Annotated in this window: 52 protein-coding genes and 1 pseudogene (1 of these 53 running past the window's edge); 30 read left to right on the plus strand and 23 right to left on the minus strand. The window is 70.1% G+C overall.

The annotated features are described in order from the left end of the window. Both ACFQ6S_RS33435 and ACFQ6S_RS33440 read right to left on the minus strand, forming a co-directional pair. Window positions 1-480, minus strand: partial view of a carbon starvation CstA family protein gene (locus ACFQ6S_RS33435; protein ID WP_383418160.1) — the 5' end (the start) only. 1659 nt of this gene lie to the left of the window's left edge; the window shows 480 of its 2139 coding nt (coding positions 1-480); its start codon is at window positions 478-480; its stop codon lies off the left edge, out of view. Window positions 481-568: 88 nt separating this feature from the next. Further along, complete coding sequence (locus tag ACFQ6S_RS33440) at window positions 569-1333, minus strand: GntR family transcriptional regulator (protein ID WP_030947772.1); 765 nt, start codon at window positions 1331-1333, stop codon at window positions 569-571. Between the two features lie 318 nt (window positions 1334-1651). Between ACFQ6S_RS33440 and ACFQ6S_RS33445 the strand changes: the two genes are divergently transcribed. The 5 genes from ACFQ6S_RS33445 to ACFQ6S_RS33465 all read left to right on the plus strand — a co-directional run bounded on the left by ACFQ6S_RS33445 (window position 1652) and on the right by ACFQ6S_RS33465 (window position 6921). Then, complete coding sequence (locus ACFQ6S_RS33445; RefSeq protein WP_383418162.1) at window positions 1652-2938, plus strand: extracellular solute-binding protein; 1287 nt, start codon at window positions 1652-1654, stop codon at window positions 2936-2938. 72 nt (window positions 2939-3010) lie between these two features. Further along, complete coding sequence (locus ACFQ6S_RS33450) at window positions 3011-4000, plus strand: carbohydrate ABC transporter permease (RefSeq protein ID WP_383418164.1); 990 nt, start codon at window positions 3011-3013, stop codon at window positions 3998-4000. Continuing rightward, the gene (locus ACFQ6S_RS33455; protein ID WP_383418166.1) at window positions 3997-4848 is read left to right on the plus strand and encodes a carbohydrate ABC transporter permease; all 852 of its coding nucleotides are present in this window, start codon (window positions 3997-3999) and stop codon (window positions 4846-4848) included. Before ACFQ6S_RS33450 ends, ACFQ6S_RS33455 begins: the two co-directional genes overlap by 4 nt. 9 nt (window positions 4849-4857) lie before the next feature. Continuing rightward, entirely contained in the window at window positions 4858-6354 is a 1497-nt protein-coding gene (locus ACFQ6S_RS33460) for a glycoside hydrolase family 3 protein (protein ID WP_383418168.1), read from the plus strand. Between the two features lie 87 nt (window positions 6355-6441). Beyond that, entirely contained in the window at window positions 6442-6921 is a 480-nt protein-coding gene (locus ACFQ6S_RS33465; protein WP_383418170.1) for a DUF3592 domain-containing protein, read from the plus strand. Window positions 6922-6951: 30 nt separating this feature from the next. On the opposite strand, the gene nagB is transcribed toward ACFQ6S_RS33465, so the two are convergent. Continuing rightward, a complete protein-coding gene (gene nagB, locus ACFQ6S_RS33470; protein WP_383418172.1) occupies window positions 6952-7737 on the minus strand; it encodes a glucosamine-6-phosphate deaminase in 786 nt (261 codons plus the stop codon). 252 nt (window positions 7738-7989) lie between these two features. Between nagB and ACFQ6S_RS33475 the strand changes: the two genes are divergently transcribed. Continuing rightward, the gene (locus ACFQ6S_RS33475) at window positions 7990-9078 is read left to right on the plus strand and encodes an SIS domain-containing protein (protein WP_383418174.1); all 1089 of its coding nucleotides are present in this window, start codon (window positions 7990-7992) and stop codon (window positions 9076-9078) included. A 50-nt stretch (window positions 9079-9128) separates the two neighbouring features. Here ACFQ6S_RS33475 and ACFQ6S_RS33480 read toward each other — a convergent pair whose 3' ends face one another. After that, complete coding sequence (locus ACFQ6S_RS33480) at window positions 9129-9881, minus strand: SDR family oxidoreductase (RefSeq protein WP_383418176.1); 753 nt, start codon at window positions 9879-9881, stop codon at window positions 9129-9131. Between the two features lie 95 nt (window positions 9882-9976). On the opposite strand from ACFQ6S_RS33480, the gene ACFQ6S_RS33485 reads away from it, so the two are divergent. Both ACFQ6S_RS33485 and ACFQ6S_RS33490 read left to right on the plus strand, forming a co-directional pair. Further along, window positions 9977-10618: a TetR/AcrR family transcriptional regulator gene (locus tag ACFQ6S_RS33485; protein WP_383418178.1), complete on the plus strand. Its 642-nt coding sequence runs from the start codon at window positions 9977-9979 to the stop codon at window positions 10616-10618. Between the two features lie 414 nt (window positions 10619-11032). Then, window positions 11033-12508, plus strand: coding sequence for a sensor histidine kinase (locus ACFQ6S_RS33490; protein ID WP_383418179.1), 1476 nt, complete (start codon window positions 11033-11035; stop codon window positions 12506-12508). Window positions 12509-12734: 226 nt separating this feature from the next. Here the strand turns inward: ACFQ6S_RS33490 and ACFQ6S_RS33495 are convergent, their stop codons facing one another. Beyond that, a complete protein-coding gene (locus ACFQ6S_RS33495; protein ID WP_006142322.1) occupies window positions 12735-12992 on the minus strand; it encodes a WhiB family transcriptional regulator in 258 nt (85 codons plus the stop codon). Window positions 12993-13311: 319 nt separating this feature from the next. After that, complete coding sequence (locus ACFQ6S_RS33500; protein WP_383418182.1) at window positions 13312-14280, minus strand: diacylglycerol/lipid kinase family protein; 969 nt, start codon at window positions 14278-14280, stop codon at window positions 13312-13314. Window positions 14281-14431: 151 nt separating this feature from the next. Here ACFQ6S_RS33500 and ACFQ6S_RS33505 point away from each other — a divergent pair, with 151 nt between their 5' ends. Then, window positions 14432-14878 (plus strand): hypothetical protein, encoded by a 447-nt coding sequence (locus ACFQ6S_RS33505; protein ID WP_383418184.1) that lies wholly within the window; start codon window positions 14432-14434, stop codon window positions 14876-14878. 37 nt (window positions 14879-14915) lie between these two features. On the opposite strand, the gene ACFQ6S_RS33510 is transcribed toward ACFQ6S_RS33505, so the two are convergent. The 3 genes from ACFQ6S_RS33510 to ACFQ6S_RS33520 all read right to left on the minus strand — a co-directional run bounded on the left by ACFQ6S_RS33510 (window position 14916) and on the right by ACFQ6S_RS33520 (window position 17040). Further along, a complete protein-coding gene (locus tag ACFQ6S_RS33510; RefSeq protein WP_383418285.1) occupies window positions 14916-16079 on the minus strand; it encodes an RNA polymerase sigma factor SigF in 1164 nt (387 codons plus the stop codon). A 17-nt stretch (window positions 16080-16096) separates the two neighbouring features. Then, entirely contained in the window at window positions 16097-16510 is a 414-nt protein-coding gene (locus ACFQ6S_RS33515; protein WP_019058277.1) for an anti-sigma regulatory factor, read from the minus strand. Window positions 16511-16779: 269 nt separating this feature from the next. After that, window positions 16780-17040, minus strand: coding sequence for a UBP-type zinc finger domain-containing protein (locus tag ACFQ6S_RS33520; protein WP_383418186.1), 261 nt, complete (start codon window positions 17038-17040; stop codon window positions 16780-16782). 210 nt (window positions 17041-17250) lie between these two features. On the opposite strand from ACFQ6S_RS33520, the gene ACFQ6S_RS33525 reads away from it, so the two are divergent. Then, window positions 17251-18846 (plus strand): Na+/H+ antiporter, encoded by a 1596-nt coding sequence (locus tag ACFQ6S_RS33525; RefSeq protein WP_383418188.1) that lies wholly within the window; start codon window positions 17251-17253, stop codon window positions 18844-18846. 7 nt (window positions 18847-18853) lie between these two features. Here the strand turns inward: ACFQ6S_RS33525 and ACFQ6S_RS33530 are convergent, their stop codons facing one another. Beyond that, a complete protein-coding gene (locus tag ACFQ6S_RS33530; RefSeq protein WP_383418190.1) occupies window positions 18854-19768 on the minus strand; it encodes a 1-aminocyclopropane-1-carboxylate deaminase/D-cysteine desulfhydrase in 915 nt (304 codons plus the stop codon). Window positions 19769-19843: 75 nt separating this feature from the next. After that, the gene (locus ACFQ6S_RS33535) at window positions 19844-20434 is read right to left on the minus strand and encodes an N-acetylmuramoyl-L-alanine amidase (RefSeq protein ID WP_383418192.1); all 591 of its coding nucleotides are present in this window, start codon (window positions 20432-20434) and stop codon (window positions 19844-19846) included. 319 nt (window positions 20435-20753) lie between these two features. On the opposite strand from ACFQ6S_RS33535, the gene ACFQ6S_RS33540 reads away from it, so the two are divergent. The 3 genes from ACFQ6S_RS33540 (at window position 20754) to ACFQ6S_RS33550 (ending at window position 24281) form a co-directional block, all read left to right on the plus strand. Beyond that, complete coding sequence (locus ACFQ6S_RS33540; RefSeq protein ID WP_383418194.1) at window positions 20754-22160, plus strand: family 2B encapsulin nanocompartment shell protein; 1407 nt, start codon at window positions 20754-20756, stop codon at window positions 22158-22160. A 123-nt stretch (window positions 22161-22283) separates the two neighbouring features. Then, window positions 22284-23426 (plus strand): family 2 encapsulin nanocompartment cargo protein polyprenyl transferase, encoded by a 1143-nt coding sequence (locus ACFQ6S_RS33545; RefSeq protein WP_383418196.1) that lies wholly within the window; start codon window positions 22284-22286, stop codon window positions 23424-23426. A 261-nt stretch (window positions 23427-23687) separates the two neighbouring features. Continuing rightward, window positions 23688-24281: a GNAT family N-acetyltransferase gene (locus ACFQ6S_RS33550; protein ID WP_383418198.1), complete on the plus strand. Its 594-nt coding sequence runs from the start codon at window positions 23688-23690 to the stop codon at window positions 24279-24281. A gap of 91 nt (window positions 24282-24372) precedes the next feature. On the opposite strand, the gene ACFQ6S_RS33555 is transcribed toward ACFQ6S_RS33550, so the two are convergent. After that, window positions 24373-24963 carry a TetR/AcrR family transcriptional regulator gene (locus ACFQ6S_RS33555; protein ID WP_383418200.1) on the minus strand — a complete coding sequence of 197 codons (591 nt, stop codon included), beginning with the start codon at window positions 24961-24963 and terminating at the stop codon, window positions 24373-24375. A 136-nt stretch (window positions 24964-25099) separates the two neighbouring features. On the opposite strand from ACFQ6S_RS33555, the gene ACFQ6S_RS33560 reads away from it, so the two are divergent. The 6 genes from ACFQ6S_RS33560 to ACFQ6S_RS33585 all read left to right on the plus strand — a co-directional run bounded on the left by ACFQ6S_RS33560 (window position 25100) and on the right by ACFQ6S_RS33585 (window position 28275). Then, window positions 25100-25684, plus strand: a complete 585-nt coding sequence (locus ACFQ6S_RS33560) for a dihydrofolate reductase family protein (protein WP_383418202.1) — start codon at window positions 25100-25102, stop codon at window positions 25682-25684. A 26-nt stretch (window positions 25685-25710) separates the two neighbouring features. Beyond that, window positions 25711-25923, plus strand: a complete 213-nt coding sequence (locus ACFQ6S_RS33565; RefSeq protein ID WP_383418204.1) for a hypothetical protein — start codon at window positions 25711-25713, stop codon at window positions 25921-25923. Between the two features lie 96 nt (window positions 25924-26019). Then, complete coding sequence (locus tag ACFQ6S_RS33570; protein WP_383418206.1) at window positions 26020-26433, plus strand: YciI family protein; 414 nt, start codon at window positions 26020-26022, stop codon at window positions 26431-26433. Window positions 26434-26479: 46 nt separating this feature from the next. Then, window positions 26480-27706: an RNA polymerase sigma factor gene (locus ACFQ6S_RS33575; RefSeq protein WP_383418208.1), complete on the plus strand. Its 1227-nt coding sequence runs from the start codon at window positions 26480-26482 to the stop codon at window positions 27704-27706. A gap of 9 nt (window positions 27707-27715) precedes the next feature. Further along, window positions 27716-28048 carry a DUF952 domain-containing protein gene (locus tag ACFQ6S_RS33580; RefSeq protein WP_383418210.1) on the plus strand — a complete coding sequence of 111 codons (333 nt, stop codon included), beginning with the start codon at window positions 27716-27718 and terminating at the stop codon, window positions 28046-28048. Window positions 28049-28077: 29 nt separating this feature from the next. After that, entirely contained in the window at window positions 28078-28275 is a 198-nt protein-coding gene (locus ACFQ6S_RS33585; RefSeq protein WP_383418212.1) for a hypothetical protein, read from the plus strand. On the opposite strand, the gene ACFQ6S_RS33590 is transcribed toward ACFQ6S_RS33585, so the two are convergent. Beyond that, window positions 28272-29009: a VOC family protein gene (locus ACFQ6S_RS33590; protein ID WP_383418214.1), complete on the minus strand. Its 738-nt coding sequence runs from the start codon at window positions 29007-29009 to the stop codon at window positions 28272-28274. The two genes, ACFQ6S_RS33585 and ACFQ6S_RS33590, sit on opposite strands and share 4 nt — an antisense overlap. 167 nt (window positions 29010-29176) lie before the next feature. On the opposite strand from ACFQ6S_RS33590, the gene ACFQ6S_RS33595 reads away from it, so the two are divergent. Then, window positions 29177-30328 carry an anion permease gene (locus ACFQ6S_RS33595; RefSeq protein ID WP_383418216.1) on the plus strand — a complete coding sequence of 384 codons (1152 nt, stop codon included), beginning with the start codon at window positions 29177-29179 and terminating at the stop codon, window positions 30326-30328. Window positions 30329-30348: 20 nt separating this feature from the next. Next, a complete protein-coding gene (locus tag ACFQ6S_RS33600) occupies window positions 30349-30582 on the plus strand; it encodes a hypothetical protein (protein WP_383418218.1) in 234 nt (77 codons plus the stop codon). A gap of 30 nt (window positions 30583-30612) precedes the next feature. Here the strand turns inward: ACFQ6S_RS33600 and ACFQ6S_RS33605 are convergent, their stop codons facing one another. After that, entirely contained in the window at window positions 30613-32085 is a 1473-nt protein-coding gene (locus tag ACFQ6S_RS33605; RefSeq protein ID WP_383418220.1) for a glycosyltransferase family 39 protein, read from the minus strand. A gap of 325 nt (window positions 32086-32410) precedes the next feature. Then, on the minus strand, window positions 32411-32806 hold the full coding sequence (sodN, locus tag ACFQ6S_RS33610; RefSeq protein ID WP_007491258.1) for a superoxide dismutase, Ni: 396 nt from the start codon (window positions 32804-32806) through the stop codon (window positions 32411-32413). Between the two features lie 145 nt (window positions 32807-32951). On the opposite strand from sodN, the gene sodX reads away from it, so the two are divergent. Continuing rightward, complete coding sequence (gene sodX, locus ACFQ6S_RS33615; RefSeq protein WP_383418286.1) at window positions 32952-33386, plus strand: nickel-type superoxide dismutase maturation protease; 435 nt, start codon at window positions 32952-32954, stop codon at window positions 33384-33386. Here the strand turns inward: sodX and ACFQ6S_RS33620 are convergent. Continuing rightward, window positions 33290-33919 carry a CGNR zinc finger domain-containing protein gene (locus ACFQ6S_RS33620; protein ID WP_383418222.1) on the minus strand — a complete coding sequence of 210 codons (630 nt, stop codon included), beginning with the start codon at window positions 33917-33919 and terminating at the stop codon, window positions 33290-33292. The two genes, sodX and ACFQ6S_RS33620, sit on opposite strands and share 97 nt — an antisense overlap. A 121-nt stretch (window positions 33920-34040) precedes the next feature. On the opposite strand from ACFQ6S_RS33620, the pseudogene ACFQ6S_RS33625 reads away from it, so the two are divergent. The 3 genes and pseudogenes from ACFQ6S_RS33625 to ACFQ6S_RS33635 all read left to right on the plus strand — a co-directional run bounded on the left by ACFQ6S_RS33625 (window position 34041) and on the right by ACFQ6S_RS33635 (window position 36150). Further along, window positions 34041-34810 (plus strand): annotated as a pseudogene (locus tag ACFQ6S_RS33625) (class I SAM-dependent methyltransferase). Window positions 34811-34945: 135 nt separating this feature from the next. Continuing rightward, entirely contained in the window at window positions 34946-35434 is a 489-nt protein-coding gene (locus tag ACFQ6S_RS33630) for a SigE family RNA polymerase sigma factor (protein WP_383418224.1), read from the plus strand. Continuing rightward, the gene (locus tag ACFQ6S_RS33635) at window positions 35431-36150 is read left to right on the plus strand and encodes a hypothetical protein (protein ID WP_383418226.1); all 720 of its coding nucleotides are present in this window, start codon (window positions 35431-35433) and stop codon (window positions 36148-36150) included. Before ACFQ6S_RS33630 ends, ACFQ6S_RS33635 begins: the two co-directional genes overlap by 4 nt. A gap of 117 nt (window positions 36151-36267) precedes the next feature. Here the strand turns inward: ACFQ6S_RS33635 and ACFQ6S_RS33640 are convergent, their stop codons facing one another. From ACFQ6S_RS33640 to ACFQ6S_RS33650, 3 genes are read right to left on the minus strand one after another with little or no spacing between them, the layout of a single operon-like run. After that, the gene (locus tag ACFQ6S_RS33640) at window positions 36268-37029 is read right to left on the minus strand and encodes an amino acid ABC transporter ATP-binding protein (protein ID WP_383418228.1); all 762 of its coding nucleotides are present in this window, start codon (window positions 37027-37029) and stop codon (window positions 36268-36270) included. Continuing rightward, complete coding sequence (locus ACFQ6S_RS33645) at window positions 37026-37970, minus strand: amino acid ABC transporter permease (protein WP_383418230.1); 945 nt, start codon at window positions 37968-37970, stop codon at window positions 37026-37028. Before ACFQ6S_RS33645 ends, ACFQ6S_RS33640 begins: the two co-directional genes overlap by 4 nt. 36 nt (window positions 37971-38006) lie before the next feature. Next, entirely contained in the window at window positions 38007-38963 is a 957-nt protein-coding gene (locus tag ACFQ6S_RS33650) for an ABC transporter substrate-binding protein (protein ID WP_383418232.1), read from the minus strand. Window positions 38964-39628: 665 nt separating this feature from the next. Here ACFQ6S_RS33650 and ACFQ6S_RS33655 point away from each other — a divergent pair. The 4 genes from ACFQ6S_RS33655 to ACFQ6S_RS33670 all read left to right on the plus strand — a co-directional run bounded on the left by ACFQ6S_RS33655 (window position 39629) and on the right by ACFQ6S_RS33670 (window position 42863). Beyond that, window positions 39629-40852 (plus strand): NADP-dependent malic enzyme, encoded by a 1224-nt coding sequence (locus ACFQ6S_RS33655; protein ID WP_383418234.1) that lies wholly within the window; start codon window positions 39629-39631, stop codon window positions 40850-40852. Between the two features lie 172 nt (window positions 40853-41024). Beyond that, window positions 41025-41987 carry a zinc-binding dehydrogenase gene (locus ACFQ6S_RS33660; RefSeq protein ID WP_383418236.1) on the plus strand — a complete coding sequence of 321 codons (963 nt, stop codon included), beginning with the start codon at window positions 41025-41027 and terminating at the stop codon, window positions 41985-41987. A 109-nt stretch (window positions 41988-42096) separates the two neighbouring features. Continuing rightward, window positions 42097-42306: a helix-turn-helix domain-containing protein gene (locus ACFQ6S_RS33665; protein WP_003997975.1), complete on the plus strand. Its 210-nt coding sequence runs from the start codon at window positions 42097-42099 to the stop codon at window positions 42304-42306. Then, window positions 42306-42863 carry a Clp protease N-terminal domain-containing protein gene (locus tag ACFQ6S_RS33670; protein ID WP_383418238.1) on the plus strand — a complete coding sequence of 186 codons (558 nt, stop codon included), beginning with the start codon at window positions 42306-42308 and terminating at the stop codon, window positions 42861-42863. Before ACFQ6S_RS33665 ends, ACFQ6S_RS33670 begins: the two co-directional genes overlap by 1 nt. 79 nt (window positions 42864-42942) lie before the next feature. Here ACFQ6S_RS33670 and ACFQ6S_RS33675 read toward each other — a convergent pair whose 3' ends face one another. Together ACFQ6S_RS33675 and ACFQ6S_RS33680 are read right to left on the minus strand one after the other, a co-directional pair. Further along, window positions 42943-44004 carry a helix-turn-helix transcriptional regulator gene (locus ACFQ6S_RS33675; RefSeq protein WP_383418240.1) on the minus strand — a complete coding sequence of 354 codons (1062 nt, stop codon included), beginning with the start codon at window positions 44002-44004 and terminating at the stop codon, window positions 42943-42945. A gap of 1 nt (window position 44005) precedes the next feature. Further along, entirely contained in the window at window positions 44006-45007 is a 1002-nt protein-coding gene (locus tag ACFQ6S_RS33680; protein WP_383418242.1) for a DUF4097 domain-containing protein, read from the minus strand. Window positions 45008-45177: 170 nt separating this feature from the next. Here ACFQ6S_RS33680 and ACFQ6S_RS33685 point away from each other — a divergent pair, with 170 nt between their 5' ends. Further along, a complete protein-coding gene (locus ACFQ6S_RS33685) occupies window positions 45178-46023 on the plus strand; it encodes a hypothetical protein (protein ID WP_383418244.1) in 846 nt (281 codons plus the stop codon). Between the two features lie 96 nt (window positions 46024-46119). Here ACFQ6S_RS33685 and ACFQ6S_RS33690 read toward each other — a convergent pair whose 3' ends face one another. Both ACFQ6S_RS33690 and ACFQ6S_RS33695 read right to left on the minus strand, forming a co-directional pair. Beyond that, complete coding sequence (locus ACFQ6S_RS33690) at window positions 46120-46302, minus strand: DUF6104 family protein (protein WP_383418246.1); 183 nt, start codon at window positions 46300-46302, stop codon at window positions 46120-46122. 120 nt (window positions 46303-46422) lie between these two features. Then, window positions 46423-49925, minus strand: a 3503-nt coding sequence (locus ACFQ6S_RS33695; RefSeq protein ID WP_383418248.1) for a multifunctional oxoglutarate decarboxylase/oxoglutarate dehydrogenase thiamine pyrophosphate-binding subunit/dihydrolipoyllysine-residue succinyltransferase subunit, incomplete at its 5' end; no start/stop codon positions are given.

A 49925-nucleotide genomic window follows, 5' to 3' on the forward strand; every position in this document is an offset into this window, starting at 1 on the left:
GAACGGGCCGATCTCCTCGCGCGCCATCTGGCCCAGCGAGCGGCCGTCCCGGCGGGTGGAGAAGAACAGCACCACCATGTCCTGGACCGCGCCCGCGAAGATGACGCCGACGATGATCCAGATCGTGCCCGGGAGATACCCCATCTGCGCGGCCAGCACGGGCCCCACCAGTGGTCCGGCGCCGGCGATCGCCGCGAAGTGGTGGCCGAGCAGGACACGGCGGTCGGTGGGGTGGAAGTCGATGCCGTTGTTGAGGCGTTCGGCCGGGGTGGCCCTGTTCCGGTCGACCTTGAGGACCTTGTACGCGATGAACTTGGCGTAGAAGCGGTAGGCGATGGCGTACGAGCCGAGTGCGGCGGCGACCATCCAGGCGGCGGAGACCTCCTCACCCCGGGACAGCGCGAGTACGGTCCATCCCGCGGCGCCGACCAGCGCGACGAGGCTCCAGATGACGACGGTTCGGGGATTCGCGGTACGCACCGGGTGGTCCTCCCGTCCATGCGGCGACGGGAGGAACGTAGAACAGGAAAGGGGGATGCGCTACACCGCGTGCACTACCTCAAGTGGCCTAATCCTGCGGCCGCTTGAGCCGAGCCACGAACTTGTACCGGTCCCCGCGGTACACCGACCGCACCCACTCCACCGGCTGCCCGTCCCGGTCCAGCGAGTGCCGGGACAGCATCAGCATCGGCAGGCCCACGTCGGTGCCGAGCAGGCCGGCCTCGCGCGGGGTGGCCAGGGAGGTCTCGATGGTCTCCTCGGCCTCGGCGAGGTGGACGTCGTAGACCTCGGCGAGCGCGGTGTAGAGGGAGGTGTACTTCACCAGGCTGCGCCTGAGCGCCGGGAAGCGCTTCGCGCTCAGGTGGGTCGTCTCGATCGCCATCGGCTCACCGTTGGCCATGCGCAGCCGCTCGATGCGCAGCACCCGGCCGCCGGCCGTGATGTCGAGCAGATCGGCGAGGCGGTCGTCGGCGGTGATGTAGCCGATGTCGAGGAGCTGCGAGGTCGGCTCCAGGCCCTGGGCGCGCATGTCCTCGGTGTACGAGGTGAGTTGCAGCGCCTGGGAGACCTTCGGCTTGGCGACGAAGGTGCCCTTGCCCTGGATGCGCTCCAGGCGACCCTCGACGACCAGCTCCTGAAGGGCCTGGCGCACGGTCGTGCGGGAGGTGTCGAACTCGGCGGCCAGGGTGCGCTCGGGCGGGACCGGGGTGCCGGGCGCCTGGGTCTCCGTCATGTCGAGGAGGTGCTTCTTCAGGCGGTAGTACTTGGGCACGCGGGCGGTACGGACGGTGGCGCCGTTCTCGTTCTCCGCACTGCTGACGTCGGTGCTCATGCTTCGCCTTCCCGGCTCCGGATGCGGGTCACATCGTGATCCCTTCTGTATACCGTCGCCACCACTTTTGGTCTAGTCCATGCCGCCGAGTGGTCTAGCGGATGAGAGTACTCCGGCGTCGTTGTTTTCGCTGGCTTCTTACTTAAAGGTTCCTTCATATGTAGGTCGCATAACGGCTGGTCAGGCCCCTTCCGTGACCCTTGACAGGGCTTTTGGTCTGGTCCAAGCTCCCGGTACTGGTCTACACCATTGGTCCAGGTCCCGGCCCAACGCTCGCGCGGGGAGGCAGGGGGGTGTGGCATCCCTGAGGAGGGTGGCGTGAAGCGCAAACTGGCAGCCGCGATCGGTATCGCGGGCATGATGGCCTCCATTGCGGCGTGCGGGGGAGAGGGCGACAGCGGCGGGTCGGACAAGGGCGGGGCGGACGCCAAGGAGCTGACCGTCTGGCTCACCGTCGACGCGCAGAACAACTGGCCGGACCTGGTGAAGGCCGCCGACGCGGCGGTCCAGAAGAAGCACCCCGGCGTCAAGATCAACCACGAGTACTACGGCTGGCCGGACAAGAACGCCAAGCTCGACGCCGTGCTCGCCACCGACAAGGCCCCCGACGTGGTCGAGATGGGCAACACCGAGATGCTCGGCTACATGGTCAAGGGTGCCTTCGCTCCCGTCGACCCGGCCAAGTTCGACAGCTCCTCCGCCTGGCTGGACGGCCTCAAGGCCTCGGTGACCTACGACGGCAAGACCTACGGAGTCCCCTACTACGCCGGCGGCCGGGTGGCCAACTGGCGCAAGGACGTGGCGGCGTCGGTCGGTGTGAAGACACCCCCGAAGACGTATGACGAGCTCACCGCCGCCCTGGACAAGATCCAGAAGAAGCAGGGTGACAAGTACAACGCCTGGTACCAGCCGACCCGTGACTGGTACGCGGCCATGTCCTTCGTCTACGACGCGGGCGGCGCCATCGCCAAGGAGGAGGGCGGCCAGTGGAAGGCCACGCTCTCCTCGCCCCAGTCCGTGAAGGGACTCACGGACTTCAAGAACGTCGTCGACTCCTACATGCACGGCGACAAGACCAAGGACGAGTCCGACCGCTACATCGTCTACGGCCAGGGCAAGTCCGCCATGATCTTCGCTGCCGCCTGGGAGGGCGCGACCGCGGAGGATCCCAAGAACGACAAGACCGGCGACCTCAAGGGCAACCTCGAGAACTTCGTGATGCCCGGCCCGTCCGGCAAGAACATGCCCGTCTTCCTGGGCGGCTCCGACCTCGCCGTTCCGGTGAAGTCCGACGCCCAGGCCCTCGCCGCCGAGTGGATCAACGCCTTCGCCGGTTCCTCCGGGCAGAAGGGCCTGATGGCCAAGGGCAACCTGCCCAACAACAAGACCGACCTCGCGACGCTGAAGAACGACCCCGCGACGGCGGTCCCGGCCACCGCGGCCGAGTCCAACTGGTTCGTCCCGATGGCGCCGGGCTGGGGCCAGGTCGAGAAGGCCCAGATCCTGCAGACCATGCTGCAGAGCATCGGCACCGGCAAGAAGTCGGTCGAGGAGGCGGCCAAGGAGGCGGACGACGCGATCGACAAGGTCATCAACACCAAGTGACCTTCGGGCGGGGCTCCCACGTGGTGGAGCCCCGCCGCCCGTTCGACCTGAGGGACCCCTGAGGAGCGCGCGATGAGTGCCGCAGACACGACCACCCCTGCCAAGGTGCCGCCGCCGCGGCAGGCACCGCCGCCCCCGGGCACCCCGGACACACCCCGCGGACGGCGCACATCGAGCCCGGCCGGCGTCCCATGGCTGCTGCTCGCGCCCTGCCTGCTGATCCTCGCGCTGGTGATGGGCTATCCGCTGGCCCGTCTGGTCACTCTGTCCTTCCAGAAGTTCGGACAGTCCCAGCTGTGGGGCTTCCAGCCGGCCGAGTCGGTCGGCTTCGACAACTTCGCCAAGGTGCTCGGCGACGACGAGTTCTGGGCCGTCGTCCTGCGCACGATCATCTTCGCGGGCGGTGCCGTCGTCTTCACGATGGTCGTCGGCATGGCGATCGCGCTGCTGCTGCAGCGGGTCTCCGGCTGGCTGAAGGTGCTCATCAACATCGTGCTGGTGGCCAGCTGGGGCATGCCCGTGATCGTGGCGACCACCGTCTTCAAGTGGCTCTTCGACTCGGACTACGGCGTCTTCAACGCGCTGCTCAGCAAGCTGCCCGGCGTCGAGATGATCGGCCACAACTGGTTCGCGAGCGGGCCGGAGGGCCTGGCCGTGATCATGCTGCTGGTGGTGTGGGGGGCCGTGCCCTTCGTCGTGATCACCCTGAGCGCCGGTCTCACCCAGGTCCCCAAGGAACTGGAGGAGGCGGCCCGGCTCGACGGCGCCGGCGCCTGGGGCGTGTTCCGCTATGTCACCCTGCCCGTCCTCAAGCCCATCATCGTGATGCTCACGACCCTGTCGGTGATCTGGGACATGGGCGTCTTCCCCCAGGTCTTCGTGATGCGAAACGGCCATCCGGAGCCGGAGTTCCAGGTCCTCAACACCTACTCCTACGACCGGGCGTTCGTCGTCAACGACTACGCCCAGGGCTCGGCGATCGCGCTGCTCACCGTCGTGCTGCTGCTGGGCGTGGTCGCCGTCTATATGCGTCAGATGCTGAAGATCGGAGACGTCGAATGACCAGCGTGAGCACGCTTGCGACCGCGCGGCCCCGGAGGGCGCGTCTCGGCTGGAACCTTCTCGGTCTCCTCGTCTTCGTCACCGCCGGCTTCCCGCTCTACTGGATGCTCAACACGGCGTTCAAGCCCGCGAAGGACGCCATCGACCCGGACCCGAGCCTGCTGCCGACCGGCATCACCTTCGACAACTTCTCGCGCGCGCTGGACATCGCGGACTTCTGGGGTCCGGTGGGCCGCAGCCTCGTCGTGTCGCTGGCGGTGGTCGTCATCGGCATGGTCGTCGGCCTGCTGGCCGCGCTCGCCATCTCCAGGTTCGCCTTCCGCGGCCGGAAGATCGTGATCGTGGGCATCCTGGCGGTGCAGATGGTGCCGCTGGTCGCCATGATCATCCCGGTCTTCCTGCTGCTCAACGACCTTGGCCAGTACGACCGGCTCACCGGTCTGATCATCACGTACCTGACCTTCATCCTGCCGTTCACGGTGTGGACGCTGCGCGGCTTCATCGTCAACATCCCCAAGGAGCTGGAGGAGGCCGCGATGGTCGACGGCTGCAGCCGCACCGGGGCCTTCATCCGCGTCGTCTTCCCGCTGCTGGCCCCCGGCATGGTCGCCACGTCGGTCTACGGCTTCATCCAGGCGTGGAACGAGTACCTGTACGCCCTGATGCTGCTCAGCCAGAAGAACCAGACCGCGACCGTATGGCTCGGCAACTTCACCACCAAACACGGCACGGAGTACGCCCCGATGATGGCCGGCGCCACGATGATGGCCGTGCCCATCGTCGTCCTCTTCCTGCTCGTCCAGCGCAAGATGGCCGCGGGTCTGACCGCCGGCGCCGTGAAGGGATAACGCCACCCGATGACGACATTCGCCAGCGGCACCGACACTCTGACGCGTGATGCCCTGACCGTCCTGCAGCCCGGCTTCACCGGCACCACCGCCCCCGACTGGCTGCTGCGCCGGCTCGGCGAGGGCCTCGCCTCCGTCGGACTGTTCGGCCGCAACATCGCCTCGCCCGAGCAACTGGTCGCGCTGACGGCACAGTTGCGCGCCGAGCGCGACGACGTGCTGGTCGCGATCGACGAGGAGGGGGGTGACGTGACGAGGCTGGAGGTGCGGGCCGGCTCCAGCTTCCCCGGCAACCACGCCCTGGGCGCCGTGGACGACGTGGAGCTGACGAGGGAGGTGGCCGCCGAGCTCGGCCGCCGCCTGGCCGCCTGCGGGGTGAACCTCAACTGGGCCCCGTCGGCGGACGTCAACTCCAACCCCGCGAACCCGGTCATCGGCGTGCGCTCCTTCGGTGCCGACACCGCCCTGGTCGCCCGGCACACCGCGGCCTACGTCACCGGCCTGCAGTCGGCGGGCGTAGCGGCCTGCACCAAGCACTTCCCCGGCCACGGCGACACGGCGGTCGACTCCCACCACGCCCTGCCCCGCATCGACGCGGACGCCTCGGTCCTGGCGGAGCGCGAACTCTCCCCGTTCCGCGCGGCGATCGCCGCCGGCTCGCGGGCGGTGATGAGCGCCCACATCCTCGTCCCCTCCCTGGACCCGGACCACCCGGCGACCCTCTCCCGCCCGGTCCTGACCGACCTTCTGCGCGGCGAACTGGGCTACAGCGGCCTGATCGTCACCGACGGCATGGAGATGCAGGCCATCGCCGCCACCTACGGCATCGAACGCGGCAGCGTCCTCGCCATCGCGGCCGGCGCCGACGCGATCTGCGTGGGCGGCGGCCTCGCGGACGACGAAACGGTACGGCGACTGAGGGACGCCCTGGTCGCGGCGGTCCGCTCGGGTGAACTCCCCGAGGCCCGGCTGGCGGAGGCGGCGGAACGCGTCCGCGAGCTGGCCCGCTGGACGGCGACGACGGCGACGACGGCGGCCCCGGCGGCCGACGGCGAGGCGCGGACCGACATCGGCCTCGCCGCCGCCCGCCGCGCCCTCAAGGCGTCCGGCGCGTCGGCCTTCACGCCGCTCACCGAAGCGCCGTTCGTCGCCGCCTTCACCCCGGTCGCGAACATCGCGGTCGGCGACGAGACCCCGTGGGGCGTGGCGGCCGAACTGGCCCGCCTCCTCCCCGGCACGGAGACGGGCAGCTACTCGGGGGACGACGCGGCCCGCGCGACCCTCGAAGCGGCCGGCGACCGCCGAGTCGTGGCCGTGGTCCGCGACGAACACCGCCACCCCTGGATGGCGGCCGCCCTGGACGCACTCCTGGCATCCCGCCCCGACACGATCGTCGTCGAAATGGGCGTCCCCCAGGCGTCCCCGCGCGGCGCCCTGCACATCGCCACATACGGCGCGGCCCGGGTGTGCGGGCGGGCGGCGGCCGAGGTCATCGCGGGGGTGTGAGGGCGCCGGGCCGCCCGAGGCCGGGAGCACGGTGATCGAATACCTGGGATAGCGTCCCTCTCACTTCGGACGAGTGAGAGGGACGTCGTGCGGTTTCAGGTTCAGGCGCGCGGACGGCGTGCCCGCCGGTGGGTCGCCTTCGGGCTGATGGCGTTCGGAGCGGTGTTCCTGGTCATCGGGCTGATCCTGGCGGGGATATCGGTCTCGTTCCTCGCGGATGCGGAGCGCGCCAGGGGAACGGTGGTGGAGCTGGAGTGGCGCAGCGACGACAACGGCGCGTCCCGCAAGGCCAGGGAGAACAACCGGCCCGTGGCCTACCCGGTGGTCGAGTTCACCTCGGGTGATGGCACGCCGAGGACGTTCCGCGGTTCGACGGGTTCCAATCCGCCGTCGTACGAGCGGGGCGAGCGGGTCGAGGTCCTCTACCGCGCCGATTCCCCCGAGGACGCCCGGATCAACGGCTTCGCCTCGCTGTGGCTGCTACCGCTGATCTTCGGCGGGATCGGGCTCGTGATCGGGGGAATCGGGACGGCCGTCGCGGTGGTGGGGCGGCGGCGCACTCCGTGAGACGGCCGGTGAGCCGAGTGCGCGGTCTCCTCAGATCCCCTGCCACTCCGGCTTGTTGACGTAGGTGTGCCGGAAGTAGTCGGCCAGCTTCAGCTTCGACGCGGCGGCCTCGTCGACCACGACCGTGGCGTGCGGGTGCAGTTGCAGTGCCGAGGCCGGGCAGACGGCCGCGACCGGGCCCTCGACGGTCGCCGCCACCGCGTCCGCCTTGCCTTCACCGGTGGCCAGCAACACCAGATGCCGTGCCTCCAGAATCGTGCCGATCCCCTGGGTGATGACGTGATGCGGCACCTGCTCGATGTCCCCGTCGAAGAACCGCGCGTTGTCGACGCGGGTCTGCTCGGTCAGGGTCTTGATCCGTGTCCGCGAAGCCAGCGACGAACAGGGCTCGTTGAACCCGATGTGCCCGTCGGTCCCGATTCCGAGCAACTGCAGGTCGACGCCCCCGGCAGCGGCCAGCGCCGCGTCGTACGCCGCGCACGCACCCTGCACGTCCTCGGCCGTACCGTCCGGCCCCATGAAGGCGTCCATCCCGATCCCGAGCGGCTCGAGCACCTCGCGCCGCAGCACCGAGCGGTAGGACTCCGGGTGCTCGGCGGGCAGCCCCACATACTCGTCGAGCTGCGCGATCCGCGCCCTCGAGGCGTCCACGGCGCCGGAGTGCACCTTGGCCGCGAGCGCCGCGTAGATGGGCAGTGGCGTCGACCCGGTGGCCACGCCGAGCACGGCGTCGGGCTTGCGCCCGAGCAGCTGGGCCATGGCCTCGGCTATCAGCTCGCCACCCGCCTTGGCGTCCGGAACGATGACAACTTCCACGCTGGGCCTGCCGATCTGAAGAGGGAATCGAAGGGCACCCTGAAGGTGTATGTGGTTTAGACCAATCTAACAGAGCGGGGCTCCGCGGCCCAGGTGAACGAATGCCCTGTGGACATTTCCGGAGCCCGTCGGGCAGGCGTCATTCCCCAGGGGGGAGTGGAATGGAGACTGTGCGTCCGAACTGTCCGTCACCGTCCCCCGAAGCGACAGGCGCCATGCCCGGCACGACGAGCGCGAGAGCAGGAAGGGCCCATGACCACCACGACCCCATACCCTCCCGACCCCAAGGCCCCGCGCAACGAGCTCCCCGGCCGGATCATGGCCCGCGAGATGGCCGAACAGCCCGCCGTGCTGCGCCGGATCCTGTCCCAGGGCGCCCCCGCCATCCGTGAGGTCGCCGAGCAGATCGCCGCCCGTGCCCCACGCTTCGTCCTGCTCACCGCCCGCGGCACCTCCGACAACGCCGCGCTCTACGCCAAGTACCTGCTGGAGATCCGTCTCGGCCTGCCCTGCGGCCTGACCTCGATGTCGACGACCACCGCCTACGGCGCCCGCCCCGACCTGACCGACGTCCTCGTCGTCACCGTCAGCCAGTCCGGCGGCTCACCCGACCTGGTCGCCTCCACACGGGCCGCCCGCGAGGCCGGCGCGATCACGCTCGCGGTGACCAACAACCCCGACTCCCCGCTGGCCGGCGTCTCCGAGTACCACCTCGACATCATGGCCGGACCGGAGCGGGCCCTGCCCGCGACCAAGACCTATACGGCCTCCCTTCTCACGCTGTACCTCTTCGTCGAAGGCCTGCGCGGCGGCGCCGGCACGGCCGCGCACGTGCTCCCGGACCTCGCCGAGCGTCTGCTCGCCCGGCAGGACGAGGTCCGCTCCCTCGCCGCCCGCTACCGCTTCGCCGAGCGCATGGTGATCACCTCCCGCGGCTACGGCTATCCCACGGCCAAGGAAGCCGCCCTCAAGCTGATGGAGACCAGCTACATCCCGGCGCTCGCGTACTCCGGCGCCGACCTCCTGCACGGCCCGCTCGCCATGGTCGACAACGTCTCCCCGGTCATCGCGGTCGTCACCGACGGCAAGGGCGGCGAGGTCCTCCGGCCCGTCCTCGACCGACTCCGCGGCCGCGGCGCCGACCTGGTCGTCATCGGCCCCCGCCACCAGGTCGAACAGGCCTCGGCCGGCTTCGTCCTGCCCACCGAGGAGGTGGCCGAGGAGGTCCAGCCGATCCTGGAGATCCTCCCCCTGCAGCTCCTGGCCTACGAGGTCACCATCGCCAGGGGGCAGGACCCGGACGCCCCGCGAGCTTTGGCGAAGGTCACGGAGACGCGCTGAGGGGGCAGGCTGAGGGGGCAGAGGGGGTGGGGGAGGGGCCGGCGGGCCCCCTAGTGCAGGCTCAGCAGTGAGCCCCCGGTCGCGTCGATGTGCTGCCCCGTTATCCACCGGGAGTCCGGTGACGCCAGGAAGGCCGCCACGTCCGCGACGTCGGATGTCGTACCGACGCGCTTGAAGACCGAGACGGCCTCGGCGTGCGCGCGTATGCCGGGATCGGCCAGCGCCCCGCTCGTCAGGTCCGTGTCGATGAAGCCGGGTCCGACCGAGTTGGCCGTGATGCCGCGCGGTGCCAACTCGGCCGCGAGTGAGCGCGTCAGGGTCGTGACCGCTCCCTTGGCCATGTGCGTGGCGGCGATAGGGGCGATGGCGGCGTCCGTGGCGGCGGTGACATTGATGATCCGGCCCTGGTCGCGCAGGCGACGCAGACCGTGCTTGACGATGAAGAACGGTGCCTTCGCGTTGACCGCCTGCGTCCGGTCGTACGCCTCCTCGTCCGTTTCGCCGATGGATGCGAAGATCACCATCCCCGCGTTGTTGACCAGGATGTCCACCCCCTGCGCCTGGCGGTCGAAGGCCTGCCACAAGGCCTCCGCGTCCCCCGGCACGCCCAGCTCCGCGCGGATCGCGAAAGCCCTGCCGCCCGCCGCCTCGATGGCGGTGACAGTCTCCTTCGCCGCCGCCTCATTGCTGCCGTAGTGCACCGCGACCCGTGCCCCGTCGCGTGCCAGCCGCTCGGCGATCGCCCGTCCGATCCCCCTGCTCGCCCCCGTGACCAGTGCCGTCCTGCCTGCAAGCACACCCATGTCGACGCCCCCTCGCAATTACCTAGCGATCGCTACAGAAAAACCGTACAGCACCCCTCCGACATTTCTCTAGTGCTCCCTATAAAATGAACTCCATGGTGAGCAGTGACGAGACGGCGCCGAGGGCCGCCGGGACCCGGCCGGCGGCCAAGCCCCGCGGCCGCCCCCGTTCCTTCGACCGTGAGACCGCGCTGGAGAAGGCGATCCTGGCCTTCTGGGAGGGTGGCTACGAGGCGACCTCCGTCTCCGACCTCACCCGGGCCATGGACATCGGCGCGCCGAGTCTGTACGCGGCCTTCGGCGACAAGCGTTCCCTCTTCGAGGAGGTCGTCGGCGCCTACACCGCCCGCTACGCCGCGTTCGCCGACCGCGCCCTCGCCGAGGCGCCCACCTCGCGGGCGGCCGTCGAGCTGACCCTCCGGGCCGCCGCGGGCGCGTACACCGACCCCGACCGTCCGCACGGCTGCCTCATCGCCCACGCGGCCATCAACTGCACGACCCCGGAGGTCGCCGCCTCCCTGCGCGACCGCCGCAACGCCACCATCACCGCCTTCGAGCGCCGTATCGAAGAGGACATCGCCACCGGCACCCTCCCCGCCGGCACCGACGCCGCCGCCCTCGCCCGGCACACCGGCGCGATGATCCAGGGCATGTCGCAACAGGCGCGCGACGGGGCGAGCCGGGGGGAACTGGAGGCACTCGTGGAAATTGCCATGGCCATCTGGCCCCGCACATGAACCCACACGGGTTAGGCTGCGTGGTGTATGCCAGGGTGCCCTGTCAGTTCCCCAACTGGTGGGGAGCCCGCGGGAGAAGCGTCAACAGCAAACACGCTCCAACGCATGGACACACCGGAGTGGTCTAGTCCACAATGGCGAGGAGTGCGTAAGCGAAGAACGCACCGACTTCCGTCTTCCCCGCACAGGAAGGCGGACCGAGGAACCGGAGCTCTCTGCCCTGACTGCCCCGGCTCCTCATCCTTCGGCCGACCGGGACCGCACACCCCACGGCCGATGTTGCTCCGGGCTGCGGTGCCGGGAGGGCTGAGGGTCCCTCTCAGGCGCCGCGGCCCGCGGGTGTTTCCGAGCCCGGACCGCCTCCGAAGTGGCTGGTTTCCAACCATGTCCGTACCGCCAGGTACGCTCGGCCACGTGCCCTCCATGAACGAACTCGTACGCCAGCACACGGCCCTCGACGACTCCGACCTCGAGTGGCTCCACCTGCTGGTCTCGGAGTGGCAGCTGCTCTCCGACCTCTCCTTCGCCGACCTCGTCCTGTGGGTCCCCACCAGCGACGGCACCCGCTACGTCTCCGTGGCGCAGATGCGGCCGAACACCGGCCCGACGTCGTACCAGGACGACATGGTCGGCCATCTCGTCCCGCGCGGCCGCCGCCCGATGCTGGACGCCGCGCTCGACGAGGGCCGCATCGTGCGGGAGGGCGACCCGGAGTGGCGCGAGGAGGTGCCGGTCCGCGTCGAGTCGATTCCGGTACGACGGGACGGTCGCGTCCTGGGTGTGATCGCGAGGAACACCAACCTGCTGACCGTCCGCACCCCGAGCCGCCTGGAGCTCACGTACCTCCAAAGCGCCTCGGATCTCGCGCAGATGATCGCGGCCGGCTCGTTCCCGTTCGCCAATCAGCAGGTCGACATGGACGCCTCACCGCGCGTCGGCGACGGCCTGATCCGCGTCGATGGCGACGGTCTCGTCCAGTACGCCTCGCCGAACGCGCTATCGGCCTACCACCGTCTCGGCCTCGCCTCCGACCTCGTCGGCCACCACCTGGGCAAGACCACCGCCGAACTCGCCCCGACCCACGGCCCGGTGGACGAGGCGCTCGCCAAGGTCGCCAGCGGCTGGGCGCCCCGAAACTTCGAGATCGAGGCCAACGACGGGGTCATCCAGTTCCGCGCGATCCCGCTCAAGCCCAAGGGCACCCGCATCGGTTCGCTCGTCCTGCTCCGGGACGTGACCGAACTGCGCCGCCGCGAGCAGGAGTTGATCACCAAGGACGCGACCATCCGGGAGATCCACCACCGGGTGAAGAACAACCTCCAGACGGTGGCGGCCCTGCTCCGCCTCCAGGCCCGGCGCATCGAGTCCGAACGTGGCCGTGAGGCACTGGAAGAGGCGGTACGGCGAGTCGGCTCGATCGCGATCGTGCACGAGACGCTCTCCCAGAACCTCGACGAGCGCGTGGAGTTCGACGAGATCGCCGACCGGGTGCTGGCCATGGTCGCCGAGATCGCCCCCGGCAAGGTGAACTGCCGGCGCACCGGCCGCTTCGGCATCCTGGACGCCGAGGTCGCCACCCCGCTGTCGATGGTCCTGACCGAGGTGCTTCAGAACGCCCTGGAGCACGGCTTCCGTGAGGGCGAGACCGGCACGGTCGAGGTGGCGGCGGTCCGCGGCGGTACGACGAAACAGGCCCGCCTCCTGGTCACCGTCCAGGACGACGGGGTGGGCCTCCCCGAGGGCTTCGACCCGCACACCGCGGGCAACCTCGGCCTGCAGATCGTACGGACGCTGGTGGAGGGGGAGTTGGGCGGTACGTTCGACATGGTCCCGGCGCCGGAGCGGGGCACCCGGGTGATCCTCGACATCCCGGTGCGTGCACCCAAATAGGCGAAGGGCCTCAGGACGGCAGAGAGCCTCAGGACAGCAGAGGGCCTCAGCAAACAGCCTCAACACAGCAAAGAGCCCCAGCCCGTTCAGGGGGCTGGGGCTCAACATGCTCGTTGCCAGCATTCGCTGCGCATCGGGGGGTACTGCGCGCTGCGGCTCGGGGGCGGGAGATGCGTACTCGCTGTACGCGCCGCCAAGCTCAGGCTGTTTTAACGGGGCGGGTGTGTCAGGCGGAGGCCTGACGGGCCCGGTTGCGGGCGGCGCGGCGCTTCATGGCGCGGCGCTCGTCCTCGCTGAGACCACCCCAGACGCCGGAGTCCTGACCGGACTCGAGCGCCCACTGCAGACACTGATCCATAACGGGGCAGCGACGGCAGACGGCCTTGGCTTCCTCGATCTGCAGCAGCGCAGGACCGGTGTTGCCGATGGGGAAGAAGAGCTCGGGGTCTTCCTCGCGGCAAACGGCGTTGTGACGCCAGTCCATGGCTGCTACCTCTCCTTGGTATTACGTGCTGATTGCTTGTGAATGTGAACGCTTTCACGAATCCCTCAACAAGTGAAGGGCCGACCGCCAGGTTCCCTGGCGAGGTCCTGTGATTTGAAGAGGGGTTCCGGTGACCTGTGGATGCCGGTGTTGCGGGCTGTCCCGATCGCCACGTAGAGACTCGCAAACCTCAGCGGCGGATACAACCCCTTCCGGAAAGTTTTTTTTGATTCCTCGGTGTCGACTAGGTCACAGCCGTACTTCCATGGGGTGGATCCTGGCCTAAACGTTCGAGTGAAAGGACTTTAGCCCGTTCCGCTCACACAATCACACGCAGTGCACGGCGTACGCCTGTGAACGTCACGCTCGTACGCAGCCCGAGGTGGTCGCCGTCCATCTGAAGGGGCAGCGGGACCTTCGAATGCAAGGTGAACTGGTCCAGGTCGTGCAGAGTGACCGCATGCTTGCCACGGGCCCCGCGCTCGGGGGACGAAGTGAGCAACTGGGTTGCATACCGGGCAACCGAGACCGTGGACATACGGCTGAGACCGAGTACGTCGAGGGCCGTATCGAACGAGGCCTTAGGTGCCGCGTACACCGGACGATTGCCCAGATACGTCCACGGAGCGGTGTTGCAGACTATGGACAGCACCAAATCGGTCACCGGGTCCTCGCCCGGCCGCTCCAGAGTGATCGTGCCGTGCCGGCGGTTGGGCTCGCCCAGGAATTGGCGCAGGGCCTGGCGGAGGTAGAGAGCGTGTGTGGATTTCCGGCCGCGTTCGCGCTGCTGTTCCACCCGGCCCACCACACCCGCGTCGAAGCCGAGTCCCGCATTGAAGAGGAACCAGCGCGGCGGGACCGCCTCGTCGTCCGAACCCGGGGTGCCTGACGTCAGGCCGAGACCGACCGTGCGTTCGCTGCCGTCGCGCAGGGCGTCCAGGAGGGCGCCGGTCGCCTCGACCGGGTCGTTCGGCAGACCGAGGGCGCGGGCGAAGACGTTGGTGGAACCGCCGGGGACCACGGCCAGGCCGGGGAGGTGCCCCGGGTCGGGGCCGGCGTGCAGAAGGCCGTTGACGACCTCGTTGACGGTGCCGTCACCGCCGAGGGCCACGACCATGTCGATGTCGTCGCTCTCCGCCGCCTGCCGGCCCAGGTCGCGCGCGTGGCCGCGGTACTCGGTGGTGACCGCCTCCAGCTTCATCTCGCTGGCGAGCGCATGGATCAGGACATCGCGCGTACGTGCGCTTGTGGTGGTTGCTGCCGGATTGACCACGAGAAGTGCACGCATGGGTTGCAGCGTACCTACTGGGGGGTACCGGGCACAGGTCGAGGTAGGGATCAAGTAAGAGAGGGGGCGTGAGTCTCGACACGACATGGCCGGAAGGTGAGCCGGCCATGGCCGGCCAGGTCGCCATTTCGGCGGGGGCTACCCTTCAGGTGTGACCAAGGAGCAGAGCCCCGACACCCCCGAAACCGCCGGTCCGCGTCCGCGGCGGCTCACGTATGCGGCGGCGTTGACCGCGCTGGAAGGGGTGGCCCTCACCGTCGGCGGCGTCTGGGTGCTGGTGCTCGGACTCACCGGCGAACCGGACGACCGGCAGCAGGCCGTCACGCTCGGCGTGACGCTCATCGCTCTCGCCCTGCTGCCGTTGCTCGCCGCGCGGGGACTGTTCGCTCAGCGCAGCTGGAGCCGGGGGCCGTCCATGATCACCCAGATCCTCGCGCTGCCGGTGGCCTACAGCCTGTTGCAGGCCGACAGCATCGCCATCCCGGCGGGGATCGCGATCGCCGCGGTCGCGATCGCCACGCTCGTACTCCTGATCAATCCGGCGACGACCCGGGCCCTCGGGATCCGAGGGCCCGGCAACGCGCAGGATCAGAAGTAGGACATCGGCTTTCGGAGCATCGCTCCGGAGGGGTCCGTCACTCCTCCACCAGCAGCTTCTCCCGCAGCTGCGCCAGCGTGCGCGCCAGCAGCCGGGAGACATGCATCTGGGAGATGCCGACCTCCTGCGCGATCTGCGACTGGGTCATGTTGCCGAAGAAGCGCAGCAACAGGATCCGCTTCTCGCGCGGCGGGAGGTCCTCAAGGAGCGGCTTGAGGGACTCGCGGTACTCGACGCCCTCCAGCGCCTCGTCCTCCGCGCCGAGGGTGTCCGCGACCGCCGGGGACTCGTCGTCGGTGTCGGGGACGTCCAGGGACAGCGTGGAGTACGCGTTGGCGGACTCCAGGCCCTCCAGGACCTCCTCCTCCGAGATCGCCAGCTTCTCGGCGAGCTCATGGACGGTGGGGGAGCGACCGTGCTGCTGGGACAGCTCGGCCGTGGCCGTCGTGAGCGCGAGGCGCAGCTCCTGAAGGCGCCGCGGCACCCGCACCGCCCAGCCCTTGTCGCGGAAGTGCCGCTTGATCTCGCCGACGACCGTCGGGGTCGCGTAGGTCGAGAACTCGACACCGCGATCCGGGTCGAACCGGTCGACCGACTTGATCAGGCCGATGGTGGCGACCTGGGTGAGGTCGTCCAGCGGCTCGCCGCGGTTGCGGAAGCGGCGCGCGAGGTGCTCGACGAGCGGCAGGTGCATCCGGACCAGCTTGTTGCGCAGCTCCGCGTACTCCGGGCTGCCGTCCTGCAGCTTGCGCAGCTCGAGGAACATGGCGCGCGCCCCGCTGCGGTCCTGAGGGTGGTGGTGCGTGGCCTGCGTGCTGTGCGCACCCTGCGCACGCGTCGCCTTGTCGTCGGCGTCTCGCTCGTGCTCGCTCATCGTCCCGCCCGTAGCCCTCTCCCGAGCTTTCGCCTCCGCCCCCACTCTCGGCTTCGAACGAGCGGGGGAACCTCCATGGACGGGTGAGACCCCGATCCGCCCGCCCAGAGGCGCGCCCTGCACGGCACCTTCGTCCTCTCGTCCGTCGCCCAGGAAACCGGCCTGCACGGAGTCGTCCTCCGGGTGCGGCCGGGCCTGCTCGGGGATGCCGTCGATGCCGTCCGCCATGCGTCGGGAATCGCTCAGGCCCGCGCCCGGACTCTCGGCTCCGCCCGAGCAGGGTGGAGTGTCCGGCAGCTCCCGTGTGCCGCGCTCTTCGTCCCGCACCGGCCCGTCCCCGTTCGTCACGCCGGCCCGGGTCCCGCGCCGCGCTGTTTGTAGAGGCTGATCGAAACGGTTTTGTCCTCGTCCACGGCGGAGGAGACCTTGCCCGCGAGGGCCGACAGCACGGTCCAGGCGAAGGTGTCCCTGGCGGGGGCGTGGCCGTCCGTGGTCGGGGCCGAGACGGTGACCTCGAGCGAGTCGTCGACAAGCCGGAAGACACAACTGAGCACCGAGCCGGGCACGGCCTGCTGAAGCAGGATCGCGCAGGCCTCGTCCACCGCGATGCGCAGGTCCTCGATCTCGTCGAGGGTGAAGTCCAAACGGGCCGCGAGGCCGGCAGTCGCCGTACGCAGCACCGACAGGTAGGCACCCGCGGCCGGCAGCCGGACTTCCACGAAGTCCTGGGTCGCGGGCTCGCCTGCGATCTGGGACACCCTCACCTCCAAGGTGGTACAAGCTTCTCGGGGCCGAGGGTCGCCCCCCGGGGTAACGCGATGTGTGGTTCAGCGGTGACGCTATCGCGCTCTTAACTTTCCTGTCCCCAGGACCCCAACCCCTTGCTGTCACTCATAGTAAACACACGGACACGCTCCGTGGCTAGGGGGTCTGCGGGCCCAATTGGGAAGAGCGCGCGCCGGTTTGACGTACCCAGGCGTCAGACGGTCGAACCGTCCGGTCCCCGGTCGTCCAGGGTACGTCCGCGTCACACCAGCACGTGGTCGACGAAGCACCAGCGCCAGAGCTCGCCGGGCTCGAAGGTCCGCATGATGGGATGCCCGGACTCCTTGTGGTGCTCCGTGGCGTGGCGTCCCGGCGAGGAGTCGCAGCAGCCGACGTGACCGCAGGTGAGGCACAACCGCAGCTGCACCGGGTGCCAGCCCTCCGCGAGACACGTGGGACACGTCTCGTTGAGCGGACCGGGTTCCGGGTGCGGCAGCGCGTCGGCGTGCGTGCACTGTTTCATGATTGCCAGGTTACGACGGTCACGCGCACACCGGCGCGGAAAATCGACGGCGGGTGGCGGCGACGCGATGAACGAGGGCGGGCGAAGAACGATGAACGTGGCTGCCGGTGGGCGTGAGACGGGGGTTGCCGCCGGGGCCGGGCTCGTGGTGTCTGGGGGGCGTCGGCGAGGTGCGGCCGGTGACGGCGCGGGCGAGGGTGGGCGAGGCGTATGGATGTGATGCCGCTGTTGTTGCTGGTGGCGGGGAGCGCCGTCGTCGCCGCTGCGGCGCGTCGGACGCCCGTGCCGGCGCCGCTGCTGCTGGTCGCGGCCGGGCTCGTGGTGTCGTATCTGCCCGGCGTGCCCGAGTACACCCTCGATCCGCACATCGTCCTTCCGCTGGTCCTGCCCCCGCTGCTGCACACCGCGGCGACGGACAGCTCGTACCTCGATCTCCGGGCCCAGCTGCGGCCCGTGATGCTGCTGTCGGTGGGCTACGTCCTCTTCGCGACCTTCGCCGTGGGCTGGCTCGCCTACCTCGTCGTGCCTGGCCTGCCGCTGACCGCGGCGCTGGTGCTGGGCGCGGTGGTGGCGCCGCCGGACGCGGTCGCCGCGACGGCCGTCGCGCGCCGGGTGGGGCTGCCGTCCCGGATCACCACGATCCTGCAGGGCGAGTCCCTGGTGAACGACGCCACCGCGATCACCGCCTACCGCGTGGCCCTCGCGGCCGCCGTGGGGGAGGGCGCCAGCTGGGCCGGCGGCATCGGCGAGTTCCTGCTCGCGGCGTTCGGCGGCATCGGCGTGGGCCTGGTGCTCATGGTGCCGATCCACTGGCTGCGCACGCACATGAAGGAGGCGCTGCTGCAGAACACCCTCTCCCTGCTGATCCCGTTCGTCGCGTACGCGGTCGCCGAGCAGGTGCACGCCTCCGGAGTGCTGGCGGTCGTGGTCGTCGCGCTCTACCTGGGACACCGCGCCTGGGAGGTCGATTTCGCCACCCGGCTCCAGGAGGATGCGGTGTGGAAGATGGTGGCGTTCGTCCTTGAGTCGGCGGTGTTCGCGCTGATCGGACTACAGCTGCCGGTGGTCCTCAAGGGGCTCGGCGAGTACGAGGGCAGCCGCGCCGCCTGGTACGCGATCGCCGTCTTCCTGATGGTCGTCGTCTCGCGGTTCGTGTGGGTCTATCCGGCGACGTTCCTGCCGCGCATGCTGTCGGCGCGGATCCGGGAGCGCGAGAAGAACCCGACGTGGAAGGGCTCGTTCATCATCGCCTGGGCCGGGATGAGAGGCGTCGTCTCGCTGGCGATCGCCTTCTCGATCCCGCTCACCGTGCACGGCGGCGAGGAGTTCCCGGAGCGCAACCTCATCCTCTTCCTCACCTTCACGACGGTGATCGGCACGCTGGTCGTCCAGGGTGTGACGCTGCCCCCGCTCATCCGCGTACTGAAACTCCCCGGCCGTGACGACCAGGCCGAGACCCTCGCCGAGGCGAACGCCCAGGCACAGGCCTCCCGCGCCGCCGAACGACGTCTGGAGGAACTCCTCTCCGACGAACGCAACGCCCTCCCCGAGCCCCTGGCGGACCGTCTGCGAGCCGTCCTGGAACGCCGCCGCAACTCCGTCTGGGAACGCCTCGGCCAGGCCAACCCCATCACCGGTGAGTCCGTCGACGACACCTACCGCCGGCTGTCCCGCGAGGTGATCGGCGCCGAACGCGCGGTGTTCGTGAGGCTCCGGGACGGCCGCTACATCGACGACGAGATGCTGCGAACGCTGCTGCGCAGGCTCGATCTGGAGGAGGCGGCGGCCTACCGGGAGACCCAGTGAGCCGCGGTCACCCGTCGAACGGGGCCCCGGTGACGACGGCCGCGACCACCGTGCCGCGCGGAAACGCCCCCTCTTCCGTGAGAGCGACAACCCCATACAGCAACTTGGCGACATAGAGACGTTCGACGCCCAACCCGTGCCGCTCCTCGAAGTCAGCGGCAAAGGCGTCGAGTTCATGAGTGGTCCGGGCGTAACCCCCGAAGTGGAAGCGTTCGTCCAGCCACCAGTCACCCCGAGGCCCTCCGAACGCCTCGCTCTGCAGATCCCGCACGTCCGCACCCAGGAAGCCGCCCTTCAGGACAGGCACCCCCAAGGCCCATTGACCGGGATCGAGCCCGGCGGCGAGCCCCGCCAGCGTCCCGCCCGTGCCGCAGGCGACCGCGACCACATCGGCTCGCCCGCGCAGCTCCGCGCCGAGCGCACTGCACCCTCGTACGGCGGACGCATTGCTCCCGCCCTCCGGCACGACGTAGGCGTCCTCGGCGTCGATGCCACGCAGAATGCCGGCCAGGGTCTCCGGCTCGGTCTTGCGCCGATACGTCGATCTGTCGACGAAATGAAGTCGCATGCCGTCGGCCGCACAGCGCGCCAGCGACGCGTTGAGGGGCCGCTCGGCCAACTCCTGCCCGCGCACCACCCCCACCGTGCGCAGACCGAGGAGACGGCCCGCGGCGGCGGTGGCGCGCAGGTGGTTGGAGTAGGCGCCGCCGAAGGTGACGACCATGCGGCGGCCCGCGGCCGACAGGTTCGGCGCGAGCTTGCGCCACTTGTTGCCGATCAGTTCCGGGTGGATCAGATCGTCCCGCTTGAGCAGCAGCCGCAGCCCGCGCCGCGTGAACCGGTCGTCCGTGAACTCCTCCAACGGGGAGGGGAGTCGCGGGTGCAGGCCGGCGAGATCCGGCACGGCGTCGTGGCTGGTCACCACGCCATTGTCACCTGTCCTCGAACATACGACGGGCTGAAATGCCCGGACCGGCGTCAAGCAGTCGGCGCGGCCCTACGCCAGCCGCTCCCGAATCCGTCCTCGCATCCCCGCCATCGTGAACCCTCGTGGATCCACCTTCCCGGGCTGCCACTCCAGATGGCCGATCACCGACCGTTCGGTCCAGCCGTGATGGCGGCAGATGGCGGCCGAGACCCGTTCGATCGCCGACAGCTGCGCCTCGGGCCACGGATCCTGGCCGTCGCCCAGGTTCTCGCACTCGAAGCCGTAGAAGTGGCGGTTGCCGTCGGTGTTGGCCTCGTTGTCGGGAGGCAGTGCCGTCTCGGCGATGACCGCGCGCAGTACGTCGTCGTCGCCGAGACCGGCGTGGTTGGCGCGGCCGTAGCCGACGAGGTGGACCCGGCCGTCCTTGGTGATGACACCGTGGCACAGCGGGCCCGGCAGGCCCTCGTAGCCGTTGCGGCAGAGTTCCACGGTGTGCGCGCTGCCCTTGGTCACCGTGTGGTGGATCATCACGCCGTGGACCGGGCCCCACGGCCCCACGTGGTTGCGGTTGTGGTGCTCCCAGTCGCCCACCTCGACGACCGTGGCGCCCTCCGCCTCGAGTCTCTCCAGGAACCTGCTCGCGGACATGGGTGTGGCCATGGCCGCCGCCTCCTTCACGCCGTGCGCCGGCCGCCGTACGCGACCGCCTCGTACCGGTGCTCTACCGAAAACGGGCAGACGGGACTCCTCGGGACTCCTCGAATCGCACGGTGTACGACTCGTTTCGGACACCTCGGGAGCAGTTCGCCAGAAGCCGTGACACTGGACAAGGTCCCTCTATTTGCCCAGTCCCCAGTGATCCATTCCCGCTCTTTCGGGTAATAGCACCGGCACGCTCGGTGATGGAAGGCTCGACCCCGCAGATCGCGATGCGTGGCGCCAGATCGGCGTGGATGCATGACCGGGAGGGCAATTCCTTATGTCGGTAGGCGAAGAGGTCCGCACGGAGCAGGGCAAGCCGCAGCAGAGTCTCGGCACGGCGGCGGCGCGGAACCTGGCCACCACGACCAAGTCCGCACCGCAGATGCAGGAGATCAGCTCCCGCTGGCTGCTGCGCATGCTGCCTTGGGTGAACGTGCAGGGCGGCACGTACCGGGTGAACCGGCGGCTGAGCTACGCCGTCGGGGACGGCCGCATCACGTTCGTGAAGACCGGCGATCGCGTCGAGGTGATCCCAGCCGAGTTGTGCGAACTGCCGGCGCTGCGGTCGTACGAGGACGAGGACGTGCTCTCGGAGCTCGCCCAGCGCTGCCAGCAGCGCGAGTTCGCGGCGGGCGAGGTGATCGCCTCGTTCGGCAGCCCCACCGACGAGGTGTACCTGCTGGCGCACGGCAGGGTGGAGAAGCTCGGCACCGGCCCCTACGGGGAGGACGAGTCCCTCGGCGTCCTCGCCGACGGCGCCTACCTCGGTGACCAGGCGCTGCTCGACGCCGACGCCATCTGGGAGTACACCGCCCGCGCGGTCACCGCCTGCACGGTGCTCGTGCTGCCCCGCCAGGATGTCGAGCAGGTCGCGGAGCGCGCCGAGTCGCTGCGAGGGCACCTCGAGCAGCTGCGGGCGATCCCGGCGCAGCGCACCAACAAGTACGGCGAGAAGGAGGTCGACCTCGCGGCCGGCCACAGCGGCGAGCCGGACATCCCGCACACCTTCGTCGACTACGAGGCCCGGCCCCGTGAGTACGAACTGAGCATCGCCCAGACGGTCCTGCGCATCCACTCGCGCGTGGCCGACCTCTACAACCAGCCGATGAACCAGACCGAGCAGCAGCTCCGGCTGACCGTCGAGGCCCTGAAGGAGCGTCAGGAGCACGAGCTCGTCAACAACCGCGAGTTCGGCCTGCTCCACAACTGCGAGTACGACCAGCGCCTCCAGCCGCACGACGGCGTGCCCAGCCCCGACGACCTGGACGAACTGCTCTGCCGCCGGCGGGGCACCAAGCTGCTCCTCGCCCACCCGCGCGCGATCTCGGCGTTCGGACGCGAGCTGAACAAGCGCGGTCTGGTCCCCGAGACCATCGAGGTGGCCGGCAACCGCATCCCCACCTGGCGCGGTGTGCCGATCTACCCCTGCAACAAGATCCCGGTCACCGAGGCCCGTACGACCTCGATCATCGCCATGCGTACGGGCGAGGCCGAGCAGGGCGTGATCGGGCTCCAGCAGGCGGGCATCCCGGACGAGATCGAGCCGAGCCTGTCCTGCCGCTTCATGGGCATCAACGAACAGGCCATCATCAAGTACCTGGTGACGGCGTACTACTCGGCCGCGGTCCTGGTGCCGGACGCCCTCGGCGTGCTGGAGAACGTCGAGATCGGCCGCTGGCGGTGACACTGCCGCGAACTCTCGCCGCCGGTACGCCGTGTCCCGTGCCATCGCCGTGGGTAGACCCTCCGGGTAGGCGCCCAGCCGTAGCGGAAGTGCCACTGTCCGCCGACTCTCCGAGGCGATGCCATGGGTGAGTTCATGACGGAGACGCAGCAACGCCCCGCCGGGGCGCGGCCGTCCACCGAGACGCTCGAAGGGCCGAGGTCCCTCGCGGCCGAAGGGGAAGGCGGCAGGACGGGCCCGCTGGACGGTGTCGAGGCAGCGGTGATCCTGGAGCGCGTCCGGGCCACGGTCGACCCGGAACTGCGCGCCGCCATCGAGTCGTTGCCGCCCTCCATGCGCCGGGTCGCGCTCTACCACTTCGGCTGGGAGCAGCCGGACGGCACCCCGGCGGCCGGCAACACGGGCAAGGCGATCCGTCCCGCCCTCGTCCTCACGGCGGCCGCCGCGCTCGGCGGACCGAGGGCGCGGGCGGCGGCGGTAACGGCGGCGGTCGCGGTGGAACTGGTCCACAACTTCACGCTGCTGCACGACGACGTGATGGACCAGGACACCACCCGTCGGCACCGGCCCACCGCCTGGACCGTGTTCGGCGAGGCCGACGCGATCCTCGGCGGCGACGCCCTCCAGGCGCTGGCCCTGCGGCTGCTCGCCGAGGACCCGCACCCGGCGTCCGCCCCGGCCGCCGCCCGGCTCGCCGACTGTGTCGTCGAACTGTGCGCCGGTCAGCACTCGGACACGGCGCTGGAGAAGCGGGGACCGGGCGAGGTCGGCCTGGACGAGGTGCTCGCCATGGCCGAGGCCAAGACGGGTGCGCTGCTGGGGTGCGCCTGTGCCCTGGGCGCGCTGTACGCGCAGTCGGCGGCGGAGGACGTGGCGGCGCTGGACGCGTTCGGCCGTGAGGCAGGGCTCGCCTTCCAGCTCATCGACGACGTGATCGGCATATGGGGCGATCCGCGCCACACCGGCAAGCCGGCCGGCGCGGATCTCGCGGCCCGTAAGAAGTCCCTCCCGGTCGTCGCCGCGCTGACCTCCGGCGGTCCGGCGGCGGCGGAACTGGCCGCGCTGTACGAGATGCCGTACGACAAGGAGGACCTGCAGCGCACCGCGCTCGCCGTCGAGCGGGCCGGTGGCCGTGACTGGGCGCAGGCCCAGGCCGCCGACCGGATGGCCCGCGCCATGCAGGAGCTCGCCCGAGCCGTGCCCGACCCGGAGGAGGCGGGCGGACTGCTGGCGCTGGCGGAGTTCGTGACCCGACGCACCACCTGATCGCCGCCCCCTTCAAGGACGCGGCGGTCGTCGAGGCTCCGGAACGCCCGGGCCGTACGGTTCCTGACCCCGTACGGCCGGCGTGCGGCTCCGGAACGGCGGGTCCCGCACATCCCCACGGTGTGCGGGGCCCGCCCCTGTGTACCCGTGCATCCGCGCGTCGCGCCGATCGGATCCCGACAACTTGGCCCCACGAACGTCACGCCGTCCCCATTCCCCCTACGATCAAGGCCGGTTGACACGAAGGGGCGGGTACAGATCATGGGCGTCGCGATCCGGACGGCGGGCGAGGAGGACCGGGAGCTGGTGGTCCGGCTCCTGGACGCGGCCTTCCAGGACGATCCGGTCAGCGGCTGGGTGTTCCCGGGCGAGGAGCATCGCCGTACCACCCACCCCCGGCTGATGGCGGCGTTCACCGACATCGTGCTCGCCCACGGCCGGATAGACGTCACCGAGGACGGCACGGCGTGCGCGCTGTGGATGTCCGTGCCGGCGGAGGCGCACGGCCAGGACGAGGAAGGGCCGGTCCGGCTGCGCGAGGCCGTCGACCCGGGCAACGAACGCGTCGAGCAGATAGGACGTCTGACGGCGGCCATCCACCCGGAGGGCCGGGCCCACGAGTACCTGTGGATGATCGCCGCGGCACCCGGGCGTCAGGGCGAGGGCCTCGGTACCGCGCTCATCTCCTCGGTCCTCGACCGCTGCGACGAGGAGGGGGTGGCCGCCTATCTGGAGGCGAGCAGCGCCCGCAGCCGGCATCTGTACGAGCGCCTCGGCTTCGAGATCGAGGGTGACCCGCTGGACCTCCCGCACGGCCCCCGGATGTGGCCGATGTGGCGCGAACCGCGCGGCTGAACCCCGCGGCCGAGCTCCACCGCTGAACCCGCGGCCGAGCTCCACCGCTGAAATGGCGGCCGCACCCCGCCGCTGAACCGCCACCTCCCCCTTACTGCTCCGGCACGATCGTCGCCGCGACCCGCTCCACCAGCCCGTCCGGCACGCTCACCCCAGGCAGGACGCCGTCCAGTACGTCCGGGAGTGTCAGATGCTCCAGGATCAGCCCGAGCATCGCGAGATAGAGCACGGTGACGACCTCGTCGCCGCCCGGCAGCCCGGCGCCGCGATGGAACTCGATGCCCTCCGTCAGGTCGCCGCGCACCGACCGGGTGAAGGAGGCGCGCAGTTCGGGTCGCCGGGTGGCCTCCAGGCGCATCTCCAGCAGGGCCAGATAGCCCGTGCGATCGCGTGTGGCGCGGTCCATCAGGTCGTGCATGAAGGCCGTGACCAGGGAGCGGTCCTTCGGCCGGGTCAGCAGCCCGGCGATCACCTCCGGGTCCGGCGCCAGCCGCACATGCAGCCGGGCGTCGATCTGGCGGAGCAGGTCGTCGCGCCCGGTGAAGTAGTTGGAGGCGGTGCCGACCGGCACCCCTGCCTCGGCGTCCACCGCGCGGAACGTCAGCCCGCGCGCCCCCTCCCGGGCGAGCACCTCGGCGCCCGCGTCGACGAGGGCGGCCCGGCGCTCCGGATTGCCCGCCATTCGGAATCCCCTCTCTCACTTCAGCCGGTCGCGCAGGTGCTCCCGTAAATGCCCTTGCAACCACTACAAGCGAAGTACTACAACTGAAGCACTACAACCGAAGTGGTTGTGCGACACCCTACGAAAAGAGACCGGCTTGCGAAAGCTCACCTACTTCATCGCGTGCTCGATCGACGGCTTCATCGGGGACCCGAGCGGCGATGCGACCTCGATGTACACCTTCGTCGACGAGGAGTTCCTGGAGTTCCTCAGGACGGAGCACCCGGAGACCGTGTCGACCCCCGCCCGACGCGCCCTCGGTTTCGACGACCTGCCCAACCGTTGCTTCGACACGATCATCCAGGGCCGGAGCAGCTACGACCTGGCCCTGAAAGAGGGCATCACCAGCCCCTACGCCCATCTGCGCCAGTACGTCGCCTCGCGCACCCTGACCGGGTCGCCCGACCCGCAGGTCGAGATCGTCTCGGACGACGTGGTCGGCAAGGTTCGCGAACTGAAGGCGGAGGACGGCGAGTTGGGCATCTACCTGTGCGGTGGCGCGCAGCTCGCCGGCGCGCTGTTCGACGAGATCGACGAACTCGTCATCAAGACGTACCCCATCGTGTACGGCACCGGCATGCCGATGTTCGGCTCGGACTTCGCCGTCACGGAGTTCACCCACGAAGCGGTGCGGACGTTCGGCAACGGCGCCGTGGTTCGTACGTACAGCAGGAAGCGCTGAGCCGTATCCCGCCCTACTCTGAGGGCATGGGCAGCGAAGAGCACGTCTGTCCCGGCTGCGGACAGCCCGTGGACACGGTCGTCAAGCGCCACAAGACGCTGGGCGCCTGGGTCCCCACCTGGGTGGGCGGCCCGTGCAGAAACCCCGACTGCGAGGCGTACGCCGAGGTGGGCGCCGAGCACGAGGAGAAGCACGAGCAGCCCGAGCAGTCCGAGACACCCACCGCGAAGAATTCCTGAGCACCGTGTCGAGAAAGCCGGCCCGGCTCCGACGTCCCCTGTGAGAGCCGCCCGCAAAGGGTGGCCCGAGCCGACGCAAGCAGAAGGAGCGGACTGATGAAGTATCTGGTCATGGTGCAGGGCACGCAGGCGGACTACGAGGCGATGCAGGGCAAGGGGTCCGCGGGCTCCGTGGCCTGGACCCAGGAGGACGTCCAGGCGATGTACGCCTTCATGGGGGCCCTCAACAACGACCTCGCCGAAAGCGGCGAGATGATCGACGGACAGGGGCTGACCGAGCCCGCGAAGGGCCGGCACGTCACCCTGGGCGACGACGGCAAGGCGGTGATCACCGACGGTCCGTACAGCGAGACCAAGGAACTGCTGGCCGGCTACTGGGTGCTGGACTGCGCGAGCCTGGAGCGGGTCACCGAGATCGCCGAGCGCGTCCTCCAGTGCCCCCAGCCCGCCGGTGCCCCCACGTACCCGGTGGTGATCCGGCCCATCGACGACGGCTCCGGGGACGTCTGACCGTACGAGTGAGCCGTACCAGCCCCGCAGGAGCGCCACGCCCGACATGAGCGTCACACCCGAGACCGAGGACCTGCTGCGCCGTCACGCGCCGCAGGTCCTCGGCGCGCTGGTGCGGCGCTACGGCCACTTCGACACCGCCGAGGACGCCGTACAGGAGGCCCTGCTCGCCGCGGCCGAGCAGTGGCCGCGCACCGGGGTCCCGGACAACCCGCGCGGCTGGCTGATCAGGGTCGGCGCACGGCGGCTGACCGACGCCCTGCGCGCCGAGGAGGCACGCCGGGCCCGGGAGGAGAAGGTCGCGGCGCTCGCGCCACGCGACGCCTTCACGGCCCCGCCGCCCGGTGCGGACCGCGCCCCCCGCGAGGACGACACCCTCACCCTGCTGTTCCTCAGCTGCCACCCGGGCCTGACCCCGCCCGCCCAGATCGCCCTCACCCTGCGCGCCGTCGGCGGTCTGACCACGGCCGAGATCGCCCGCGCGCACCTGGTCCCCGAGGCGACGATGGCCCAGCGGATCAGCCGGGCCAAGCAGAAGGTCCGCGGTGTCCGCTTCGGGCGCCCGGACAACTGGGAGGAGCGCCTGCCCGCCGTCCTGCAGACCCTCTACCTGATCTTCAACGAGGGCTATATGGCGACCTCGGGCACCAGCCTGCAGCGGCGGGAGTTCGCCGGTGAGGCGATCCGGCTGACCCGTGAGGTCCACCGCCTCCTCCCCGACCACGGCGAGGTGGCCGGCCTGCTCGCGCTGATGCTGCTCACCGACGCCCGGCGGGACGCCCGCACCGGCCCGCACGGGGAACTCGTCCCGCTCGACGAGCAGGACCGCGACCGCTGGGACAAGGCCGCGATCGACGAGGGCGTCGCCCTGGTCACCCGTGCCCTGAGCCGGGGCCGCGCCGGCCCCTACCGGCTCCGCGCCGCCATCGCCGCCGTCCATGACGAGGCTCCGTCCGCGCAGGAGACCGACTGGCAGGAGATCCTCGGGCTCTACGACGTCCTGGTACGCCTCGTCCCCGGGCCCGTCGAGCGGCTCAACCGCGCGGTCGCCGTCGCCATGGTCTCCGGCCCGCGTGCCGGACTGGCCGAGCTGGCCGCACTGGAGGACGAGTTGGGTTCCGGGCACCGGCTGGACGCGGTCCGCGGACACCTCCTGGAGCGGGCCGGCGCCTCGGAGGAGGCGCGCGCCGCCTACGAGGCCGCGGCCGGAAAGACGCTGAGCCTGCCGGAGCAGCGGTATCTGCTCGCGCGGGCGGCACGGCTGACGCCTTAACCTCACGTCATGCCCGAACGGATGTACATCGTGCACCTCACCGAACGCTCCCTGTGGGAGGCGGCCCGCGAGCGCGGCACCTACGAGATGTCGACCCGTGGCCGCACCCTTCAGGACGAGGGCTTCATCCACTGCTCGACCCGCGCTCAACTCCCGTCCGTGGCCGCCTTCCTGTACGGCTCCTACGACGGCCCGGACGAACTGGTGCTGCTGGTCGTGGACCCCGCGCGGCTGGATGTGCCCGTGAGGTACGAGGCACCGCGGCCCGGGGGCGAGGAGTTCCCGCATGTGTACGGGCCGATCCCGGTGGACGCGGTGGTGGACGTGGAGGCGTGGCGGTGACCGGGCGGCGCCGGTTATGGCGGTGGGCCGTGACGGCGTGGGTGAGCGTCGTGGTCGTGGCGGGCGGGGCGACGCTGTGGCTGCGGGACTCGCCCGAGCCGCCGGGGCCGTACGGCCGGGAGGCGGCAAGTCCGACGCCCTCGCTGCCGGAGGGGTGGGAGTCGGCGTGCGCGGGTGCCGAGCGCGACGGGAAGGGTCAGGCGCTCTGCTTCTTCAGGACGCGCTAGCGGGGCAGCCCTCCGGTCTGAGGATCCCGGCCCGTCAGGCAGTACGTCCCGCCCGCCGGATCGCGCATCACCGTCCAGTGGGCACCCTGGGCGACGAAGGTCGCGCCCAGATCCTCGTGCCGGGCGCGGGTCGCCGGGATGTCCGCGCAGGCGAGGTCCAGATGGGCGGAGGCCGCACGCTCCCCGTCGAGCCGCTGGAGCAGGACGCGCACCGGCAGCCCGGCCGGTGGCCGCACCACATGGAACTCGGCCAGGGAGCCGGGCGTCGACTCCCAGCCGTCCAGCAGCCCGCTCCAGAAGGCCACTTCGGCGTCGTACACCGACGGCGGTACGTCCAGGCAGACCTGGTCGAGTCGGCTGCCGCGCACCACGGGCGGGCGCACCGACTCCCCGTGCCAGGGCACCGCACAGAACAACTGCCCGGCGGGCGAGCGCAGTACGGCCCACCCCTCGTGCTCGGCGGCGAGCCCCGCACCCAGCCCGAGCGCCGACTTCACGAAGTCCGGTACGTCGTCCACGGCGAAGTCGAGATGCGCACCGCCGGGGCCCGAGTCCACCCCCTGCGCCTTCACACAGGGGTCCGCCCCGCCGCCCGGCAGCAGGGTCACGAACTCGCCCTGCTCGCCCCGCGGTTCGGACAGCCCGGTGTCCGTCACCGCCGTCCAGAAGGCATGGGCCCGGTCGAAGGACGCGACAGGGCGGTCGATGAACGCGTAGGTCCAGCGGATGCTCATGGGGCGATCGTAGATCCGTCGAGCGGTCCCGCGCGCGGCGGTCGTACGGCGGCCCGAGGCGTCACCACGCCTGCTTTGCAGGACCCTTACCAACCGCGCGCCACCTTCTGGGGCGTGCTTTGCCATCAGTTCGCCCTGCATTGGTCCGCGCCTATTTGCATTGGGGAATGGACCACATCACGTTCCTGGTGGCGGTCGTCATCGTGACGGCCCTCGCCTTCGACTTCACCAACGGATTCCACGACACGGCGAACGCGATGGCCACGTCCATCGCCACGGGGGCGCTCAAACCGAGGACGGCCGTGATCATCAGCGGCGTGCTGAACGTCGTCGGGGCCTTCCTCTCCACGGAGGTCGCCAAGACGATCTCCGGCGGCATAGTGGACGACACACTCGTCACCCCGGGCATGATCTTCGCAGGGCTCATCGGGGCGATCCTGTGGAACCTGCTCACCTGGCTGGTCGGTCTGCCGTCCAGTTCGTCGCACGCGCTGTTCGGCGGGCTGATCGGGGCCGTCTGGGTCGGTGCGGGGGCGCACGGCGTGCACTTCGACAAGGTTGTCGAGAAGGTGCTGATCCCGGCGGTGGCCTCGCCGCTCGTCGCGGGTGTCGCGGCGCTGCTGGCCACGTACCTGGCGTACCGGCTCACTTCTCGCGCCCGCAAGGATTCCGTCACCAAGGGCTTCCGGGTCGGTCAGATCGCCTCGGCCTCGCTGGTCTCCCTGGCCCACGGCACCAACGACGCGCAGAAGACGATGGGCGTCATCACGCTGACCCTGATCTCGGCGGGCGCGCTCGGCCATGACGCGGGCCCGCCCCTGTGGGTGATCGCCTCCGCCGGTCTGGCCATCGGCCTCGGCACCTACCTCGGCGGCTGGCGCATCATCCGCACGATGGGCAAGGGCCTCACCGAGATCCAGTCCCCGCAGGGCTTCGCCGCCGAGACGGCCTCCACCACGGTCATCCTCACCTCGGCCCACCTGGGCTTCGCCCTGTCCACCACCCAGGTCGCCTCCGGCAGCATCCTCGGCGCCGGTCTGGGCCGCCGTCTCGCGGAGGTCCGCTGGGGCGTGGCCGGCCGCATGGTCGTGGCCTGGCTGATCACCCTGCCGGCCGCCGCGCTGGTCGGCGGGGTCTCCGCGAGCGTGGTCACGCACGGCGGCAACATCGGCACGGCCGTGGTGGCCCTGGTCGGTGCCGCCGTCGCCGCCGGCATCGTGCTGGTCTCCCGCCGCAACCCGGTGTCCGTGCAGAACGTCAACGACACCCACGAGGTCACGATCCGCACGGAGCCGGCGCACGTCGGCACGGCCGCCTGAGACAAGGGGAGTTCACACCGATGAACCTCGACTGGACCGCACTCGGCCAGGTCGCCGCGGTGAGCCTCGGCGTCACCGTGGCCGTGGTCGCCGTCTTCGCCCTGGGCGTGCTGGGCCTGGCCCGCCACGAAGGGGCAGGCGCGGAGGGCGGCGGCACGTCGTCGCTGGGCCTCGCCCAGGCCGGGCTGTGCTTCGTGGCCTGCGCGGCGGTGGTGGCTTACGGGATCTATCTGATCGTGCCGCAGTTCCACTGACCGTGCCGTGAACCGGGGGAGGCCTGCCGATCAGGTCTCCTCCGCCGGCCCGATCCGCTCGTAGACCGTCAACCGCCGCCCCCGGACCTGTATGTCCGCCACCACTTGGAAGTGCTCCCGCAGCACGGCGGCCTTCGCCTTGTCCCGCTCCGCCGTCACCGCCCGCGCCACCCCGGGCACATCGGTGACCAGCAGTATCCGCCGCTGCGCCAGCATCGCTGCCCGTATCCGCGCCGGACGGGCCTCCTCGCCCTTCAACGTCCCGGACTCCACCGGGCTCTTGGCCAGCGCGACGTCCCGCAGCCCGGCGAAGTCGCCGGGGGAGACCAGGGCGGTGTCGCGCCGGGCCGCCGGCACGAAGACGACCGCGTCCCCGGGTTCCTTCAGCCGCCGTACGTCCGCCGCGACGGCCAGCACGTCGTCCACCCGGCTCGCCGGGGAGCGCTTGGCCAGCGACTGCGGCAACAGCGCCACGACCACCAGGGCGACCACGCCCGGGACGAGCCACGCCGACGCTCTCGGGAAACGGGGCCTGGCCGCCCGAACGGCCGTACCCAGCGCCGTGCCGATCAGCAGGGCCAGCCCCAGCATGCTGAACAGGACGTAGCGGTCCAGGAAGAGCGGCCGGACCAGGGAGAGGCCCAGCAGGCCGAGTTGAGGAACCGCCAGCAGCGGCAGCCCGACGGCCGCGACCGACAGCCGGCCCGCGAACGGCCGGTCCAGCAGCGCCCCGAGGCCGCCGAGCGCCAGCAGGACCGCCGGGCCGATCAGCATGTGCCAGGTCAGCGGGGGAATCCAGGAGACCTGTTCGGACTGGCGCCGGCTGAACAGGATCAACGGCAGTACGGCGGCCACGGCCACGGTCGCGGCCACCGCCCAGCGCGTCGAGATCCGCCGGCCGGCCCGCGTCCACAGCAGCGTGGCCAGGTGTGCGGGCAGGATCAGCAGGGAGAGCCAGTTCAGCAGCCCGCACACCGCGATCGTGCCGCCGTACGCGACCCAGTGCACGGCTCGGCCGCGCCCCTCCAGGACGGTCACCAGCAACAGCGTCGAGATGCCCGCCCCGGCCGCTATCAGCGCGTACGGGCGCCCCTCCTGCAGGTGGAACTGCACGGCCGGGAGCAGACCGAACACCAGCCCGCCCGCCAAGCCCGTCCAGCCTCCGGCCAGTCGGCGGCCGATCTCGGTCACACAGACCGCCGCCACCGCCATCGCCAGCACCGAGGGCAGCCGCAGGGTCGTGGTGCCGGCCCCGAAGCAGGTGAAGACCCCGTGCATCAGCAGGTAGTAGAGCCCGTGTACGGCGTCGACCTGCCCCAGCATGTGCCAGATGTCCCCGGTGGACCGCCCCGCCACCTGCCAGGTCGCGGCCTCGTCGCGCCACACGCTGTGCTGCCGGGACAGCCCCCAGAGACCGAGAGCGAGGGTCCACAGCAGCGGGATGAGCCGGAGGGGGGCGCCTCTCAGCCAACGGGAATTCGGGCGTATGAAGGCGGAGTTCAAGCGGGCGCTCTCCAAGGGATCGGCATTTCGTCCGGCTGGAGCCGGCCGAGACGGGATCCGAGTGCTGCTCAGCTTCCCCCGTACGCCACCCGCGTCGCAGATCGGCCGGCGGGGTGGACATGCCAGAACCTACGGGACCACCGCGATCCGGGGCCACCGATCATCGCGTGAACACAATCACCGCCGACCCATGCAACCTTGAGCCCGCTGAACCGTCGGGCCGTCGGGCCCGTCCGCCCGGACGGCCGTCAGATGATCGCGGACACGCCGAAGGGGCCCGCCGGCGAACCGGTCGGACCCCTTCGGGAAGCCAATGAGCCTTGGGTCAGGCCTTCTTGGTCTCCCAGAAGATCTTGTCGATCTGTGCGATGTAGTCCAGCGCCTTCTGGCCGGTCGCCGGGTCGGTGGAGCCCTTGGCGGCCGAGAGGGCCTTCAGGGCGTCGTTGACGAGCTGGTGCAGCTCGGGGTACTTCTCGAAGTGCGGGGGCTTGAAGTAGTCGCTCCAGAGCACCGAGACGTGGTGCTTGGCGAGCTCGGCGCGCTGCTCCTTGATGACGGTGGCACGCGCCTGGAAGTGCGGGTCGTCGTTGGCGGCCATCTTCTCCTGTACGGCCTTCACCGACTCCGCCTCGATGCGGGCCTGGGCAGGGTCGTACACACCGCAGGGAAGGTCGCAGTGTGCGCTGACCTTTACCTTGGGGGCAAACAGGCGGGAAAGCATGGAGCATTCCTTCCTCGTGATCGTCTTCTCAGGTGGGACATTACTCCCTGCAAGACGGGTTTTCGCGAGTGCCCCCATGGGCTTAGGACAAAAGTCCGGGGTGAGACTGAGACTGGTGGAGGACCCTACCGGGGAGGTGCCGGGGATGCCGGAGTTGTCGCAGGAGACCGAGCGCGGGCGAACGGACCGGCCCTTCGGGTGGGCCGAGGTGACCGGTCCGTCGATGGTGCCCACGCTGTACCACGGCGACCTGCTCGTGGTGCAGCACCGGAGCCGGGTCAGGCCCGGTGACGTGGTGGTGCTGCGGCATCCGTTCCAGCAGGACCTGCTCGTGGTCAAGCGGGCCGCGGAGCGACGCGAGGGCGGCTGGTGGGTTCTCGGGGACAACGCGTACGCGGGGGGCGACAGCACCGACTACGGGGTCGTGCCGGACGAGCTGATCCTGGGCAGGGTCCGGCTGCGCTACCGGCCGCGCAAGCCGGATCAGCGCTCGCCGTTCGCGCTGGCGCGCTGGGGCCTGTCGGCCGTACGGCTCGTCCTGGCCGACCGGTCGGCCTCCAAGCGCTTGCGGGCCCGGTAGGCGGCCACGTTCGCGCGGGTCGCGCAGCGGTCCGAGCAGTAGCGCCGGGAGCGGTTGGTGGAGGTGTCGAGGTAGGCGTTGCGGCACGGCGCCGCCTCGCACAGACCCAGCCGGTCCACGCCGTACTCGGTGAGGTGGAACGCCAGGCCCATCGCCGCGATGGCCGCGTAGCCCGCGGTCGCGTTCGACGGGTGGTCCGCGAGGTGCATGTGCCACAGGGGGCGGCCGTCGTCGTCCCGGAAGTCGTGGCCGGAGATCTGCGGACTGACCGGGAACTCCAGCAGGAGCGAGTTCAGCAGATTCACCGCCAGCGCCTCGTCGCCCCCGTCCGCCGCCTCGAACACCGCCCGCAGCCGTGCGCGGACCGAGCGGAAGCGGGTGACGTCGGCGTCGGTGGCGCGGCGGCCCGCCTCCTGGCTGACGCCGAACAGGTCGCGGACGGCCTCGACCGAGGTCAGCGAGTCCTTGCCCCGGGCCGGGTCCTCGCTGTTGACGAGTCGTACGGCATAGTCCGAGTAATAGGCCAGTTCCACTTGTAGTCCTTACGGAGGCGTTCTATCGTGTCGTGATGCGGTCGGGTAAGAGCTGATCGTGCTTCCAGGGTATTACGTGACCTGCGCGATGGAGGGCTCGATGACGGACATGGGCACAGGCATGGGTGCGGATACGGACACCACCACGACCGCCGATTGGCTCGCCTGGCAGAAGAGCTGGGACCGGCAGCAGGAGTGGTACATGCCCGACCGTGAGGAACGCTTCCGGATCATGCTCGACATCGTCGATGCCGTCGTCGGCCCCGCCCCGCGCGTGCTCGATCTCGCCTGCGGCACGGGAAGTATCACCGCCCGGCTGTTCGCCCGGTTGCCCGACGCCACCAGCACCGGTGTCGACCTCGACCCGGCGCTGCTCGCCATCGCCGAGGGCACCTTCGCGGACGACGAGCGGGTCTCGTTCGTCACCGCTGACCTGAAGACCCCGACTGGCCGGCGAAGCTGCCGTACGACTCCTACGACGCCGTACTGACCGCCACCGCCCTGCACTGGCTGCACCGTGAACCCCTCGCGACCCTCTACGGCCAGGTCGCGGAGCTGGTCCGCGACGGCGGTGTCTTCCTGAACGCGGACCACATGATCGACGAGTCGACGCCCCGGATCAACGCGGCCGAGCGGGCCCAGCGCCACACCCGCATGGATCAGGCCAAGGCGGAGGGCGCCCTCGACTGGTCCGAGTGGTGGCAGCTGGCCGCCAAGGACCCGGTGCTGGCCGCGCCGACGGCCCGCCGCTTCGAGATCTACGGCGAGCACGCCGACGGCGACATGCCCTCCGCCGAGTGGCACGCGCGCGTGCTGCGCGAGATGGGGTTCGGGGAGGCACGGCCGGTGTGGTGCTCGCCGTCGGACACGCTGGTGCTGGCGGTGAAGTAGCGGCCCACGGCGGCCGTACGGCGAGGCGGAGGCGGTACGAGAAATTCGTACCGCCTCTTCCGCGTCCCGAAAGGTCTCCCACCGCACTGGAAGGGGTGAGACGGTCCCTACCGGAGGGGCGGGAGAGGGGGAGGGATGGCGGGGGGCGCGGAAGCGTCACTGCATGCCTTCGTCGAGGGCAGACGCTCGGCCTTGTTCCGCAGCGCCTATCTGCTGTGCGGCAACCGGGACGAGGCGGAGGACCTCGTCCAGACGACGCTGGTGAAGGTCGTCCTCGGTGCACGCCGGCACACGCGGCTGGACAACCTCGACGCCTATGCGCGCAAGACGCTGGTCAACACCTTCATCGCCGCGCGCCGGCGTTTCTGGCGGCGTGAGCAGGCGTACGGCGAGGTGCCGGATGTGCCCGGGCGGCCGGTGGACAGCGACACCGGGGTCATGGTGCGGGCCGCGCTCGCGCAGCTCGCGCCCAAGCAGCGGGCGGTGCTGGTGCTGCGCTACTGGGAGGACCTCAGCGTCGCCGACACCGCCGAGCTGCTCGGCATGCGGGAGAGCACGGTCAAGAGCCACACGGCGAGGGGGCTCGCGGCGCTGCGTGCCGCGGTGCGGGAGGAACACGTATGAGTCAGGACGACGCGGGCGGGGTGCCGTGGGCGACGGAGCTGCTGGGGCGGGCCCTTCAGGGCGTCCCGATGCCGTCCGGGCCCGGTGCGGACGCGGTGTTCGCGCGGGTGGCGCGGGTGCGGTGGCGTCGGCGGGGGGTGGTCACCGGGGTCGCGGCCGCCGCGGTGGCGGTGAGTCTGGCCGGGACCGGGGTGCTGCCGGGGAACGGCCGGGAGCCGACGGGGATCGCGGGCACCCGGCCCACGCCCAGGGCGGACCGGCTGGCGAAGCTGCTGCCGCCCGGGACCGGCGAGATCCGCGAGCTCGAGCACGTCGTGGGTTCAGGACCGTACGACGGGCTCTACGCGGTCTTCAAGGACGGCGGCGTCGGGTATCTCAACATCCAGGTCTTCCCGGGCCGGCGGAAGGACGGGCCGGTGCCGGTCGGGCAGGGGTGCTCGTCGGACATTCCCGGGACGGCGTCGACCTGCGTCCCCGAGACGCTGCCGAACGGCGATGAGCGCGAATCCACCGAACTGGCGGGGGAGAGCCGCAGGGACGGCAGGACGTGGGGGCCCAAGCGTTCCGTGCGGCTGTTCACGAAGGGCTACCTCGTCATGATCACGGCCGGCAGCGGGTTCGACGGCACGCGGTCGCTGGGACCGTGGCTCGACGCCCCGCCGCTGACGGCGGACCAGCTGCGTGACGTGGTGATGAGACCTGAGCTGTTGCCGTAGGCGAGCACACGGTGAATGGGCGGGCACACGGTGAATGGGCGGGCACACGGTGAATGGGCGGGCACATGATGAAGGGGCGGTACGAGGATCTCGTACCGCCCCTTCACCGTCGTACCGTCAGAGCACCTTGGACAGGAACGCCTGGGTCCGCTCGTGCTGCGGGTTGGTCAGGACCTCGCGCGGGTCGCCGGACTCCACGACCACGCCGCCGTCCATGAAGACCAGGCTGTCGCCGACCTCGCGGGCGAAGCCCATCTCGTGGGTGACGACGACCATCGTCATGCCGGACTCGGCGAGGTCGCGCATGACGTCGAGGACGTCACCGACCAGCTCCGGGTCGAGGGCCGAGGTCGGCTCGTCGAAGAGCATCAGCTTCGGGTCCATCGCCAGCGCACGGGCGATGGCCACGCGCTGCTGCTGGCCGCCGGAGAGCTGGGAGGGGTAGCTCACGGCCTTGTCGGCGAGGCCGACCCGGTCCAGCAGCTCCCGCGCCCGCTCCTTGGCCTTGCCCTTGTTCACGCCCTTGACCTGGATCGGCGCCTCGATGACGTTCTCCAGCGCCGTCATGTGCGGGAACAGGTTGAACCGCTGGAACACCATGCCGATGTCCCGGCGCTTCAGCGCGACCTCGCTGTCCTTGAGCTCGTACAGCTTGTCGCCCTTCTGGCGGTAGCCGACCAGCTCGCCGTCGACGTACAACCGGCCGGAGTTGATCTTCTCCAGGTGGTTGATGCACCTCAGAAAAGTGGACTTGCCGGAGCCGGAGGGGCCGATGAGGCAGAACACCTCGCCCTGCTTCACCTCCAGGTCGATGCCCTTGAGGACCTCTAGGGGACCGAAGGACTTGTGAACGCCCTCGGCCTTGACCATGGCGGTCATGCGTTGCCTCCTGTCGGCTTCGAGCGGTTGGACAGGGACAGCACGTTCGCCCTGATCTTCTGGAACGGGGTGGCCGGCAGCGAGCGGCTCGACCCGCGGGCGTAGTAGCGCTCCAGGTAGTACTGGCCGACGCTGAAGACCGAGGTCAGCAGCAGGTACCAGGCCGCCGCCAGGAACAGCATCTCGGCGGGGGCGCCGGAGGTCTGGCCGATGTCCTGGGCCGCGCGGAACAGCTCGGGGTACTGGACGACCGAGACCAGCGAGGTCGTCTTCAGCATGTTGATGACCTCGTTGCCCGTGGGCGGCACGATCACGCGCATCGCCTGCGGGATCACGATCCGGCGCAGCGTCTTCACGTGGCTCATGCCCAGCGCGTGGGAGGCCTCGGTCTGGCCCTCGTCGACCGCGAGCAGACCGGCACGGCAGATCTCGGCCATGTACGCGGCCTCATTGAGGCCCAGGCCCAGCAGCGCCGTCAGGAACGGGGTCATGAAGTCCGACCACTCGTTCTTGTAGAACGGGCCGAGGTTGATGTACTCGAAGACCAGGCCCAGGTTGAACCAGACGATGAGCTGGACCAGGACCGGGGTGCCGCGGAAGAACCAGATGTAGAACCACGCGATCGACGAGGTCACCGGGTTCTTCGACAGGCGCATCACGGCGAGCAGGATGCCGCCGATGATGCCGATCGCCATGGAGAGGACGGTCAGCAGGAGCGTCCTGCCGACGCCGTCCAGGACGCGGTCGTCGAAGAAGTAGTCCGGGATCGCTCCCCAGTTGATCTTGCCCTGGGAGAACGCGTACACGACGGCGCCCAGCAGGGCGAGCGCCACGACGGCGGAGATGTACCGCCCGTAGTGACGGACCGGAATGGCCTTGATCGCCTCCGGGCCGGCCGGCGGGGTGTCCGCCGGCTCGTCCGTCTTGTGGATGTCAGTCACAGGTGTTGCCTTTCAGTGCCCGCTGTACCGGTGCGGTCACTTGCCGCCGTTGATGGCGGCTTCCTGCACCGCTCCGTCCTCGACGCCCCACTTCTTGATGACCTTCTCGTACTCGCCGTTCGCGATGACCGCGTCCAGCGCGGCCTTGAGGGCGTCGCGCAGCTGGGTGTTGTTCTTGGCGACCGCGATGCCGTACGGCGCCGCCTCGACCTGCTCGCCGACGAGCTGGAAGTCGTTGCCGCCGCCGGAGGTCTTCACGGCGTACGCGGCGACGGGGAAGTCGGAGGAACCGGCGGCCGCACCGCCCGCGCGCAGGCGGGTCTGGGCCTGCTGGTCGTTGTCGAAGGCCTCGATGGTGATCGTCTTGCCACCGGTGCACTTCTTGGCCTCGGCCTTGGCCAGGTCCTCGGAGACCGTGCCGCGCTGCACGACGATCTTCTTGCCGCACAGGTCCGACCAGGTCTTGATGTCGGTGTTCTTGCCCTTCTGGGTGTAGATCGAGACACCGGCGGTGAAGTAGTCGACGAAGTCGACGCCCTCACCGACCTTCTTGCCGGTGTCCGAGTCGATGCCCTCCTGGCGGTCCTTGGTGTCGGTCATCGCGGACATGGCGATGTCGTAGCGCTTGGAGCGCAGTCCGGTGATGAGGCTGTCGAAGGTGCCGTTCTCGAACTCGAACGTCACACCGAGCTGCTTGCCCATGGCGGCGGCGAGGTCCGGGTCGATTCCGACCGTCTTGCCGGAGTCGTCCTTGAACTCGACCGGCGCGTAGGCGATGTCCGAGCCGACCTTGATGACGCCCTTGTCGCGGATCGCCTGGGGCAGCTTGTCGGCGAGCGGTGCCGCGCTCTTGGAGCCGGAGCCCTCCGAGCCGCTGTCGTTGGTCTGGTCACCGCAGCCGGTGAGAATCAGGGCGCCTGCGACCGCGATCGAGCCGACCGCGGCGAGCCGGGAGCGTGCTGCGGTGGTGCGACGGGTGGTGCTTGCGGTCATGGTGGGTTCCTCCGGCGGATGGGTGGAGTTGCCGATGGGGCCGGCTCCTGCCATGGGGACCGGCAGGGGCCTTGGTTTCCTAGGTCGACGAGAGCACACACCTTCGAGTGCCGCGACCTCGTGTGATTACGGCATCTTGCCATTCGGACTAAGGCATTCAGGGCGCTCGTCATGTCAAAATCGGATAACGGGTTACCCCCGAACCACCGCAGTTCGTCACATCCTGACAACACCTTCTGCGGGAATCTGTCCTTCCGGCCGGAAGATCTTCGGTGCATCTCGGGATGCGGACCGGTCGTGCGTGGTTTTTGTGGCCGACGGTCGCTCTTCGCGGCATCTGGTGTCGATTGTCCGCTTATCTGGCTACGAATCACACCGGTGTCGCCGTCTGGTTGTGTCTGATTCGTGTCTGTCGGTGCGGGTGTTCCCATTCCCGTCATGTGATCTTGCACGTATTGGGCTCGTCGTCGGCGCGGTCCGTCCGGTAAGAAGGTTCTTTACACCCCTCATCCGGGGCTCAGGGCGCGTGTGCGGCGCGCCCGTCGCGTATGGGCCGTACGTCGGACGTCGTACGTATCCACGAGCAGGGCCATGCGCGGTCCCGCCCACTTCTCACCAGGAGTGGTCCCACCCTCAAACCATGAACACTTAAGGGGTCAGACAAAGTGGCAGCGGAGATTGTCAATCCTCGCAGCGGAAGCAATACCGATCAGGACGGCGGGGCCGAGCCCCTCGATTCCTTCGATCCCGCGTTCGCGCTGCACCGCGGCGGCAAGATGGCCGTGCAGGCCACCGTGCCGATCCGCGACAAGGACGACCTGTCCCTGGCGTACACGCCCGGCGTCGCGAAGGTGTGCAGCGCGATCGCCGACCAGCCGGATCTGGTGCACGACTACACCTGGAAGTCGTCCGTCGTCGCCGTCGTGACCGACGGTACGGCCGTGCTGGGGCTCGGTGACATCGGGCCCGAGGCCTCCCTTCCGGTGATGGAGGGCAAGGCGATCCTGTTCAAGCAGTTCGGTGGCGTCGACGCGGTTCCGATCGCTCTCGACTGCACCGGCGTCGACGAGATCGTCGACACCGTGGTGCGGCTCGCACCGTCCTTCGGTGGGGTGAACCTGGAGGACATCTCGGCGCCTCGGTGCTTCGAGATCGAGCGGAAGCTGCAGGAGCGGCTGGACATCCCGATCTTCCACGACGACCAGCACGGTACGGCCGTCGTGACGCTGGCGGCGCTGCGGAACGCCGCGCGGCTGACCGGGAAGGGTCTCGGCGATCTGCGGGCCGTCATCTCCGGTGCCGGCGCCGCCGGTGTCGCCATCGCCAAGATGCTGGTCGAGGCCGGGATCGGGGACGTCGCGGTGGCCGACCGCAAGGGCATCGTGTCGGCGGACCGGGACGATCTGACGTCGGTGAAGCGGGAGCTGGCCGGGTTCACGAACAAGGCGGGGCTCAGCGGGTCGCTGGAGTCGGCGCTGGCCGGGGCGGACGTGTTCATCGGGGTGTCCGGTGGAACCGTGCCGGAGGAGGCGGTCGCCTCCATGGCCGAGGGAGCCTTCGTGTTCGCCATGGCCAACCCGAACCCCGAGGTGCACCCGGACGTCGCGCACAAGTACGCGGCGGTCGTGGCCACCGGGCGATCGGACTTCCCGAACCAGATCAACAACGTGCTGGCGTTCCCCGGGATCTTCGCGGGCGCGCTGCAGGTGCGGGCGTCCCGGATCACCGAGGGCATGAAGATCGCGGCGGCCGAGGCGCTGGCCTCGGTCGTGGGCGACGATCTGTCCGCGGACTACGTCATTCCGTCGCCGTTCGACGAGCGGGTCGCCCCGGCCGTCACGGCCGCGGTCGCTGCCGCGGCTCGGGCGGAGGGCGTTGCCCGGCGGTGACGCCGCGCAGCTGACGTGATGGGGATGGCCTCGCCCGGTCGGGCGGGGCCATTTCTCTTGCCCGGGGTGGGGCCGTTCGGGTGGGCGTCCACGCCGGGTGCCTTGGCAAGAGGGTGTGTCTCACAGGGCGCCGTGGTTCCGTCGGCTCGCGGCGGAGCCTATCGTCAAGGTCATGTTCGCTGTCTACGCCGCCCGAATCGACCGCGACCAGCCGCTTTCCGGATTGGAGTTGGGGGAGCGACCGGCCCCCGAGGTCCGTCCCGGCTGGAGCTCCGTCCATGTGAAGGCCGCCTCGCTCAATCATCACGATCTCTGGTCGCTGCGGGGTGTGGGCCTCGCGGAGGACAAGTTGCCGATGATCCTCGGGTGCGACGCCGCCGGCGTCGACGAGGACGGCAACGAGGTCGTCCTGCACTCCGTGATCGGACAGAGTGGACATGGGGTGGGGCCCAAGGAGCCCCGGTCCATCCTCACCGAGCGGTACCAGGGCACCTTCGCCGAGCAGGTCGCCGTGCCGACCTGGAACGTCCTGCCCAAGCCCAAGGAACTCTCCTTCGCCGAAGCCGCGTGCCTGCCGACGGCTTGGCTGACCGCCTATCGGATGCTGTTCACCAACTCGGGCGTACGGCCCGGAGATTCGGTGCTGGTGCAGGGGGCCGGAGGCGGCGTCGCCACGGCTGCCATCGCGCTCGGGAAGGCCGCGGGGCTGCGCGTCTTCGCCACCAGCCGGGACGAGGCCAAGCGCAAGCGGGCCCTGGAGTTGGGGGCCGTTGAGGCCGTGGACTCGGGGGCCCGGCTGCCGCAGCGGGTCGATGCCGTGATCGAGACCGTGGGCGCGGCGACCTGGTCGCACTCCGTCAAGTCGCTCAAGCCGGGCGGCACGCTGGTCATTTCCGGTGCCACCAGCGGCGATCGGCCCTCGCACGCCGAGCTGACGCGGATCTTCTTCCTGGAGTTGAAGATCGTCGGGTCCACCATGGGGACCAAGGACGAGCTGGAGGATCTGCTTTCCTTCTGTGCCGCCACCGGTGTGCGGCCGGTGATCGACGAGGTGCTTCCGATGGATCGGGCCCGCGAGGGCTTCGAGCGGATGGAGTCGGGCGAGCTGTTCGGGAAGGTCGTGCTCACCAACTGACGTTTCTCGCCAAGGCGCTTGCGGCGGGTCCGGGGTTTCACCCTCGGGCCCGCCGCTTGTTTGTCAACTGGGGTTGACGTGGGGCGGCGTGTCAACCTACATTGACATCATGACCGAGGCAACAGATCTCGCCGAGCGGGCCGGCGACCGCGATCCACGGGTCGGGCTGCGGGCCGTAGCGGCGTTGCGCCGGCTGCTGGAGCAGTTGGAGGCGGTACAGGTGCGCAGTGCGCGCAATCAGGGGTGGTCCTGGCAGGAGATCGCCGCGGAACTCGGGGTCAGCAGGCAGGCCGTGCACAAGAAGTACGGGAGGCGTTGATGTTCGAGCGGTTCACGAAGGATGCCCGTGCCGTGGTGACGGGGGCCGTGGAGCACGCCGAGAGGGGAGGGGCGCAGACCGTCGACGTCGAGCACATGCTGCTCGCCCTGCTCGATCGGGAGGGGAGCCGGGCCTCGTTCGCGCTTGCGGCGCTCGGCGGTGGGCAGTGGTTGGAGTCCGCGCGGCTGGCGTTGAGGGAGGCGCGGCGGCGGGGCGGGCTTTCGCAGGCCGAAGCAGATGCGCTGGCCGGGCTGGGGATTGATGTGGGGGAGATCGTCGCCCGGGTCGAGGAGGTCCATGGTGTCGGGGCGATGTCCGGGGACCGGAAGGACACGGGGTGGTGGTCGGGCCGCCGCTCCTTCAGCCGGGAGGCCAAGGACGTGCTGGAGCGGTCGCTGCGTATCGCCGTCGCGCGCCGGGACCGGCACATCGGCGACGAGCACATCCTCCTGGCCCTGACCAGCCGCCCCGGCGTGCCCGCCGAGATCCTCGCCGATCACGGGGCGACCTATGAGGCTGTGATCCGGGTACTGGGGGGAGAGGCCAAGGCCGGTTGAGGCGGGGACCCGGTCGCTCCCGGTTCCGGTCCGGGGCGGTACGGCCCAGTTGGTGGCCGTACCGCCCGCAGGGGCGGCGTCAGGACTTCGGCGTACGCAGCAATGCCCCGATGTGTGCCGCCGCCGCCGACAGGTGGCGGCGGGCGTCCCGGAGTTGGTCCCCCGTCACGCCGTGATCGCGAGCGGCGTCCCGGATGTCGTCGCGGAAGCGGTCGAGCAGGCGGTCCAGATCGCGGGCCGGGTCGCCGCTGGGCGGCTCGTGGGCCCAAGTGGGCTCGTAGTCGGCGGGGAAGTCCTCGGGGGTCTCGGAGTACTCGGGCCGCTGCCGTGCCGCCTTGGGCGTGTCCTGCGCGCCGCTCTGCCGGCCGAAGCCGAACTCCTTGCCGAACTCCCTGCCGTAGTCCTTGCCGAAGTCGCCGAACTCCTTGGCCAGTTCGGTCAGGCCCTCCCGTACGCCCGTCGGCCAGTCGCCGCGCGCGAAGTGGTCCTGTACCTGTTCCTGGACCCGGCGGGCGATGCGCTGGACCTCCTCCTGGGCCTGGGCCCGGGCGCGGTCCTGTGCCTCCTTGGCCTGGCGCCGGGCGCGCTGGGCCTCCTCGCGGGCGCGGCGGCTCTCGTCCTTGGCGCGGCGGGCCTGCTCCTTCCACTCCTGCTTGGCCCGGCGCATCTCGTCCTTGGCGGCGCGCCACGCCTCCTTGTCGGTGAAGTCGGAGAGGTCGCCGAAGGGCGTCTCCGCCCGGGCGCCGTCCCCCTTGCGGGCCTCGGAGGCCGCCGCGCGCATCTCGCGCCGCAGGTCACCCGCAGCGCCGCGCACATCCGCCTGGATCTCGGCGGCGAGTTCGGCGACCGACTCCCCGATCTCCAGCTCCAGGTCGGCCAACTCACCGCTGCGGTCGGCCAGTTCCGCACGTCCCGCGTCCGTGATGGCGTACACCTTGCGGCCGCCCTCGGTGGTGTGGGTGACCAGGCCCTCGGCCTCCAGCTTGGCCAGGCGGGGGTAGACGGTGCCGGCCGACGGTGCGTACAGCCCCTGGAAGCGCTCCTCGAGGAGGCGGATCACCTCGTAGCCGTGGCGCGGGGCCTCGTCCAGCAGCTTCAGCAGGTAGAGACGGAGGCGGCCATGGGCGAAGACGGGGGGCATGTCAGAGCACCTTCTTGTCGGTCGTGCCGTCGGCCGGGGCGTCCGTGGAGGCATCGGTCGGGCCATCGCCCTGGCCGGAGACGGAATTGTCCCCCGAGTCGTGCCGTGCGCCGTTCATCGGGTCGGTCGTCGAGTCGGTCGTCGAGTCGGCCGTCGGCTCGGGGCTCTCCCACGCCTCCGCGTCCCACGGCTCGTCCTCCTTGGGCGGGCGGCGCAGCAGGGCGATCGAGCCGGAGACCGTCGTCGCCCTGAGCTTGCCCGTGCCCGCGCCCAGTCGCCCGGTGACCTTGTGGGCGCCCCACTGGCCGTGCACCCGCAGGCCCTCGAAGGCGTTGGAGATCGTGCCGCTCGCCGTATTGGCCTCGACGTCGGCGTCCGCCGGGGCCGGCAGACGGATGGCGATCTCGCCGGAGACGCTGGTCAGCCGCACATCGGTCGGACCGTCCGGGTCGAGGTCGATGATCATGGCGCCGCTCACCGAGTCGGCCTTCACGGAGGAACCCGAGCCCTCGACGACCGTGAGATCGCCCGAGACGGAGTTGAAACGGAGGTCGCCGGTGACGGCCTGTGCCTCCAGGTTCCCGGAGACGGTGTCGGCGCGGACCGGGCCGGACAGACCGACGAGGGTCGTGTCACCGGTGACGCCCTTGATGACCGACGGGCCCTCGATGCCCGAGACCATCGCCCCGGCGCCGACCACGCCCACCTCGACCCGGGTGTCGGCCGGCACCGCCAGGGAGACCACCGCGCTGCGGCGCCAGCCCTTGCGGTCGAGCCACTTGAGGAAGCCCTTCCACGGCAGATCGTCGTAGGCCACCGTCAGCGTGCCGCCCTGCTGGGTGACCACCAGGGGTGGTCCCTCGATCTCGGAGACCTCCAGGCGGGCGGAACCTTCCTCGGTCCCCACGACGTTCACAGTGCCGTTGACGATGCGCACCTGGAGCTCGGCCACCGGCTCGTCGAAGGTGAGCTTCCTGGGCTCTGCTACGGACCACTCGGACATGTGCGGAACCTCCTGGGCGACCGGACGCGGCCGCACGGGCCGGATCGGAACACGACACGCCATATCGCGTCTTCTGAGAAACACGATATATCGTGGTCGGTGAAAGTCAAGGCACTCGTTCTGGTGATCACAAAACATGCGAGCCGGACAAAACGGCCTAGCGTGTTGGCATGTCGACGGAACAGTCCCGGACCGCTCGCGAGGCCCGCCCCGCCCCGGGCGCCCTGCTGCTCTGTCGCGCCGCGCCCGAGTCCGTCGCCCCCGTGGCCCGGCTGCTGCGCGAGGACATGCTGCTCGCGGCGGCGGGCGGGGAGTGGAGCGTGCTGGTCCCCGAGGGCCGGCCCTGGCTGGAGGGCGACGAACCGGTCGACCGCGTCCTCAACGGATGGGCCACCGCCCTCGCCGTCGGCGCGCCCTGGCCCGTCCTCGCCCTGTGGTGGGACGCCGACCGCGCCGGATACACCCTCGCCTCCGGCTTCCGCCGCCCCGTCGGCTACGTCTGGCTCGCCAACGGCACCCCGGCCGGCGAGGACGAGGCCATGCACACCTTCGCCGGCCGTCTCGGCCTCGACCCGGTCCTGGACGTGCAGTCCCTCGACGAGCTGACCCGCGCCGACCCGGTGGCCGACGCACGCGCCCGCTTGCGGGGCCTGATCGCCGTCCTCACCCGCGCGGGCGTGTCCCTGCCCGACGGCCTCGTACCCGGCGAGAGCGCCGACACCCTCCAGGCCGCCGTCGGCGTCCAGCCGCACATCCGGCTGATCGAGTGGTGGGGCTGGCGCGACACCCTCCGCGCGGAACTGGACGCCGTCGAGGGCGGCCGCCTCGGCGCCCTGCTGCCCTGGGCCTGCGGCCCCCAGGCCCGCGTCCTCGCCCTGGCCCAGATCGCGGCCGGCCTGCCCGTCACCGCCTGGGGCCTACGACGCCGCAGCGGCGGCTGGATCGCGGCGGGCGCGCTGCTCCTGGCGCACGGGGCGGTGGGGCTGGCGTACAGCTCGGTGGGACCGCTGGACTGAGGCCGCTGACGTACCGCGACGCGGATCGCCGTACAAAACGGATCGCCGTACAAAGACGAAGGGCGCCCGCATCGGGCGCCCCGGGAACAGCCCGCTCTACAAGTCGTCGTCCTCGTCGTCCAGCCGGGCCAGCCAGGTCGCCAGCCGCTCCACCGGTACCTCGAAGTCGGGGTTCAGATCGACGAAGGTGCGCAGCTGCTCGGCCAGCCACTCGAAGGTGACCTCCTGCTCGCCGCGCCGCTTCTCGAGTTCTTCGATGCCTCGGTCGGTGAAGTACATGAGTTGAGGATATGTCGTGCCCGCCACACGCGTGTCCGGGTGGGCGGGCGCAAGCCGGAGGCCCGGCCCCGAGTCGAAAGAACTCGGAACCGGGCCTCGCGATCAGCGCCGGGCAGAGCCTCAGGCGTCGAACACCTCACGCACCAACTGCTCCTGCTCGGCCTGGTGCCGCTTGGCGGAGCCGACGGCCGGGGACGAGCCGTGCGGACGGGAGATCCGCCGCAGACGCTCGCCGTGCGGGATGTCGGCGCCGACCGCCAGGTCCAGGTGGTCGATCAGGTTGAGCGCGATGAACGGCCAGGCACCCTGGTTCGCCGGCTCCTCCTGGGCCCACAGGTACTTCTCGGCGTTCGGGTACTTGGCGATCTCGGCCTGGAGCTCGGCACCCGGCAGCGGGTACAGGCGCTCGATGCGGATGATCGCCGTGTCCGTGACGCCGCGCTTCTGCCGGTCGGCCTCAAGGTCGTAGTACAGCTTGCCGGCGACGAAGACGACCTTGCGGACCGCGGCCGGGTCGACCGTGGAGTCGCCGATGACGGGGCGGAACTGACCCGACGTGAACTCCTCCGTCTTCGACGCGGCGGCCTTGAGGCGCAGCATCGACTTCGGGGTGAAGACCACCAGCGGCTTGTGGTGCGGGTTGTGCACCTGCCACCGCAGGAGGTGGAAGTAGTTCGACGGCAGGGTCGGCATCGCGACCGTCATGTTGTTCTGCGCGCACAGCTGGAGGAAGCGCTCGACGCGGGCCGAGGAGTGGTCCGGGCCCTGGCCCTCGTAGCCGTGGGGGAGCAGGAGCGTGACGCCGCTCGTCTGGCCCCACTTCTGCTCGGACGCCGAGATGTACTCGTCGACCACCGTCTGCGCGCCGTTGACGAAGTCGCCGAACTGCGCCTCCCACATCACGAGCGCGTCGGGACGGGCCAGCGAGTAGCCGTACTCGAAGCCCATGACCGCGTATTCGGACAGCAGGGAGTTGTAGACGTTGTAGCGGGCCTGCTCCTCGGCGAGGTACTGGAGCGGGGTGTGCTCCTCGCCCGTCTCGCGGTTGATGAGGACCGCGTGGCGCTGGCCGAAGGTGCCGCGCTGGGAGTCCTGGCCGGACAGCCGGACCGGGGTGCCCTCCAGCAGGAGGGAGCCGACCGCGAGGGTCTCGCCCATGCCCCAGTCGATGGTGCCGTCCTCGACCATCGCCGCCCGGCGCTGCAGCTGGGGCAGCAGACGCGGGTGCACGTGGAACGTGTCGGGGATGTTGACCTGGGACTCGGCGATCCGCTTCACGACCTCCGCGGAGATCGCGGTGCTCACGGCGACCGGGAACTCGGCCTGCGGGTCGGACACCGGCTCCGCGACCGGCTGGGAGACGGCCTCGCGGACCTCCGTGAAGACCTTCTCCAGCTGGCCCTGGTAGTCCTGGAGCGCCTGCTCGGCCTCTTCCAGGGTGATGTCGCCGCGACCGATGAGGGACTCGGTGTAGAGCTTGCGCACCGAGCGCTTCTTGTCGATCAGGTCGTACATCAGCGGCTGGGTGAAGGCCGGGTTGTCCGACTCGTTGTGACCGCGGCGGCGGTAGCAGATGAGGTCGATCACCACGTCCTTGTTGAACGCCTGGCGGAACTCGAAGGCCAGACGGGCAACGCGGACGACCGCCTCGGGGTCGTCGCCGTTCACGTGGAAGATCGGGGCCTCGATCATCCTCGCCACGTCCGTCGCGTACATCGACGAGCGGGACGACTCCGGGGCGGCGGTGAAGCCGACCTGGTTGTTGATGACGATGTGGACCGTGCCGCCGGTGCGGTAACCGCGCAGCTGCGACATGTTCAGGGTCTCGGCCACCACGCCCTGGCCCGCGAAGGCCGCGTCGCCGTGCAGGGCCACCGGCAGGACGGTGAAGTCCGTGCCGCCCTTGTTGATGATGTCCTGCTTGGCGCGGGCGATGCCCTCGATGACCGGGTCGACCGTCTCCAGGTGGGACGGGTTCGCGGCCAGCGAGACCTTGATCTGCTCGCCGTCGAGGCCGGTGAAGGTGCCCTCGGCGCCCAGGTGGTACTTCACGTCGCCGGAGCCGTGCATCGACTTCGGGTCGAGGTTGCCCTCGAACTCGCGGAAGATCTGGGCGTACGACTTGCCGACGATGTTGGCGAGGACGTTCAGGCGGCCGCGGTGGGCCATGCCGATGACGACCTCGTCCAGGCGGGACTCGGCGGCCGAGTCCAGGACCGCGTCGAGCAGCGGGATGACGGACTCGCCGCCCTCCAGGCTGAAGCGCTTCTGGCCGACGTACTTCGTCTGCAGGAAGGTCTCGAAGGCCTCCGCCGCGTTCAGCCGGCGCAGGATGCGCAGCTGCTCCTCGCGCTCCGGCTTGGTGTGCGGGCGCTCGATGCGGTCCTGGATCCACTTGCGCTGCTTGGGGTCCTGGATGTGCATGAACTCGATGCCGGTGGTGCGGCAGTACGAGTCGCGCAGCACGCCGAGGATGTCGCGCAGCTTCATCAGGGACTTGCCGGAGAAGCCGCCGACGGCGAACTCGCGCTCCAGGTCCCACAGGGTGAGGCCGTGCTCGGTGATGTCCAGGTCGGGGTGCTTGCGCTGGCGGTACTCCAGCGGGTCGGTGTCGGCCATGACGTGGCCGCGGACCCGGTAGGAGTGGATCAGCTCGAAGACGCGGGCGGCCTTCGTGACGTCGTCGTCGTGCGAGGCGTCGATGTCCTTGAGCCAGCGGACCGGCTCGTAGGGGATGCGCAGCGCCTCGAAGATCTCGTCGTAGAAGTTGCTCTCGCCGAGCAGGAGGTTCGCGACGATCCGCAGGAACTCGCCGGAGGCGGCGCCCTGGATGACCCGGTGGTCGTAGGTCGACGTGAGCGTCATGACCTTCGAGATGCCGAGCTTGTTCAGGGTGTCCTGGCTGGTGCCCTGGAACTCCGCCGGGTAGTCCATGGAGCCGACGCCCATGATCACGGACTGGCCGGGCATCAGACGCGGCACCGAGTGGACCGTGCCGAGACCGCCGGGGTTGGTCAGGGAGACCGTGACGCCGGAGAAGTCGTCCATCGTCAGCTTGCCGTCGCGGGCGCGGCGGACGATGTCCTCGTAGGCCTGCCAGAACTCGAAGAAGTTCAGCGTCTCGGCCTTCTTGATGCCCGCGACGACCAGCTGGCGGTCGCCGTTGGGCTTCACCAGGTCGATGGCGAGGCCGAAGTTGACATGGTCGGGCTTGACCAGGGTCGGCTTGCCGTCCTTCTCCGCGAAGGAGTAGTTCATCGACGGCATGGCCTTGATGGCCTGCACCATCGCGTAGCCGATCAGGTGCGTGAAGGAGATCTTCCCGCCCCGGGCGCGCTTCAGGTGGTTGTTGATGACGATGCGGTTGTCGAAGAGCAGCTTCACCGGGACCGCGCGCACGGACGTGGCCGTGGGCACCTCCAGCGAGGCGTTCATGTTCTTCGCGACCGCGGCGGCCGGGCCGCGCAGCGTGACGAGCTCGGGGCCCTCGGCGGACGCGGCGGCGGGCTCGGCCTTCTTCGGCTGAGCGGGCTTCGCGGCCGGCGCGGGCGCGGCGGCCTTCGCGGCAGCCGGGGCCGGGGCGGCGGGCGCGGGCTTCGCGGCCGCGGGGGCCGGCGCGGGCA

Source organism: Streptomyces sp. NPDC056479 (assembly GCF_042795335.1).
Classification (GTDB): domain Bacteria; phylum Actinomycetota; class Actinomycetes; order Streptomycetales; family Streptomycetaceae; genus Streptomyces.

Excerpts from the sequence above, each read along its gene's own strand:
- ACFQ6S_RS33440 (WP_030947772.1), bottom strand. The coding sequence starts at position 1,333 with ATGAGCACCGACGTCAGCAGTGCGGAGAACGAGAACGGCGCCACCGTC.
- ACFQ6S_RS33450 (WP_383418164.1), top strand. The coding sequence starts at position 3,011 with ATGAGTGCCGCAGACACGACCACCCCTGCCAAGGTGCCGCCGCCGCGG.
- ACFQ6S_RS33455 (WP_383418166.1), top strand. The coding sequence starts at position 3,997 with ATGACCAGCGTGAGCACGCTTGCGACCGCGCGGCCCCGGAGGGCGCGT.
- ACFQ6S_RS33460 (WP_383418168.1), top strand. The coding sequence starts at position 4,858 with ATGACGACATTCGCCAGCGGCACCGACACTCTGACGCGTGATGCCCTG.
- ACFQ6S_RS33475 (WP_383418174.1), top strand. The coding sequence starts at position 7,990 with ATGACCACCACGACCCCATACCCTCCCGACCCCAAGGCCCCGCGCAAC.
- ACFQ6S_RS33480 (WP_383418176.1), bottom strand. The coding sequence starts at position 9,881 with ATGGGTGTGCTTGCAGGCAGGACGGCACTGGTCACGGGGGCGAGCAGG.
- ACFQ6S_RS33485 (WP_383418178.1), top strand. The coding sequence starts at position 9,977 with ATGGTGAGCAGTGACGAGACGGCGCCGAGGGCCGCCGGGACCCGGCCG.
- ACFQ6S_RS33495 (WP_006142322.1), bottom strand. The coding sequence starts at position 12,992 with ATGGACTGGCGTCACAACGCCGTTTGCCGCGAGGAAGACCCCGAGCTC.
- ACFQ6S_RS33500 (WP_383418182.1), bottom strand. The coding sequence starts at position 14,280 with ATGCGTGCACTTCTCGTGGTCAATCCGGCAGCAACCACCACAAGCGCA.
- ACFQ6S_RS33520 (WP_383418186.1), bottom strand. The coding sequence starts at position 17,040 with ATGAAACAGTGCACGCACGCCGACGCGCTGCCGCACCCGGAACCCGGT.
- ACFQ6S_RS33525 (WP_383418188.1), top strand. The coding sequence starts at position 17,251 with ATGGATGTGATGCCGCTGTTGTTGCTGGTGGCGGGGAGCGCCGTCGTC.
- ACFQ6S_RS33535 (WP_383418192.1), bottom strand. The coding sequence starts at position 20,434 with ATGGCCACACCCATGTCCGCGAGCAGGTTCCTGGAGAGACTCGAGGCG.
- ACFQ6S_RS33540 (WP_383418194.1), top strand. The coding sequence starts at position 20,754 with ATGTCGGTAGGCGAAGAGGTCCGCACGGAGCAGGGCAAGCCGCAGCAG.
- ACFQ6S_RS33545 (WP_383418196.1), top strand. The coding sequence starts at position 22,284 with ATGGGTGAGTTCATGACGGAGACGCAGCAACGCCCCGCCGGGGCGCGG.
- ACFQ6S_RS33550 (WP_383418198.1), top strand. The coding sequence starts at position 23,688 with ATGGGCGTCGCGATCCGGACGGCGGGCGAGGAGGACCGGGAGCTGGTG.
- ACFQ6S_RS33555 (WP_383418200.1), bottom strand. The coding sequence starts at position 24,963 with ATGGCGGGCAATCCGGAGCGCCGGGCCGCCCTCGTCGACGCGGGCGCC.
- ACFQ6S_RS33565 (WP_383418204.1), top strand. The coding sequence starts at position 25,711 with ATGGGCAGCGAAGAGCACGTCTGTCCCGGCTGCGGACAGCCCGTGGAC.
- ACFQ6S_RS33570 (WP_383418206.1), top strand. The coding sequence starts at position 26,020 with ATGAAGTATCTGGTCATGGTGCAGGGCACGCAGGCGGACTACGAGGCG.
- ACFQ6S_RS33575 (WP_383418208.1), top strand. The coding sequence starts at position 26,480 with ATGAGCGTCACACCCGAGACCGAGGACCTGCTGCGCCGTCACGCGCCG.
- ACFQ6S_RS33580 (WP_383418210.1), top strand. The coding sequence starts at position 27,716 with ATGCCCGAACGGATGTACATCGTGCACCTCACCGAACGCTCCCTGTGG.
- ACFQ6S_RS33590 (WP_383418214.1), bottom strand. The coding sequence starts at position 29,009 with ATGAGCATCCGCTGGACCTACGCGTTCATCGACCGCCCTGTCGCGTCC.
- ACFQ6S_RS33595 (WP_383418216.1), top strand. The coding sequence starts at position 29,177 with ATGGACCACATCACGTTCCTGGTGGCGGTCGTCATCGTGACGGCCCTC.
- ACFQ6S_RS33600 (WP_383418218.1), top strand. The coding sequence starts at position 30,349 with ATGAACCTCGACTGGACCGCACTCGGCCAGGTCGCCGCGGTGAGCCTC.
- sodN (WP_007491258.1), bottom strand. The coding sequence starts at position 32,806 with ATGCTTTCCCGCCTGTTTGCCCCCAAGGTAAAGGTCAGCGCACACTGC.
- sodX (WP_383418286.1), top strand. The coding sequence starts at position 32,952 with ATGCCGGAGTTGTCGCAGGAGACCGAGCGCGGGCGAACGGACCGGCCC.
- ACFQ6S_RS33630 (WP_383418224.1), top strand. The coding sequence starts at position 34,946 with ATGGCGGGGGGCGCGGAAGCGTCACTGCATGCCTTCGTCGAGGGCAGA.
- ACFQ6S_RS33635 (WP_383418226.1), top strand. The coding sequence starts at position 35,431 with ATGAGTCAGGACGACGCGGGCGGGGTGCCGTGGGCGACGGAGCTGCTG.
- ACFQ6S_RS33640 (WP_383418228.1), bottom strand. The coding sequence starts at position 37,029 with ATGACCGCCATGGTCAAGGCCGAGGGCGTTCACAAGTCCTTCGGTCCC.
- ACFQ6S_RS33650 (WP_383418232.1), bottom strand. The coding sequence starts at position 38,963 with ATGACCGCAAGCACCACCCGTCGCACCACCGCAGCACGCTCCCGGCTC.
- ACFQ6S_RS33660 (WP_383418236.1), top strand. The coding sequence starts at position 41,025 with ATGTTCGCTGTCTACGCCGCCCGAATCGACCGCGACCAGCCGCTTTCC.
- ACFQ6S_RS33665 (WP_003997975.1), top strand. The coding sequence starts at position 42,097 with ATGACCGAGGCAACAGATCTCGCCGAGCGGGCCGGCGACCGCGATCCA.
- ACFQ6S_RS33670 (WP_383418238.1), top strand. The coding sequence starts at position 42,306 with ATGTTCGAGCGGTTCACGAAGGATGCCCGTGCCGTGGTGACGGGGGCC.
- ACFQ6S_RS33675 (WP_383418240.1), bottom strand. The coding sequence starts at position 44,004 with ATGCCCCCCGTCTTCGCCCATGGCCGCCTCCGTCTCTACCTGCTGAAG.
- ACFQ6S_RS33680 (WP_383418242.1), bottom strand. The coding sequence starts at position 45,007 with ATGTCCGAGTGGTCCGTAGCAGAGCCCAGGAAGCTCACCTTCGACGAG.
- ACFQ6S_RS33685 (WP_383418244.1), top strand. The coding sequence starts at position 45,178 with ATGTCGACGGAACAGTCCCGGACCGCTCGCGAGGCCCGCCCCGCCCCG.
- ACFQ6S_RS33690 (WP_383418246.1), bottom strand. The coding sequence starts at position 46,302 with ATGTACTTCACCGACCGAGGCATCGAAGAACTCGAGAAGCGGCGCGGC.